The sequence below is a fragment of the Acinetobacter sp. SWBY1 genome, assembly GCF_002946595.1.
GTDB lineage: Bacteria > Pseudomonadota > Gammaproteobacteria > Pseudomonadales > Moraxellaceae > Acinetobacter > Acinetobacter towneri.
Genome location: NZ_CP026616.1, coordinates 403,701 through 460,747 on the forward strand (window position 1 = coordinate 403,701; position 57,047 = coordinate 460,747).

Annotated in this window: 60 protein-coding genes, 1 rRNA gene and 1 pseudogene (2 of these 62 cut by a window edge); 34 read left to right on the forward strand and 28 right to left on the reverse strand. The window is 39.1% G+C overall.

Annotated features, from left to right (window positions below):
• From C3Y93_RS01975 to C3Y93_RS01990, 4 genes are all read right to left on the reverse strand, one after another.
• Positions 1-440 carry the 5' portion of a regulatory protein RecX gene (locus C3Y93_RS01975; protein ID WP_104851909.1) on the reverse strand. The gene continues 244 nt to the left of window position 1, outside the view, so the window shows 440 of its 684 coding nt (coding positions 1-440); its start codon is at positions 438-440; its stop codon lies off the left edge, out of view.
• A gap of 79 nt (positions 441-519) precedes the next feature.
• Positions 520-1,566: a recombinase RecA gene (gene recA / locus C3Y93_RS01980; protein WP_104851910.1), complete on the reverse strand. Its 1,047-nt coding sequence runs from the start codon at positions 1,564-1,566 to the stop codon at positions 520-522.
• A gap of 143 nt (positions 1,567-1,709) precedes the next feature.
• Positions 1,710-2,150, reverse strand: coding sequence for an RNA-binding S4 domain-containing protein (locus C3Y93_RS01985; protein WP_104851911.1), 441 nt, complete (start codon positions 2,148-2,150; stop codon positions 1,710-1,712).
• Entirely contained in the window at positions 2,143-2,817 is a 675-nt protein-coding gene (locus C3Y93_RS01990; protein WP_096901429.1) for an HAD-IA family hydrolase, read from the reverse strand. The genes C3Y93_RS01985 and C3Y93_RS01990 overlap by 8 nt, the downstream gene beginning before the upstream one ends.
• A gap of 286 nt (positions 2,818-3,103) precedes the next feature.
• On the opposite strand from C3Y93_RS01990, the gene C3Y93_RS01995 reads away from it, so the two are divergent.
• Entirely contained in the window at positions 3,104-3,349 is a 246-nt protein-coding gene (locus tag C3Y93_RS01995; RefSeq protein WP_104851912.1) for a hypothetical protein, read from the forward strand.
• A gap of 431 nt (positions 3,350-3,780) precedes the next feature.
• On the opposite strand, the pseudogene C3Y93_RS02000 reads toward C3Y93_RS01995, so the two are convergent.
• Both C3Y93_RS02000 and C3Y93_RS02005 read right to left on the reverse strand, forming a co-directional pair.
• A pseudogene (locus C3Y93_RS02000) lies at positions 3,781-4,346 on the reverse strand (IS630 family transposase).
• The gene (locus C3Y93_RS02005) at positions 4,336-4,791 is read right to left on the reverse strand and encodes a helix-turn-helix domain-containing protein (protein ID WP_004973749.1); all 456 of its coding nucleotides are present in this window, start codon (positions 4,789-4,791) and stop codon (positions 4,336-4,338) included. Before C3Y93_RS02005 ends, C3Y93_RS02000 begins: the two are co-directional and overlap by 11 nt.
• Positions 4,792-4,986: 195 nt before the next feature.
• Between C3Y93_RS02005 and C3Y93_RS02010 the strand changes: the two genes are divergently transcribed.
• Complete coding sequence (locus C3Y93_RS02010) at positions 4,987-5,166, forward strand: hypothetical protein (protein WP_004976682.1); 180 nt, start codon at positions 4,987-4,989, stop codon at positions 5,164-5,166.
• Positions 5,167-5,192: 26 nt separating this feature from the next.
• Here the strand turns inward: C3Y93_RS02010 and C3Y93_RS02015 are convergent, their stop codons facing one another.
• The gene (locus tag C3Y93_RS02015) at positions 5,193-6,059 is read right to left on the reverse strand and encodes an IS982-like element ISAba4 family transposase (protein WP_104851913.1); all 867 of its coding nucleotides are present in this window, start codon (positions 6,057-6,059) and stop codon (positions 5,193-5,195) included.
• A 270-nt stretch (positions 6,060-6,329) separates the two neighbouring features.
• Here C3Y93_RS02015 and C3Y93_RS02020 point away from each other — a divergent pair, with 270 nt between their 5' ends.
• From C3Y93_RS02020 to C3Y93_RS02030, 3 genes are all read left to right on the forward strand, one after another.
• Positions 6,330-7,187 carry a 3'(2'),5'-bisphosphate nucleotidase CysQ family protein gene (locus tag C3Y93_RS02020; protein ID WP_104851914.1) on the forward strand — a complete coding sequence of 286 codons (858 nt, stop codon included), beginning with the start codon at positions 6,330-6,332 and terminating at the stop codon, positions 7,185-7,187.
• A gap of 57 nt (positions 7,188-7,244) precedes the next feature.
• On the forward strand, positions 7,245-7,979 hold the full coding sequence (locus C3Y93_RS02025; RefSeq protein WP_004976677.1) for a histidine phosphatase family protein: 735 nt from the start codon (positions 7,245-7,247) through the stop codon (positions 7,977-7,979).
• Between the two features lie 406 nt (positions 7,980-8,385).
• On the forward strand, positions 8,386-11,034 hold the full coding sequence (locus C3Y93_RS02030) for a M66 family metalloprotease (protein ID WP_228153775.1): 2,649 nt from the start codon (positions 8,386-8,388) through the stop codon (positions 11,032-11,034).
• A 196-nt stretch (positions 11,035-11,230) separates the two neighbouring features.
• Here C3Y93_RS02030 and rpsT read toward each other — a convergent pair whose 3' ends face one another.
• Positions 11,231-11,500, reverse strand: coding sequence for a 30S ribosomal protein S20 (gene rpsT / locus C3Y93_RS02035; RefSeq protein WP_004976669.1), 270 nt, complete (start codon positions 11,498-11,500; stop codon positions 11,231-11,233).
• A gap of 215 nt (positions 11,501-11,715) precedes the next feature.
• Between rpsT and C3Y93_RS02040 the strand changes: the two genes are divergently transcribed.
• The 7 genes from C3Y93_RS02040 to C3Y93_RS02070 all read left to right on the forward strand — a co-directional run bounded on the left by C3Y93_RS02040 (position 11,716) and on the right by C3Y93_RS02070 (position 20,122).
• Positions 11,716-12,381 (forward strand): NAD(P)H-binding protein, encoded by a 666-nt coding sequence (locus C3Y93_RS02040; RefSeq protein WP_104851916.1) that lies wholly within the window; start codon positions 11,716-11,718, stop codon positions 12,379-12,381.
• Positions 12,382-12,393: 12 nt separating this feature from the next.
• Positions 12,394-12,906 (forward strand): ribonuclease E activity regulator RraA, encoded by a 513-nt coding sequence (gene rraA, locus C3Y93_RS02045; RefSeq protein WP_004976667.1) that lies wholly within the window; start codon positions 12,394-12,396, stop codon positions 12,904-12,906.
• 53 nt (positions 12,907-12,959) lie between these two features.
• Positions 12,960-13,739 carry a glutathione S-transferase N-terminal domain-containing protein gene (locus C3Y93_RS02050; RefSeq protein WP_104851917.1) on the forward strand — a complete coding sequence of 260 codons (780 nt, stop codon included), beginning with the start codon at positions 12,960-12,962 and terminating at the stop codon, positions 13,737-13,739.
• 226 nt (positions 13,740-13,965) lie between these two features.
• Positions 13,966-14,325 (forward strand): hypothetical protein, encoded by a 360-nt coding sequence (locus tag C3Y93_RS02055; RefSeq protein WP_004976663.1) that lies wholly within the window; start codon positions 13,966-13,968, stop codon positions 14,323-14,325.
• 150 nt (positions 14,326-14,475) lie between these two features.
• Positions 14,476-17,937 (forward strand): transcription-repair coupling factor, encoded by a 3,462-nt coding sequence (mfd, locus tag C3Y93_RS02060; RefSeq protein ID WP_104851918.1) that lies wholly within the window; start codon positions 14,476-14,478, stop codon positions 17,935-17,937.
• A 208-nt stretch (positions 17,938-18,145) separates the two neighbouring features.
• The gene (locus tag C3Y93_RS02065) at positions 18,146-18,580 is read left to right on the forward strand and encodes an HIT domain-containing protein (RefSeq protein ID WP_004976660.1); all 435 of its coding nucleotides are present in this window, start codon (positions 18,146-18,148) and stop codon (positions 18,578-18,580) included.
• A 66-nt stretch (positions 18,581-18,646) separates the two neighbouring features.
• Positions 18,647-20,122: an adenylate/guanylate cyclase domain-containing protein gene (locus C3Y93_RS02070; RefSeq protein ID WP_218953095.1), complete on the forward strand. Its 1,476-nt coding sequence runs from the start codon at positions 18,647-18,649 to the stop codon at positions 20,120-20,122.
• A 48-nt stretch (positions 20,123-20,170) separates the two neighbouring features.
• Here C3Y93_RS02070 and C3Y93_RS02075 read toward each other — a convergent pair whose 3' ends face one another.
• Positions 20,171-21,901: a hypothetical protein gene (locus tag C3Y93_RS02075; RefSeq protein ID WP_158660381.1), complete on the reverse strand. Its 1,731-nt coding sequence runs from the start codon at positions 21,899-21,901 to the stop codon at positions 20,171-20,173.
• A 200-nt stretch (positions 21,902-22,101) separates the two neighbouring features.
• Here C3Y93_RS02075 and C3Y93_RS02080 point away from each other — a divergent pair, with 200 nt between their 5' ends.
• Positions 22,102-22,968, forward strand: coding sequence for an IS982-like element ISAba4 family transposase (locus C3Y93_RS02080; protein WP_104851913.1), 867 nt, complete (start codon positions 22,102-22,104; stop codon positions 22,966-22,968).
• Between the two features lie 78 nt (positions 22,969-23,046).
• Here the strand turns inward: C3Y93_RS02080 and fdx are convergent, their stop codons facing one another.
• The 8 genes from fdx to C3Y93_RS02120 all read right to left on the reverse strand — a co-directional run bounded on the left by fdx (position 23,047) and on the right by C3Y93_RS02120 (position 29,232).
• Positions 23,047-23,385: an ISC system 2Fe-2S type ferredoxin gene (fdx, locus tag C3Y93_RS02085; protein ID WP_004976656.1), complete on the reverse strand. Its 339-nt coding sequence runs from the start codon at positions 23,383-23,385 to the stop codon at positions 23,047-23,049.
• A gap of 15 nt (positions 23,386-23,400) precedes the next feature.
• Entirely contained in the window at positions 23,401-25,260 is a 1,860-nt protein-coding gene (gene hscA, locus C3Y93_RS02090) for a Fe-S protein assembly chaperone HscA (RefSeq protein WP_104851921.1), read from the reverse strand.
• 45 nt (positions 25,261-25,305) lie between these two features.
• Positions 25,306-25,821 (reverse strand): Fe-S protein assembly co-chaperone HscB, encoded by a 516-nt coding sequence (gene hscB / locus C3Y93_RS02095; protein ID WP_004976652.1) that lies wholly within the window; start codon positions 25,819-25,821, stop codon positions 25,306-25,308.
• A 99-nt stretch (positions 25,822-25,920) separates the two neighbouring features.
• On the reverse strand, positions 25,921-26,241 hold the full coding sequence (iscA, locus tag C3Y93_RS02100) for an iron-sulfur cluster assembly protein IscA (RefSeq protein WP_004976650.1): 321 nt from the start codon (positions 26,239-26,241) through the stop codon (positions 25,921-25,923).
• A gap of 36 nt (positions 26,242-26,277) precedes the next feature.
• Complete coding sequence (gene iscU / locus C3Y93_RS02105; protein WP_004976649.1) at positions 26,278-26,664, reverse strand: Fe-S cluster assembly scaffold IscU; 387 nt, start codon at positions 26,662-26,664, stop codon at positions 26,278-26,280.
• 104 nt (positions 26,665-26,768) lie between these two features.
• Complete coding sequence (locus C3Y93_RS02110; RefSeq protein ID WP_104851922.1) at positions 26,769-27,986, reverse strand: IscS subfamily cysteine desulfurase; 1,218 nt, start codon at positions 27,984-27,986, stop codon at positions 26,769-26,771.
• A gap of 1 nt (position 27,987) precedes the next feature.
• On the reverse strand, positions 27,988-28,461 hold the full coding sequence (locus C3Y93_RS02115) for an Rrf2 family transcriptional regulator (RefSeq protein WP_004976645.1): 474 nt from the start codon (positions 28,459-28,461) through the stop codon (positions 27,988-27,990).
• Between the two features lie 123 nt (positions 28,462-28,584).
• The gene (locus C3Y93_RS02120) at positions 28,585-29,232 is read right to left on the reverse strand and encodes a hypothetical protein (protein WP_104851923.1); all 648 of its coding nucleotides are present in this window, start codon (positions 29,230-29,232) and stop codon (positions 28,585-28,587) included.
• 195 nt (positions 29,233-29,427) lie between these two features.
• Here C3Y93_RS02120 and C3Y93_RS02125 point away from each other — a divergent pair, with 195 nt between their 5' ends.
• From C3Y93_RS02125 to C3Y93_RS02135, 3 genes are all read left to right on the forward strand, one after another.
• On the forward strand, positions 29,428-29,895 hold the full coding sequence (locus C3Y93_RS02125) for a phasin family protein (RefSeq protein ID WP_104851924.1): 468 nt from the start codon (positions 29,428-29,430) through the stop codon (positions 29,893-29,895).
• Positions 29,896-30,119: 224 nt separating this feature from the next.
• The gene (locus tag C3Y93_RS02130; RefSeq protein ID WP_004976639.1) at positions 30,120-30,392 is read left to right on the forward strand and encodes an HU family DNA-binding protein; all 273 of its coding nucleotides are present in this window, start codon (positions 30,120-30,122) and stop codon (positions 30,390-30,392) included.
• Between the two features lie 131 nt (positions 30,393-30,523).
• Entirely contained in the window at positions 30,524-32,395 is a 1,872-nt protein-coding gene (locus C3Y93_RS02135; RefSeq protein ID WP_104851925.1) for a SurA N-terminal domain-containing protein, read from the forward strand.
• Positions 32,396-32,476: 81 nt separating this feature from the next.
• Here the strand turns inward: C3Y93_RS02135 and C3Y93_RS02140 are convergent, their stop codons facing one another.
• Entirely contained in the window at positions 32,477-33,349 is an 873-nt protein-coding gene (locus C3Y93_RS02140; RefSeq protein ID WP_104851926.1) for a DUF2797 domain-containing protein, read from the reverse strand.
• A gap of 34 nt (positions 33,350-33,383) precedes the next feature.
• Here C3Y93_RS02140 and C3Y93_RS02145 point away from each other — a divergent pair, with 34 nt between their 5' ends.
• Positions 33,384-33,878 (forward strand): DUF6231 family protein, encoded by a 495-nt coding sequence (locus tag C3Y93_RS02145; RefSeq protein WP_104851927.1) that lies wholly within the window; start codon positions 33,384-33,386, stop codon positions 33,876-33,878.
• 141 nt (positions 33,879-34,019) lie between these two features.
• Positions 34,020-34,622: a YidB family protein gene (locus C3Y93_RS02150; protein ID WP_104851928.1), complete on the forward strand. Its 603-nt coding sequence runs from the start codon at positions 34,020-34,022 to the stop codon at positions 34,620-34,622.
• Between the two features lie 62 nt (positions 34,623-34,684).
• Here the strand turns inward: C3Y93_RS02150 and C3Y93_RS02155 are convergent, their stop codons facing one another.
• From C3Y93_RS02155 to C3Y93_RS02175, 5 genes are all read right to left on the reverse strand, one after another.
• A complete protein-coding gene (locus tag C3Y93_RS02155) occupies positions 34,685-35,758 on the reverse strand; it encodes a porin (RefSeq protein ID WP_104851929.1) in 1,074 nt (357 codons plus the stop codon).
• A 371-nt stretch (positions 35,759-36,129) separates the two neighbouring features.
• Positions 36,130-36,543: an HIT family protein gene (locus C3Y93_RS02160; RefSeq protein ID WP_096901443.1), complete on the reverse strand. Its 414-nt coding sequence runs from the start codon at positions 36,541-36,543 to the stop codon at positions 36,130-36,132.
• Between the two features lie 38 nt (positions 36,544-36,581).
• Positions 36,582-36,851, reverse strand: a complete 270-nt coding sequence (locus tag C3Y93_RS02165; protein ID WP_004976631.1) for a YARHG domain-containing protein — start codon at positions 36,849-36,851, stop codon at positions 36,582-36,584.
• A gap of 85 nt (positions 36,852-36,936) precedes the next feature.
• Positions 36,937-37,809: an NAD(P)-dependent oxidoreductase gene (locus C3Y93_RS02170; RefSeq protein ID WP_096901444.1), complete on the reverse strand. Its 873-nt coding sequence runs from the start codon at positions 37,807-37,809 to the stop codon at positions 36,937-36,939.
• Positions 37,810-37,822: 13 nt separating this feature from the next.
• Positions 37,823-38,917 (reverse strand): alpha/beta fold hydrolase, encoded by a 1,095-nt coding sequence (locus C3Y93_RS02175; protein WP_104851930.1) that lies wholly within the window; start codon positions 38,915-38,917, stop codon positions 37,823-37,825.
• A 151-nt stretch (positions 38,918-39,068) separates the two neighbouring features.
• Here C3Y93_RS02175 and C3Y93_RS02180 point away from each other — a divergent pair, with 151 nt between their 5' ends.
• From C3Y93_RS02180 to trpB, 9 genes are all read left to right on the forward strand, one after another.
• Complete coding sequence (locus C3Y93_RS02180) at positions 39,069-40,256, forward strand: O-succinylhomoserine sulfhydrylase (RefSeq protein ID WP_104851931.1); 1,188 nt, start codon at positions 39,069-39,071, stop codon at positions 40,254-40,256.
• A 31-nt stretch (positions 40,257-40,287) separates the two neighbouring features.
• Positions 40,288-40,617 (forward strand): YbaB/EbfC family nucleoid-associated protein, encoded by a 330-nt coding sequence (locus C3Y93_RS02185; protein ID WP_004976621.1) that lies wholly within the window; start codon positions 40,288-40,290, stop codon positions 40,615-40,617.
• Between the two features lie 10 nt (positions 40,618-40,627).
• Positions 40,628-41,224 (forward strand): recombination mediator RecR, encoded by a 597-nt coding sequence (gene recR, locus C3Y93_RS02190; protein WP_004976618.1) that lies wholly within the window; start codon positions 40,628-40,630, stop codon positions 41,222-41,224.
• Positions 41,225-41,497: 273 nt separating this feature from the next.
• The gene (locus C3Y93_RS02195; RefSeq protein WP_104851932.1) at positions 41,498-42,640 is read left to right on the forward strand and encodes a ribonuclease D; all 1,143 of its coding nucleotides are present in this window, start codon (positions 41,498-41,500) and stop codon (positions 42,638-42,640) included.
• Between the two features lie 169 nt (positions 42,641-42,809).
• Positions 42,810-43,118 (forward strand): YcgL domain-containing protein, encoded by a 309-nt coding sequence (locus C3Y93_RS02200; protein WP_004976615.1) that lies wholly within the window; start codon positions 42,810-42,812, stop codon positions 43,116-43,118.
• Between the two features lie 21 nt (positions 43,119-43,139).
• Positions 43,140-43,523, forward strand: a complete 384-nt coding sequence (locus tag C3Y93_RS02205) for a hypothetical protein (protein ID WP_096901448.1) — start codon at positions 43,140-43,142, stop codon at positions 43,521-43,523.
• A gap of 22 nt (positions 43,524-43,545) precedes the next feature.
• The gene (locus C3Y93_RS02210) at positions 43,546-44,397 is read left to right on the forward strand and encodes an AAA family ATPase (protein WP_104851933.1); all 852 of its coding nucleotides are present in this window, start codon (positions 43,546-43,548) and stop codon (positions 44,395-44,397) included.
• Between the two features lie 14 nt (positions 44,398-44,411).
• Positions 44,412-45,599, forward strand: coding sequence for a vWA domain-containing protein (locus C3Y93_RS02215; RefSeq protein ID WP_104851934.1), 1,188 nt, complete (start codon positions 44,412-44,414; stop codon positions 45,597-45,599).
• A gap of 104 nt (positions 45,600-45,703) precedes the next feature.
• Positions 45,704-46,912, forward strand: coding sequence for a tryptophan synthase subunit beta (gene trpB, locus C3Y93_RS02220; RefSeq protein WP_104851935.1), 1,209 nt, complete (start codon positions 45,704-45,706; stop codon positions 46,910-46,912).
• 92 nt (positions 46,913-47,004) lie between these two features.
• Here trpB and C3Y93_RS02225 read toward each other — a convergent pair whose 3' ends face one another.
• From C3Y93_RS02225 to C3Y93_RS02235, 3 genes are all read right to left on the reverse strand, one after another.
• The gene (locus C3Y93_RS02225; protein WP_096901450.1) at positions 47,005-47,439 is read right to left on the reverse strand and encodes a CBS domain-containing protein; all 435 of its coding nucleotides are present in this window, start codon (positions 47,437-47,439) and stop codon (positions 47,005-47,007) included.
• A gap of 119 nt (positions 47,440-47,558) precedes the next feature.
• A complete protein-coding gene (locus C3Y93_RS02230; RefSeq protein ID WP_004976601.1) occupies positions 47,559-47,933 on the reverse strand; it encodes a DUF2750 domain-containing protein in 375 nt (124 codons plus the stop codon).
• Between the two features lie 151 nt (positions 47,934-48,084).
• Positions 48,085-48,318: a hypothetical protein gene (locus C3Y93_RS02235; RefSeq protein WP_004976599.1), complete on the reverse strand. Its 234-nt coding sequence runs from the start codon at positions 48,316-48,318 to the stop codon at positions 48,085-48,087.
• 219 nt (positions 48,319-48,537) lie between these two features.
• Here C3Y93_RS02235 and C3Y93_RS02240 point away from each other — a divergent pair, with 219 nt between their 5' ends.
• Both C3Y93_RS02240 and C3Y93_RS02245 read left to right on the forward strand, forming a co-directional pair.
• Positions 48,538-48,897 (forward strand): hypothetical protein, encoded by a 360-nt coding sequence (locus C3Y93_RS02240; RefSeq protein ID WP_004976597.1) that lies wholly within the window; start codon positions 48,538-48,540, stop codon positions 48,895-48,897.
• Between the two features lie 126 nt (positions 48,898-49,023).
• On the forward strand, positions 49,024-49,341 hold the full coding sequence (locus tag C3Y93_RS02245) for a hypothetical protein (protein ID WP_004976594.1): 318 nt from the start codon (positions 49,024-49,026) through the stop codon (positions 49,339-49,341).
• On the opposite strand, the gene C3Y93_RS02250 is transcribed toward C3Y93_RS02245, so the two are convergent.
• A complete protein-coding gene (locus tag C3Y93_RS02250) occupies positions 49,238-50,878 on the reverse strand; it encodes a M16 family metallopeptidase (protein ID WP_104851936.1) in 1,641 nt (546 codons plus the stop codon). The genes C3Y93_RS02245 and C3Y93_RS02250 overlap by 104 nt on opposite strands.
• A 12-nt stretch (positions 50,879-50,890) precedes the next feature.
• A complete protein-coding gene (locus C3Y93_RS02255) occupies positions 50,891-52,225 on the reverse strand; it encodes a M16 family metallopeptidase (RefSeq protein ID WP_225530726.1) in 1,335 nt (444 codons plus the stop codon).
• A 186-nt stretch (positions 52,226-52,411) separates the two neighbouring features.
• On the opposite strand from C3Y93_RS02255, the gene ftsY reads away from it, so the two are divergent.
• The 5 genes from ftsY to C3Y93_RS02280 form a co-directional block, all read left to right on the forward strand.
• A complete protein-coding gene (ftsY, locus tag C3Y93_RS02260; RefSeq protein ID WP_004976589.1) occupies positions 52,412-53,518 on the forward strand; it encodes a signal recognition particle-docking protein FtsY in 1,107 nt (368 codons plus the stop codon).
• 206 nt (positions 53,519-53,724) lie between these two features.
• On the forward strand, positions 53,725-54,411 hold the full coding sequence (locus C3Y93_RS02265) for a nitroreductase family protein (RefSeq protein ID WP_104851938.1): 687 nt from the start codon (positions 53,725-53,727) through the stop codon (positions 54,409-54,411).
• 574 nt (positions 54,412-54,985) lie between these two features.
• A complete protein-coding gene (locus tag C3Y93_RS02270; RefSeq protein WP_004976581.1) occupies positions 54,986-55,579 on the forward strand; it encodes a nitroreductase family protein in 594 nt (197 codons plus the stop codon).
• Positions 55,580-55,773: 194 nt separating this feature from the next.
• Positions 55,774-56,439, forward strand: coding sequence for a DUF2057 domain-containing protein (locus tag C3Y93_RS02275; RefSeq protein ID WP_104851939.1), 666 nt, complete (start codon positions 55,774-55,776; stop codon positions 56,437-56,439).
• Positions 56,440-56,887: 448 nt separating this feature from the next.
• A 16S ribosomal RNA gene (locus tag C3Y93_RS02280) occupies positions 56,888-57,047 on the forward strand (it continues 1,378 nt past the right edge of the window).

Genomic DNA, 57,047 nt, shown 5'->3' on the forward strand with positions numbered 1-57,047 from the left:
CCTTTGCGTTTTTGGCTGGCCAAGAGCATTTCTGCAAGACGCTGATCACTTTGGTAATTTTCCTGTGCCAGTTCATTGACTAATGCAATCACTTCCTCACGGTTGTCTGCATAGAGTGCTAATTTTTCAATTAAGTCATTTTTAGAATATTCTTTGCGTGTGAGCACGGCAAAGGCATAACTGCGTAAACGAGAACCTGTGAGTCCAGGACGTTTTGTTTGTTGTTTTTGATCATTGCTTTCGTCTTCATCTTCATAAGCTACAGCATTTTTGTGATCGCTATTATTTTGAGACAGTGGTTGGACATGAGTGGACGTAAAACGTAGTGCAGTGTCTGTATCTTGATGCGTATGCACGGTTTGCGATGTCGCTGCATCCTCGCCAAATTGTTGTTTCAAGGCTGCGTAATCAATCAGTTTGGGAAATTTGGGCTCAGACATAATAAGGGGCATCCATATACAATAAAACGCCCCGTAGAGCGTTTTATTTAAATCGGTCTGTGTTCATCTTACTGCATGCTTAAACATCAAGTAAGTCAAACTCTTCTTCGTCTTTATCTTCTACTGGGGCAGCTTGACCTGTAGTCAACAGTTGTTCACGAATAATCGCTTCAATGCCTTTTGCAAGCTCAGGATGCTCTTCAAGGTGGCGAATGGTGTTGTTTTTACCTTGACCAATTTTATCGCCTTGATAAGAGTACCAAGCACCTGCTTTTTGTACGATATTTTGTTGAACGGCTAAATCGACCAGCTCGCCTAAGTGGTTAACGCCTTTACCATAAAGAATTTGGAATAGCGCTTCTTTAAATGGAGGAGCCATTTTATTTTTAACGACTTTAACTTTGGTTTCTGAACCAATAATTTCGTCACCTTCTTTAACCTGACCTACACGACGAATATCTAAACGAACAGAAGCATAGAATTTCAGTGCGTTACCGCCCGTGGTCGTTTCAGGGCTACCAAACATTACACCAATTTTCATACGAATTTGGTTAATGAAAATCACCATACAGTTCGAGCGTTTAGCGTTACCCGTGATTTTACGTAAGGCCTGACTCATTAAACGAGCTTGTAAGCCCATGTGTGAGTCACCCATTTCACCTTCAATTTCGGCACGAGGGGTTAAGGCTGCAACGGAGTCGACAACAATCAGGTCAATTGCACCTGAACGTACCAGCATATCTGCAATTTCAAGGGCTTGTTCACCATTGTCAGGCTGAGATACCAATAAGTTGTCGATATCTACACCAAGTTTACGTGCATATTGAGGGTCAAGTGCGTGTTCGGCATCAATAAAGGCACAGGTTCCACCTGCTTTTTGACACTCTGCAATGGCTTGCAGGGTCATTGTCGTTTTACCTGATGATTCAGGGCCATAAATTTCAATAATACGGCCTTTAGGTAAACCGCCAATGCCCAAGGCGATGTCTAGGGTCAATGAGCCTGTAGATACTGCTTCTACCGCTTGCACAGTGTTGTCACCTAGACGCATCACTGTGTTCTTTCCAAATTGCTTTTCAATTTGGCTTAAAGCGGCATTCAGCGCCTTGCTTTTATTCTCATCCATCTTACAACCTCAATACGATGTCACTAAATAATATACTTAAGTGGATGTATTTACTTAAATCGTTTCCACGTGCATATAGTGACAGAATTTGTCCTGTAGTTCTATTTATATCACGAGCTGTACGACAGCCTGTGACGCTCTATTTAATCATCATTATATGACCAAAACTGGTCAAATTGCTGATCATTCTCTTGTTTAAATCTGCTGATATCACGACGGTCTTTTTTACTTGGTCGATGATCAGGGCGTGCTAGATTATGCAACTTTCTTTGGGTGGCAATCAATTCCCTACGCGCAATACTCACTTCAGTTTCTTCATAAAGTTGTTGTGCGATAGGAGCAGGACCACGTACTCCTGACAGGGCTTTGACTAATACCGTTTTTTTATCAAAGCCTTGTTGAATAGTCAGTTCGGTACCTACACGAATTTCTTTGGAAACTTTAACGCGTTCGCCATTGTGATGAACTTTACCGCCTTCAATGGCCGCTTTTGCAATAGAGCGGGTTTTAAAAAAACGTGCAGCCCATAGCCATTTATCAATTCGGATGCTTTCGATTGCTTCGTGTGACGAAGTTTTAGGCATATTTTTGAGTGTCCTCAAATTGTTCTAAGACAGGAATTAAATCTGTTAATTGGTGCAGCATTGGGTAATTACAAGTCTGACGCGTAGGTTTTGCTGAGGATGGCTGGGCAATACTATATAAGTGTCCAATCCCAAAGGCTTTAGCACCATTAAGCACCTTTTCGGTGTCATCTATAAAATAGCAATCTTCAGGATTAAATGCATGTTGTTGTTGCAATGTTTGCCAAAATTCAACGCGCTCTTTGGCATAACCAATACTTTCAGAACTAACAATCACTTCAAAATACTTTGCTAAACCTGTATGTGCTAATTTAAAGTCTAAACCTGCACAATCGGCATTGGTGGTGAGCCAAATGTGATAGCCATTATTTTTTAAATATTCCAGTAACTCGATAGCTTGTGGACGCAACGTGACTTGATCTTTATATTCAAGTTGCATCGCAAGCATATCTACACCCACTTTAGCCGTCCAAAAACGTGAGGAATACCACTCTAAGGTGTGGCTATGCGCTTGATAAAAATCGTATAAAATTTCTTTGCTGCGCTCTAAAGAACAGGCGTGTAATTCTGCATAGCGAATAGGCAGTTGTTCATTCCAAATAAAATCATCATAAGCGAGATCTAACAGCGTTCCGTCCATGTCAAACATGATGATATTTTTGTGCATTTAGACATCCTAAACCATAAAGCAATTGCCAAAAGGCAAATAAAACTGGCTCATTTAAACATGCTTGAGGCATAACTCAAAATACTGTCCGATTATTTGATGTTTTATGTTAGGCTGAATGTGTGAAATTTATGCAGTTTTGAATTTAAAAATCTACAATTCAGTCAATTTTTTAAATCTTACTGTAGCGTTCACAAAAACTATTTTTTTGACATATTGCTGTATTTTTAAAACTGTATAAGCGTAGCAATAGAACGCAAAACTTAGCTTAATTAGGGAGTCAGCTATGGCTGAACAACAGTATTTAGATTTGAAGTATTTAGATAAACAGTTAGATGAATTTGAGAAAAAGAAGAAAAAAATTAAGAAAATGCGTATCGGTTATAAACTATTTACGCATTTAATGGGCGATGAAAAATTCGCCCATCATGTTTCAGAGTCGGCATTAAACCCAGATAAACGTAGTTATCGTAAAGTCAAAATTAAAATCACCTCAGATGAGGGAGAGTTAACTTTTCTAGAAAAGGATTGATTAATTTTTTGATTTAAAATTCTAGTGATTTTGATTATGTATACAAATTTGTGTACCTTTAAATCTGGCCCGATTGATGCAGATCGGGCTTTTTATACCTTAATTCTATGAATGGTTCAACCTGAATTAGAATCCTTTTATAAGTCGAAATTTGATCATAAATGATCAGTAAAATTAGTATTGAAAGTCCCTTCTTTTACGCCATGTATTGCTCAGGATGAGGGGATTCTTATAAAAAACCTCTCCCTGAGGAGCATGCTCCGCAAGTCTCCTAAAAGGAAAGGGAATTTCCTTTGCAGTGATTCAAAAATGATTTAAGAAAGAATCTTTTTAAATAAAATGCATCAAGTTGTCATAATCTGCACTTAAGCTATTCAGCAAACTCAGTGAAATGTAATAGGTCGTGTTTAGTCTATTTCAGTAAGCTGTCATTAAAAAGTAAACATGTATTCTTTTCCGAATTGGTTTGATACTCTCTCCACCCATTGCTCTATTTTATCAGCTGTCATGACTTGAAAATCTCGCCAATAATATTCATCTGCTTCCATACCATCTCGATTCGATTTAACTCAGGGCTATAAGCTGGAATAAAATACAAATTCGTCGAAAAGTTACTTTTAAGTAGCTCTCTGTAATCAGCCATCTTTTTACTTCTATGAATCGCGGCATTATCAACAATAAGAACCAATGGAAGGTTATAAGTCTGTTTTACTTGTTGAGCTATTCCAGTTAAATAGGCATAAAACCAAGTGCTTGTAACTGACTCTTGTAAACAACTTGTCACCAGTTTCCCCGTTGAAAGCAAACACCCCATGACATTAACTCGTTTTAATCTTATTGCATCAACCGCATGAACATCACCTATCTTTGTCCATGCATAGCGGTTATCAGGTGTAGATGAAAACCCTGTTTCATCAACATAACCTAATATAATTTCACCACGTGCCGCTTGCTCTCGTAATTTTTCAATCTGCTGTGTTGCTTGTTCAAATGCAATCGGATCTCTTTTTTTTCAAGCTATGACGGGTACGCTTGAAGACCATACCTGAATCACGTAAAAACTTACGAATGGTTTCAACAGACACGGACACTTCGTATTCTTCATGTAGTTTGACTCGGATTTGTTCTGCATTGAGTGGACTTGTATTGACCCAATCTAGGATTTTCGCCTGATAGTCTGAGATCAATGTATTGGGCCGACCTGAGCGATGACCTTCTTTAATCGATTCAAACTCATACAATTCCCAACGTCGGCGTTGTAGCCTTATGGTTTCTGGGATACGTTCTTGTAGAGTGGCAACTTCCGCAACACTTTTACCTTCAGAAAGCCAGAGAATAGTTTGGGCACGTTGTCTTTCACGCCAATGTTTTGCATGCTTGGCCAGAAAAATGAGTCGTTCTCGCTGTTCTAAACTAAGTGGTACAGAAACAATTCGAGGCATGTGTGAACATCTGTTAACTAAAAAAACTTTTTCGCATGATTAGTTATTTTGTCAACTTATAAGTTCTGTGTATAAATGTGGCAAGGTGCGCTCAAATGTTACGCTTTAACTATCAAAAGAGGCATGAATATGACAGAACGATACCTGAGAATATTGACAATTTTTCATGATTAAATAAATTTAAAAGGAATTGTGATGTCTATTTTAGGAATTGCCATTACCACTATTTTGGGTTTATTGGGTATTGCTGCAATTATTATTGGTTTTTTTGGTGGTGAAACTTATTTGGTGATTGTGGGTATTTTATTATTGGTTAGTGGTGCACTCACTTTATCGATGTTTAAAAAAAGATTATCCAATCCATTTAAAGATTAATTAACTAACCCCAGTTACGGATAAGCCTAAGATTTAATCACATGAATTTTACGCTTATTCTTTTGGCAAAGTTGATACGCACATAGTGAAGAAAATACGCCTGCTAAAAAACCAGCAATCGAACGATGTTTACTCGTAACTAAGTGATATTTTTCTTTCAATAATCCTATCAATGTTTCAATTCTTTTACGTTGTCGTAGATGAAATTCATCAGCAAATGGCAATAAGGTCACTCTCATATTTTTTCTTGGATAAGTAATTAAATCAATGCCTTGCTCTTTAAGTGTTTCTTTCAATGGTTGGCTAATGTAGCCTCTATCACCATAGACCGTTGCTGATAAGCCATTCACTAAATCCTCAACTTTTTTAAGATCAGCAATATGTCCGTTTGATAAATCTGAATTTACAATTTCACCCTCTTGATTCATCAGCAAGTGTAATTTGCAACCATAAAACCAGCCCATCGTACTTTTACCACGAGAAGCAATCTCATCTAAAGCATGATGACCTTTAGGGATTCTTTTATTTTTACAAACAGGTAAAGGTGTTGAATCAATCCATAAATATGAACTTTCATCTTTTTGGCTCAACGCATAAAGCAAAGCATGAATAGCAAGTTGGTGCTGATTGATGAGGGTAATCAGGTTTTTATAACAAGGCAAGTCTTTAAAGAGTTTGCTTTCAAACTGACAAAGCAAGTTAAAAAACATCTTAAAATTATGTACTTGAGATGTTTTATAGTAGATGGAGATAGCCACAATTTCTGATAAAGATAGCGTTGCTTGTCTGATACGTTGACGTTTGTTTTCTTGCTTGAGAAATTGCCAATAGATGGGTTCAAATTTTTTGAAAAAATCATCAACAATACAAAAAATTTCTGTAAAATCGTACATGGTAGTTAGAGCCTTTGGGTTGTGTCGTAACTTTCTAAATGGCTCTAACTACCTTTTTTTCAAGGGCTTTTCTTATCCGTAATTCGGGTTAACTAAGCACTCAATAAATAAAAAACTCAAGTAAAAAGGAATTGCCTTGACACATAAAGTCTTGATTTAGCATATCTAGCCACTAAATTTTATCTACGCATCAGCCGTAAATTTTATTACAATGTTTTTATGAAAGTAATGAAAAATTAGACCTTTAGATACAGTCTAAAAAGGATAGTTATGTTTATAAAAACAAAGGCGCCAACGCATACTTTAATTTTACAGTTATTGCCAATCGTGCAGCAGGCGTGTGAAATTTTAAATCAGGAATTTCAAGATTATTGTTCAGGTGCTGCTTTTGATGTAGAAAAGAAAACCGATGATTCTCCTGTTACGCAAGCCGATTATCGAGTCAATTATTATTTAATGCAGGCTTTGGCAAAAATCTCCAATTTACCTGTGTTGTCCGAAGAAGGTGAGCAAGACCAACGTCAGCAATGGCAGCAATTTTGGTTGCTTGACCCTTTAGATGGCACGAAAGAGTTTTTACATCAACGTCCTGAATTTACCATTAATTTAAGTTTAATTTGTGGTGTGCAAACAACTTTTGCAGTACTTGCAGTACCAGGCGAGCAAACTATTTATTTTTGTCCTGAACAGGGTATGCCATTGAAATATCATATTTTAACTCAGCAATGGTATCTCTATCAGTCTGAACCCACGGTAACATCTTCAGTTCTAAAAATTGGATTAAGCCACAGTAGTCAAAAAATATCACACTATGCAGACTATTTAAAAAGCTTGGCGCAGTTGACCAATTTTGAAGAACTAAAAGCAGGTAGTGCTTATAAATTCTGCATGATTTTGGAAGATCGTGTCGATATTTACCCACGTTTTCATCCGACTTCTGAGTGGGACACCAGTGCAGGACAATGTTTATTGGAACGAATAGGTGGTGGATTGGTCGATTTTCAGGGACGGGCATTTTTATATAATCAGCGCGATACATTGTTAAATGGTGGTTTTATCGCCTATAAAAATACGCAGATGAAACAGATTGCCTTACAAGCACTTGGACTTATGGCGAAGTCAGATTGAGCAAAGTGCTGAACATGGTATAGTGTCAAGCAACCAAGTTAAAATTTTGGCTAGATCATGGCATTAGAACTACTCCCTGCAAGTATGCTTAAAGCAATTGATTTATTGCCTGATGCTCAGACGCCTGTGACTTTGTTTACCCGTCATTCTATTCGTGAAATTGTCGTTGGTCAGGGTTTGGCTGGCTATAATTTACAATTGACCGAACAAGGTCGCGATTTAGCCGAAGCATGGGGAGGCTACTTGGTTGGAAATACAGATCGGGTGATTCAACACTGTATTTCAAGTCCTATTCAGCGTTGTGTCGATACGGCTGCTTTAATGATTCGCGGGGCAGATGGCATTACCCTTGAACCAAATACCCATCACATTGAAATTATAGAACAAGGTTTATTGGTTGAACCAGGAAGCTTTGTACTTGATATCAAGCAGGCAGGCCCATATTTTCAGAAACAGGGTGCTTTAGGCTTTATTAATAGTTTTGTGAACAATGCTTTGCCCGGAATGAAACATCCGATTCATGGTGTCGTGGATGTCCTTGAGCTGATTTATAATACCCATCCAACCAACCAATACGGACTGAGTTTGGCTGTGAGTCACGATACGATTTTGGCCGCAATTATCGCGGTGATTTCTGGACGTAATGAAGTCACACAAGCTGATTGGCCAGACATGATGGAAGGTTTATTTGTTTGGTTTGAAGGCGATGAGTTTTTAGAATCCAAGCTAAAATGGATTTGGCGCGGTCAGATTCACACTTTAGATATCTCGCAATTTCGTCAGAAAGTTTAAGCAGAACATTGAACGCATGTTCTAGTGCTATCCATTCAGTGCGATAGAATACCGTCTGTCAGAAATTAAAAAAATAATTTAAATTTTATTCTCTTTTTTTCCTTCAATTTATGCAGTCGTGAGTGCAAACTCGATCAAATATTGTCTAACAATCTGTGTGCTGTTTTAAGGATTCGCTGATTTTTATAAAGAAAAATTAATAAAACTGTGTTGAAAATATAAAGTGATATGAAACTTGAGAATTGCATAATTTTATTCATCTATTTAATATGAAAATACAAACCATTGAAAAATATGTGTTTATTTTTATATTTTTTTGTCATAAATTGACATTGGGGTGGAATAAATAATGAAAAGTGTGACTCGGTTTTCGCTTAGTCTATTAAGTGTATGTATATTATCATCCATGCTTGCCGCATGTGGTGGTGGCGGTGGTGGCGAGGGAGATACCGCTGGGAATTCAAATCAAGAAAATCCAATACCACCGGAAAATCCTCAGCAACCACCTGTGGGCAATGTGGCTAATCCTTATCCTGAACCTAAACAAGATGTCATCAATCAATCGGTACTCGGGTTTTATGATTACAACGCTAATTCTGAATCACGTGAAGTGCGTAATGATTTAGATGGTGATTTTCAGGCAATGATTCAATTTGCTCAAGGGCATGTGGTTGATCCGAATGGTAACGAGGCGAAAAAAATGCCACGTTTGACCGCAGAAAAAGAAGCATTATTATTGGTTACGCCAAATCAAGGCATGGACAATATCGACACTTTACAGCTTGAAGTGTATCAAAATGAGCGCTTGTTACGTCGTGTTGCTTTACTTGATCCAACCCAGATTCCTGCTTCAGACCAGAGCAATCAAGATGGTCGTGCTGAGGTGTTGTATAGTAAGCGTGCGTGGTCGGCTAAATTAAATTGGGATGAAGTACGTCCCGGTTTAAAGCTGCGTTTGGTCGATTCTAAAAACCGTACTGGTGCACTCGAAGCAGAAAAAATTGATTTTGCAGCACCGGGTGAATTGGTACTCAACAATATTCGTATTGGTCTACTAACTGCACCACCGAAATCGGGCGGGCATTATATGTTATTAGAGCCTGAAAAAGCGGGTACCGATTATTTCCAAACCATTCCTGCGGCACAAATGACCGTGGCAAAATATGATGACATTCAGCTAGATCGAGTGATGGTCGCCAACGGCACGATTTACGATACCCAAAGTGCGGGTGAAGGTGGTGTCTATTCGGGGGACATGCGGGAAAATACTGCAAAATCGACCTTTAGTGTGGGAATTAACTTAGCCAACTGGGGTGTGACCAGTGCCTCTATGCAAAGTCAGCAACAGCCACAACTTACACAAACTGTAATTGCCCATCATGCACGAGGTAAATATACAAATGGTGATCAAACGCATGGTTTAAGTGGCGGTAATGGTATGTTGACTCTGTATGATTCTGTGGGCAACGAGTTCAGCCATGAAATTGGACATCATTATGGTCTAGGGCATTATCCGGGTTCACAAGGTGAAAATATGTTCTGGGCTGCACACCATGCAGACAGCGGTTGGGGCTATATTGCGTATCGTAATAAAATGCGTGGCAACTTGGCGTGGCATACTCGAAACTTGGGTGATGGCAAAAATGGTGTGCCTAACTTCCTGAAACAATATGCTTATGGTTGGGATGCGATGTCAGGTGGTGCAACCAACAGTAGCATTTCGCGTTATACCCATTACACGGGTTACAGTACCCATATTCGGATTCAACCCCACTTTGGGGCGCGACATGTTTGGGATGAAAGCTCACCAAGTGGTTATAAAATTTGGAATAAAGACACACGCCAAATGGAAGTGGTTTATCCAAAAGTACCAAGCTCCAATCAGGTTTGGTACAACAGTGCCGATGGATATTATTTAAAACCGCGCTTATTTGGTGTGCCTGTAATTACTATTATTGGCGGATATGATCCTGAAACTCAGCAAGGTGTGTTGTATCCTGCTGCACGCAGTAACTGGGGTAATGTTTATAATTTACCTGCGGCAAATCGTGCTGCTGAAAATACCGCATGTTGGTTAGATGTTCAATATGCCAATCGTAATCAGAACGTGGCATTGGCACCTAACCGTATGACCAGCAATGCCAATAAATTGCATGTCAATTTAGCACTTGCTGAGCAGCCAAAACAGGTGAATTTATACTGTAAAAAAGCCAATCATGCCGAGAAGTTATTATCGACACTGAATATTCCGCAATATAGCGATAGTATTCAACCTGCGGTAAAAATTGGTCGTACACATGGCTATGAAGCTTTAAGAAAAGTTGAAATGCCTGCTTTTCAGAAGCAGTTGGAAGCGCAAGCCAGTCAAGCTGTGGTGGCTTTAAAACCTGCTGCACAACTATTGTATGATTCTTATGCAGATTATCGTCAAGAGCTAAGTGCAACTGCACAGCAACAATTACAGCGTTATGAACAACAGCAAAATACGATTTATCGTTTAAACCGCTGGATGAATGTTTATCGTGCCGATTTAGAAAAGACTAAGCCTGAAGCGGAAACAGCATTGCACAATTTTGTGGAGCGATTGGGTTTAGGCAATGAAAATATTGTGGCTGAAGCAACACTAATGAAAAACAGAAATAACTGTTTGAAAGTTGAAACTTTGGCGAGTGGTCAGAAAAATGCTTACATTAGTGGAGCAAGTGGCTGTACAGGCGATGCAACTGAGCAGTGGATTTATGATGGTTTGGGGCGTATTCACAGCAAAGCAGAAATGGATCAGTGCTTAACCAACAACGGCAATGTGGTCTCACTTGCAAGCTGCAGTACATCTAAAGACAGTCAGGTCTGGGAAATGCACACAGCTTCGGGAACGATTCGTCAGGGGAATCAGTGCTTTGATTTAGAGCATGGCTACCTAAAAGAAAACCGCGCGCGTTTAATTCGTTATGGTTGCACAGGTGGTGCGAATCAGCAATGGACGCAATTAAAGGCTAATAACAGTTTGCAACTGGCTTATTTAAGTCCACAAAATTTACGACTGATGCTGAAATAATTCTTCGTCTGAATTATTCATCTTCATTAATTTAAAACACCTTTTGACCAGTTCAGGAGGTGTTTTTTATTTTATGGTGGCAGGTGTATTTGAAGTGATGTAATTGGCGTGCAGAAACTAAAGATTGCTTAATTTGATAAATTATCGAAACAGCAGGCACAAAAAAAGCCCTTAACGGGCTTCTTTTGTTTAACACTTAGTTAGAAGCTAAAGCTTTAACTTGAGCGTTTAAACGGCTCTTATGACGAGCTGCTTTGTTCTTATGGATGATGCCTTTATCAGCCATACGGTCAATTACTGGAACAGCTTTTTTGTAAGCTTCAGTAGCAACCGCATAATCACCTGCAGCAATAGCAGCGATTGTGCGTTTTAAATAAGTACGAACCATAGAACGTAAGCTTGCGTTGTGTTTACGTGCTTTAACGTTTTGACGAGCACGTTTTCTAGCTTGAGCAGAGTTTGCCACTCGTGCACTCCTTGAAATAGATTGGTCTGGGCGGGCTGCAATTACTTCCGAAAACCAACATCAGAAGAATTATCACCAGCCCGTAAACAAGTGCCATATTTTGATGAAACTAGACAGTTAAGTCAAGTCTTGACATGCTTTGACAACATTTTAGCTGCAGAAAAATCAGAAAGAAACAGGTAGATTAGCTTTAAGCCTCAGAGATTGTTTAAAAAATGACAAATTCTATTCAAAATGCAATTGTAATTGGTGGGAATGGTTTAGTTGGACAGCAATTGGTCAAACAGCTTAATCAGCTGCCTGAATGTAAAAATATCACCGTTGTTTTGCGTAGACCTTGCTCGGAATTAAATCGCTTAGAAAAAGTCCAGACGTTAATCTTCGAAGACTTTTTATTGCTCAATGATGAAGATGTGAGCGGTTATAGTCATGCATTCAGTTGTTTAGGCACAACCTTAAAAAAGGCAGGCTCAAAGCAGGGATTTTATGCTGTGGACTATACCATCAATGCACATTTTGCCGAATTATTGCAGGCGAAGGGTACGCATTACATATTGGTCAGTGCTTTGGGAGCAGAAGCCAAATCAGCCGTATTTTATAATCGTGTCAAAGGTGAGCTAGAACAATATATTGAAAGTTTGGATTTAGACAGAGTATCAATTTTGCGTCCATCTTTATTATTGGGTGAGCGCAACGAACAACGGCGTTTAGAAGATTTAGGACAAAAGCTGTATCTTAAAATATCACGATTTATTCCCGATCATTTTACATATAAGCCAGTAAGTGCTACGCAAGTGGCTCATACTATGGTCGAGGCAGCGCAATCGCAAATTCATAAATTTCAAATTTATGATAATTTACAAATACAAAAAACCAAGTAAAAGGGGAACAACGTGTCTACAGTACCATTCGTAACTTGTGACTTATTAGATGACCATCCAGAACATGACCTTCAAGTGGTGATTCCATCTTTGGATGGTAAATTTTTCAAAAGTTACGGTGCACGTAAAACTTTTGGTGGTCAAATTGTGACTGTAAAATGCTTTGAAGATAACTCACGTGTAAAAGAGTTATTGGCAACCGATGGCACAGGCAAAGTTTTGGTGGTAGATGGTGGGGCATCTATGCGCTGTGCCTTAATGGGTGACTTGATTGCTGAATCCGCAGTGAAAAATCACTGGAATGGCGTGATCATTTACGGCTGTGTACGTGATGTCGATGCAATTGCAGCACTTGATTTAGGCGTACATGCTTTGGCTTCAATTCCACAAAAAAGTAACCGCAAAGGCGTGGGTGAAGTGGATGTGAGTTTGCATTTCGGACAAGTCACTTTTAATTCGGGCGATTATGTCTATGCTGATAACAACGGTATTATTGTGGCAAAAGAAAAGTTGGTCGATTTATAAGCGGTTTGATGGCGCAGTCATCAAATTGCTGAGCACATCACAAGGAAAACAAAATGGTGCATCATCAAATTAAAGTCATTCAGGCAGTGGCATCTATGCTTACCGAAGGTGGACGTGGAGTGAATGGGACAGCATTTCCCAAGCAACCCGAAAAAGCCTTAAAGTTATATGAGTTTGAAGGTTCACCATTTTGCCGTCGTGTACGCGAAGTCATGACCTTGTTAAATTTGGATTATGAGGTTTATCCATGCCCCAAAGGCGGCACAAAATATCGACCTTTGGTGAAACAACTGGGTGGTAAAACTCAGTTTCCATTTTTAATTGATGAAAATACAGGTGATCAGCTCTATGAATCACAGCAGATCATTCATCATTTATTCAAACATTATGGCAAAAGTGGAAAAACGCCAAAAAAATACGCGCATTTTCCTAAAATTCCTTATGTTGCACTTGCAGGCACGTTATTGAATGGTGCACGTGGTGTGTGGATTAACCAGAAAATTGTAGCGCGCGCTGCACCTGAACAACTGATTGAACTGTGGGGTTTTGAGGGAAGTCCTTATACACGTGTAGTACGTGGTGTATTTACTGAACTGGAGTTGCCATTCAAATTTCATAATGTAGCCAAAGAGCGTTGGCAAGATCAAGGCTTGGCAAAATTACGTTTAAAACCGGGTAAATATGTGCCACTGGCAGGTGGTAAGCGTGAGCAGGTATTAAAAGTTATGGGTGATAATATTCAAGTCCCATTTTTAATCGATCCAAATACCCAGACTCAGCTTTTTGAATCGGCCAAGATTGTGAAGTATTTACAGCAAACTTATGGCAAATAAGCTTTAAGTCATTTTTTGATTGTTATAAAAGCATCTTCAAGATGCTTTTTTGCATTTGGCAGGATGCAAAATATGCATCATTATAAATAGCCTAAGCAAAGTGGGGTTGAAACACTGACTTATAACATCAGGGGAGCATAAATCACCCTGATCAGTTGCATCTATTTTAGTGAAGCATTTAAACTCTGCAGCATTCACTTTGATTTCGCCAATTTATAGGTTCAAAATGTTCAGCAAACTTACAGGGTTGTTTAAAAATAAAGCCAATCTCGAAGAAATTGCCTATTTAGAAGCACAGAATATTCAATGGGATGCGGAACAAGGCTATATTGTCGATGGTATTTTGCTTAACGATGTTTTGGCAGAGCGTTTAAATTATTTATCCAACCGCCGTATGCAGCAGTTTGATGATTTGGCACAGCTGTATTCTACAGCTATGATTATCAATGAAAAAATTGATCTGGAAATTGCGCAACAGCGTTTTAACACAATGCTTGGTAATACCGAAGAAAACTTACTGGAATTTAAAGCGATTGTTAAAAAATTGAATGATTATTATCGACAGTTTTTACGTGATCAAAAGTAAAGAGGCGTGTGTATCAAACTTTAAAGCTCGCTGTTTTATAAAATTTTGCAATTAAATACGCTGTAATGGTGGATGAAAAAAATTACGTAAAACCGTCAATTCATCGTGCTAGTATAAGCCCCATGTTGTTTAGACCCTAAAGCTATATACATGTTCCAACACGAAATTTCCCAACTCAATTTAGCACAACTGAAAGCTGGCGAAAAACGCTGGATTGGTAATCTACAAGGTTCCGCCGCAGCATTATTATTTAAAGAAATTGGTCAGCAGAATCAGCATTTATTTGTGATTGTCGCGCGCAATCAACAACATTTGGCGCAGTTAGAAAGCGAATTAGAATTTTACGGGGTAAAACCGACTATTTTCCCCGATTGGGAAATTTTGCCTTATGACCGCTTGTCACCGCATCAAGATATTGTGTCGGAGCGTTTGGCGATTTTATCCAATATGCCGCAGCAAGGTGTATTGTTGGTTTCGACAACCACTTTGGCACAACGTGTTGCACCAACCTTATGGGTGTTAGGCGAGCATTTCGATATTCGTGTTGGGCAAAAGTTTGCTTTGGAACAACAAAAACAGCGTTTGGTACAAGCAGGCTATCATCTGGTCGATACAGTCTATGATCATGGTGAGTTTGCTGTGCGTGGCAGTATTATGGATATTTATGCTTCGGGACAGGAAGCACCCATCCGTATTGATTTATTTGATGATGAAGTTGAAACCTTAAAGTTTTTTGATCCAGAAACGCAGCGTACCACCCAAAGTTTGCAGAATTTTACGGTTTTACCCGCCAAAGAATTTCCATTAAAAGAAGGTCGTGCGATTTTCCGTGACCGCTATGCAGAAAGTTTCCCAACGGCAAACCCGAAAAAGAACCCTGTGTATCAGGATGTGTTAGAAGGCATTGCATCGCCTGGTTTAGAGTTTTATTTTCCGTTATTCTTCACTCAAGCACAGCTTGAAGGTCAAAATACATTACTTTCATACTTACCAAAGCATTGCATTGTCATTACAGATAAGGCGGTGGATGACTGTTTAACTCAATTTTGGAAAGATGTGCTGTATCGTTATGAGGACAGACGTCATAACATCGACCAGCCGATTTTGCCGCCTGAGCAATTATTCCTACAACCAAATCAATTATTAGAACAACTGAATCAATTTGGACGTGTGATTGCATCGCCCGAAGCTTTTGAGCAAAAAGCAGGTGTAGTGAACTTAAGCACACTTGTACCACCACGTTTGGCGGTTGATCCTAAACAAGAACAACCCTTTCATGCCGTTAAGCAATATATTGATGCGGCCAATCATCCTGTTTTATTGGTGGCAGAAAGTGCAGGTCGTCGTGAAACCTTAAAAGATGCGTTGCGTGCCGCTTTGGGTGAAATTCCACAAGTGGAGAGTTTTGAGGCATTTCAGCAGTCTTTACAAGCCATTGCGATTACCAATGCACCTTTAGATCGCGGCTTGGTCATTCAAGATCAATTGAGTGTAATCTCAGAAAATCAGTTGTATGAACATCGTGTGGTGCAGCGCCGTCGTAAACGTCAGCAGGAAGTTTCTGAAGAGTTTTTAATTCGCAGTTTGACCGAGTTAAGCATTGGTGCACCTGTGGTACATATTGATTATGGCGTAGGGCGTTATGCAGGTTTAATTACTTTAAATATTGATGAGCAAGAGCATGAGTTTTTACAACTTGATTATGCCGATGCTGCAAAAGTGTATGTACCTGTTACCAATTTGCATTTAATCAGCCGTTATAGCGGTGGTGATCCAGACCTTGCGCCTTTGCATAAATTAGGCACAGATGCATGGAATAAAGCCAAACGCAAAGCGTTGGAACAAATTCACGATGTGGCAGCAGAATTACTGCATATTCAGGCACGTCGTCAATCTAAACCGGGTTTTGCTTTTGAGTTGGATCATAGTCTTTATATGCAATTTGCCAGTGGCTTTGCTTATGAAGAAACCCTAGACCAAGCCAATGCAATTGAAGCGACTTTACATGACATGCAACTGGCAAAACCAATGGATCGTTTGGTCTGTGGTGATGTTGGTTTTGGTAAAACCGAAGTCGCCATGCGGGCTGCATTTGTCGCGGTACAGAATAATAAACAAGTCGCGGTATTGGTTCCGACCACATTGTTGGCACAACAGCATTATGAATCTTTTAAAGACCGTTTTGCCGACTGGCCTGTGCGTATTGAAGTCTTATCGCGTTTTGGTTCAAGCAAATCTCATCAAAAAACCATTGAAGATTTAGCTGAAGGCAAAGTCGATATTGTGATTGGGACGCACAAAATTCTGCAAGAAAATATTCAGTTCAAGCAGTTGGGTTTAATGATTGTCGATGAAGAACATCGTTTTGGGGTGCGTGACAAAGAACGTATTAAAGCGCTGCGCGCCGATGTGGATATGCTGACTTTAACCGCAACGCCAATTCCACGTACCTTAAATATGGCATTTAGCGGTATGCGCGATTTATCCATTATTGCTACACCACCTGCACGCCGTTTAGCGGTCAAAACCTTTGTGCAAGAGCATACAGGCGATACGGTGAAAGAAGCCATTTTACGTGAATTGTTACGTGGTGGTCAGGTGTATTTCCTGCATAATGAAGTGGAAACCATTGAGCGTAGTGCTGAAACCATTCGTGAATTGGTACCAGAAGCGCGGGTTGCAGTTGCGCATGGGCAAATGCGCGAGCGTGAATTAGAGCAAGTCATGCAGCAGTTTTATCATAAAGAATATAACGTGTTGGTTTGCTCAACCATTATTGAAACAGGGATTGATGTTCCAAATGCCAATACCATTTTAATTGAACGTGCAGATAAACTCGGATTGGCGCAGTTGCACCAACTACGTGGTCGTGTTGGACGTTCGCATCACCAAGCTTATGCGTATTTGCTGGTACCTTCCATTAAGGGCTTAAAAGGCGATGCTGAAAAACGCTTGGATGCGATTCAGCGTGCCTCAACTTTGGGTGCAGGTTTTATGTTGGCAACCGAAGACTTGGAAATTCGTGGTGCGGGCGAATTACTGGGTGAGCAACAAAGCGGTTCAATGCAAGCTATTGGTTATAGCCTGTATATGGAAATGCTGGAAAAAGCCACCAAAGCCATTCAAAAAGGTAAAACCCCTAACTTCGATGCACCATTGTCTTTAACTGCAGAAATCAACCTGCACATGCCTGCTTTAATTCCAGATGATTATTTGGGCGATGTGCATCAGCGCTTATTGTTCTACAAACGCATTAGTAATACCGATACTCAAGAAAAGCTTGATCATATCCGTATGGAATTGATTGACCGTTTTGGTATTCCACCACAAGCGGTGAAACAATTATTTGCTGTACATCAACTGCGTTTAAAAGCAGAGCAGTTGGGCATCACTAAAATTGATATTAGTACAAATGGCGGTCATATCGAATTTTCACCAGATACACCTGTGCAAGCCATGAGCATCATTCAAATGATGCAAAAACATCCGACCTATTTCCGTATGGATGGTGGACAGCGTTTAAAAGTGATGGTGATGTTGGAGGAAGCTGAAAAGCGGATTCAATTTATTGCCGATCTACTAAACAGCCTGCTAAAAACTTTGCACAGCTGAGTTTAAAAATGCAAATTGATCCAAATATCATATCGGTAAATTTATGAATATTTGCTAAGAAACCTCTGATTCTATAATGAATATTATTCATGATGAATTTGGTTAAAATTGCACTTTATTTACATCGAAACATGATGGGAATCATACTCAGTTCACTAGGGATGTGATAGTATTACCCATCATTACAATTTGCGTCATTTATAAAGATATGTTTAGTTTGCATCCACAACTTGCTCAAGATACTTTTTTTGTAGGCGACTTTCCTCTGTCAACATGTCGTTTAATGAATGATATGCAATTCCCTTGGTTAATTCTAATTCCACGTGTGCCAGGGGTTACAGAACTATACGAATTAAGCCAGGCAGACCAAGAACAATTTTTACGTGAATCTAGCTGGTTATCTAGCCAATTATCACGTGTATTCCGTGCCGATAAAATGAATGTGGCGGCTTTAGGTAATATGGTTCCACAATTGCATTTTCATCATGTCGTGCGTTATCAAAATGATGTGGCTTGGCCTAAACCAGTTTGGGGTACGCCAGCTGTACCATACAGCAATGAAGTTTTGGCTCACATGCGTCAAACCTTGATGCTTGCTCTGCGTGGTCAAGGCGATATGCCATTTGACTGGCGAATGGATTAATTGAAATGAATTGCCACGCAGGATGCGTGGCTTTTTAATCCTAGATTGGAGTAGGCCGCGGTGTTCATGTACAATTGGATGGAAAGAGATCCCAAACAATTCGAATTTCTGCATCGTTTAGTCGGGTATGCAAGTTTATCCCTGATTATGGTGGTCTATCACTACACCTACGCCGATACCAATTATCAAATTTATCTTCCATTTTTTCTTACTTTTTTATTACTGATAATTCCTAAATTTTCGCGTTGGCTGCAATATAAATATAGTCATCAAGCCAAGCGTAATATCCTGTTTATTATTGATATTGTGGTAGTCGCAGTATGTTTGTCTGCGGTACATCTGAATTTGGTACTTACTTTTGCCGCTTTATTTGCGCTGCTATATACCGCCATTTATATTAAAGTTTCTTTCTTTTTGGTGGCATTGGCATCCTTATTGGCGGTCACAGTTTTTTATTTTTGTAATATTTTTATTTTTGGTTTTAACGAATATTTTGAACAAAGCAGTACCGAACTTACGATTTTAGCCTTTTTATGTATGATCTTTTACTTTGGCATGGGCAGTGCCTATCAGGCACATCGTATCCGCTATACCACGGCAAAGAAAGACCATTACTACACACAAATGAACCGCTATATGGAATTTGCGAATCAGCTTAGTCGCTATGCACCTTTGCAGTTGTGGCAATCGATTATGAAAGGTGAGTCGGAAGCGAAAATTGAATATAAACGTAAAAAAATGACGATTTTCTTTTCTGATATTCAAGGCTTTACTGAACTTTCTGAAACACTAATTCCAGATGATTTAGCATTCCTGCTCAATGATTATTTAAGCCACATGACCGAAATTGCCAAGCAATATGAAGCGACGGTGGATAAGTTTATGGGTGATGCGATTTTAATTTTCTTTGGTGATCCAAATACGCAAGGTGTTGAACAAGATGCTAAAACTTGTGTAGAGATGGCTATTGCGATGCGTCAGCAAATGAAATTGTTACGCGAACGTTGGGTCAAAATGGGCTATCCGCCTTTACATATTCGTATGGGTATCAGTACAGGATATTGCCACGTTGGGAACTACGGTGCAGCACATCGGATGGCATATACCATTGTTGGGCGTGATGCTAACTTAGCTGCGCGTTTGCAAAGTGCGGCCGAAGTTGATGAAATTTTACTTTCAGATGACACTTATAAACTGATTAAAAATGATTATTTGTGTGCTCCGAAAGCACCGATCTTTTTAAAGGGGATTCAAGACCCTGTAAAAACTTGGCAAGTGATGGAAAAATATGCGGCAAGTAAGTCGGATTATCAGCGTTGGTTTGACTACGAATACAAAGGCTTCCATTTATTGCTAAATTTGGATGAAGTGCAGAATTTTGAATATCCTGAGCTAATTACCGTATTAGAAAAAATGATTAAAAGAATTCAAACGCAGCAAAAGCTGACCAACTCACAGGGTATTGTGAAACTCAAACTTGAGGATGAGATTGTTGAAGATATACAATATAAATCGGCTTCTGACGATACTAGAGTTATTTAAGTATGATTCCCATCAGAAGCCCATTTGATCAATAGATGATATTTCTAATCAAATCCATTTTTGATTTGCTGCTTTAATATCAAAATCTAGGTTGTTTTTAAGCTCATTTAGATTGAATTTGGATCTATCCTCAGGAAGTTTAATCATAATCGGTAATCTAGATAGTCCATTGTCACCAATTGAAAAAGCGTAATGGCGTTCTTTCGAATCAATAGAAATTGTTGCTTCGTATTCTAAGTAAACTGTTAGGTCTGGGTATTTCTTAGGAATACGAATGATGTCTAGAAATGCATCAACCTTAATTTGGTTTAAATCCTTTAATCTAATAGAAAGCTTTTCTTCCTTTTTTTCTTTAGTTTTCATGATACGATTAAACAGACCGTTAGAAGATGCAATATCTTTTTCAATTTCTTTAATTTCTTTATAAATCTTTTTGTACTTATGCAAAGATGTTTTTGTGATTTCTTCTAGATCCTGAATTGATTGATACATTTTTTCATGTTTACTGTTCCACTCACCTGAAGTTTGCCGTGTAAAGATATCTAAGTTTCTTTTTTGTAGTAAATTTATCCATGCAATGAGGCGATAACTAAAAAGTTTGGCTTTGTCATTAAATATAACGGCTGGTTGTTGTTGAAAGTCTTGAAAATAGTTTACGATATCTGAAAATATTTCACGTATGCTCATGTAGATAAAGTCACATTCGTCTTGATGTGTAACTTTTGATTTTTGAAAAATCGTAATGTGTTCTAAAATATCAAGAATCAGTAATTTTTCGAAATCGACTAAGCGATCTTCTACTACTTTGTCCATATTTAATCCAGTTGAATCCAAAGGACTCATTAGTAGAGGAAGTAATATATTGTTATTATGTTCTTGTAAATGGGCAATGAAGTTACTTGCATCATTACCAATTTGTTTTTCAACGGTTACAATTCGATTCATATGCTGTTTGAATGTCGAGATATATTGTTGATCCTGAAGTCGACTTAAATCTAAAGGTAAACTGTAGAGATAAACAATATCAGAAACAGCACTTTTTTCTTCATTCAAGAAGCGACGAATAGAATAAGTGTTAATCTGCTGTGAATTTGAAGGCTGCGATAAACAGAAAAAATATTTAGAAGTGCGAATTATCTCCAATTGGCGAAGTTGCTTTTGTTCGATGAGATATTCAGAAAATAAAGGATTGCTTTGCTTCTTAAGTTCACGAATAGGCGTTGTTTTAAAGAGATAACCCAAGAGTTGTTGTTTAAGATAAACTTCGTTGATAAATGCCTTAATGACATCTGAATCTATCTGTCTTAGCCCTTTTGAGAGGGTGATATTATTTTTATTTTTGATAATGTGAGCAAGATGATAAATGAAATGTATTTTAATCTCATTTTTATATTTTTGAAGATTAATATTCTCTTCGGTATCAATTTTATTAACTTGACTAATCAAACCTTCGATAAAATTTGCTATTTCTAATGCATCTGTATATTTCTCTAAGAGACTAGACGAAACTAAAATTTTTTCTGCTAAATTTTTAATACCGATATGAGTAATAGTTTCAATGTAGTTTTGAAAGTTATATTTTTTGTTTAGTTTGAAAGTATTATTTGCCTTATCCCAGAAAATAGATTTTTTTTGAAAAATTTGATTCTGGATCAAATTTTTATATTCATCGTTAATATTATTGAAAAGGTTTTGTGCCGACTCAATCCAGTACAAATCGAGTTGGGGATCTATTTGGTTGGCAATTGATCTTAACTCATAAGGAATATAATCTTTCATACGTTTACCCATAAATTTATCAGTGTATATAATTTCACACATAATATTTATATCTGTGATGAAAATCAATAATTTATATACTTACGTGAGATGTATTCTATTATTATCTTAACCCGAATTACGGATAAGAAAAGCCCTTGAAAAAAAGGTAGTTAGAGCCATTTAGAAAGTTACGACACAACCCAAAGGCTCTAACTACCATGTACGATTTTACAGAAATTTTTTGTATTGTTGATGATTTTTTCAAAAAATTTGAACCCATCTATTGGCAATTTCTCAAGCAAGAAAACAAACGTCAACGTATCAGACAAGCAACGCTATCTTTATCAGAAATTGTGGCTATCTCCATCTACTATAAAACATCTCAAGTACATAATTTTAAGATGTTTTTTAACTTGCTTTGTCAGTTTGAAAGCAAACTCTTTAAAGACTTGCCTTGTTATAAAAACCTGATTACCCTCATCAATCAGCACCAACTTGCTATTCATGCTTTGCTTTATGCGTTGAGCCAAAAAGATGAAAGTTCATATTTATGGATTGATTCAACACCTTTACCTGTTTGTAAAAATAAAAGAATCCCTAAAGGTCATCATGCTTTAGATGAGATTGCTTCTCGTGGTAAAAGTACGATGGGCTGGTTTTATGGTTGCAAATTACACTTGCTGATGAATCAAGAGGGTGAAATTGTAAATTCAGATTTATCAAACGGACATATTGCTGATCTTAAAAAAGTTGAGGATTTAGTGAATGGCTTATCAGCAACGGTCTATGGTGATAGAGGCTACATTAGCCAACCATTGAAAGAAACACTTAAAGAGCAAGGCATTGATTTAATTACTTATCCAAGAAAAAATATGAGAGTGACCTTATTGCCATTTGCTGATGAATTTCATCTACGACAACGTAAAAGAATTGAAACATTGATAGGATTATTGAAAGAAAAATATCACTTAGTTACGAGTAAACATCGTTCGATTGCTGGTTTTTTAGCAGGCGTATTTTCTTCACTATGTGCGTATCAACTTTGCCAAAAGAATAAGCGTAAAATTCATGTGATTAAATCTTAGGCTTATCCGTAACTGGGGTTATCTTAAAAATATTAATAGCATAAAAAAGACCCTAAAAGGGTCTTTTTTACTAAGATATTAGTGATTTTCTGAAGCATGGTTAATGGTGTATTTTGGAATTTCGACTTCCAAGTCTTCATTGACCACTTTAACCTGACAAGATAAGCGTGAATCAGGCTCTAAACCCCAAGCACGGTCTAATAAGTCAGCTTCAACATCATCCATTTCTTCTAGGCTGTCAAAGCCTTTACGAACAACAACGTGGCAAGTGGTACATGCACAAGACATATCGCAAGCATGTTCAATTTTAATGCCATTTTCAAGTAAGCTTTCGCATAAGTTGGCATTTTGTTCGACTTCAAACTCAGCACCTTCTGGGCAGAATTGCGCATGTGGAAGTACTTTAATACGTGGCATAATCTTTACCTTAAATTAGTTTGAGTTTGACCAGTCGTCGAGTTTAGTGCCTTTAAGTGCTGCATCAATATGTTGATTCATACGAATTGCAGCAAAAGCATCACTGTGTATTTTAAGCTGTTCAACAGCATGTTCAATGGCTTTAATGTCTTGTCCAGTCAATTCGGCTTCCAACTGCGCTTTGGCAGTATTTAAAGCTTCTAATTGTTCTGGGCTTAATAGTTGTGCATCTACTTTTAAGGCTTGTTGTAATGCTTCAAGTTCACGTTGTGCTTCAACTTTGGTTTCATGCAAATGACGCAATTGCTTGTCTTCTTCTGCATATTTGAAACCATCTAGCAGCAAACGCTCGGTATCTGCTTCAGATAAACCATAAGATGGCTTGATGTCGATATTTGCAGTCACACCAGAAGTGGTTTCTTTAGCAGAAACACTGAGCAAGCCATCAGCATCGACTTGGAACGTAACTTCAATGCGTGCCTGACCCGCAGTCATTGGTGGAATACCGTGTAGCACAAAACGACCTAAGCTACGACAATGTTCTACCAAGTCACGCTCACCTTGTACCACATGAATCAACATGGCAGTTTGGCCATCTTGATAAGTGGTAAATTCTTGGCGACGTGCTACAGGAATTGCAGTATTGCGTGAAATTAAGCGTTCCACCAAACCGCCCATGGTTTCTAAACCCAAAGACAGTGGGGTAACGTCTAATAGCAACGAACCATCTTTGCTGTTACCAATTAGTTGATTGGCGGTAATTGATGCACCAATTGCAACCACTTCATCTGGGTTAATTGTGCATAATGGTTCTTGATTAAATACTTCACGAACAGCTTTTTGCACGGCATAAGAACGTGTTGAACCACCAACTAAAACTACATTTTGAATGTCATCTAGGTCAAGTTTGGCATCGCGTAATACACGTTTGCATACACTAATGGTTTTATCTAAAGCAACCTGAATAATACTTTCAAAGTTTGCGCGGTCTAATTGCAGCGTGTGCTCTAACAGTTTTAATTCAACACTTTCTGCATTGCTGAGCGCTTCTTTGGCTTTACGTGCAGACACAATAAAGTGTGCATATTCTGCATCATCTAAACTTTCAATATTCAGCTGTTTTTTTGCCCATTTTACAATCAGACGATCTAAGTCATCACCACCTAAAGCAGTGTGGCCGCCTGTGGCTAAAACTTCAAAAACACCTTGAGAGAAACGTAAAATAGAAACGTCAAACGTACCACCGCCCAAGTCGTAAATCACATAGTTACGGTCTTGAGCCAAGTTGGTGTCTTGATCTAAACCGTAGGCAACCGCTGCTGCAGTCGGTTCATTCAATAAACGCAATACTTTTAAACCTGCAAGCTCGGCAGCGTCACGTGTGGCTTGGCGTTGAGCTTCATCAAAATAAGCAGGAACAGTAATCACTGCACCATTTACAGGGTTTTGTAAGCTGGCTTCTGCGCGGTCTTTGAGTTGTTTAAGTAATTCTGCCGAAATTTCAACAGGTGTTTTACGGCCTTGAGCTGTTTCAAAAGCAGGCATTTGATTGTCTTCACCCACTAACGTGTATGGATGTTGAAATTTAATGTCCGCTTTAGAACGACCCATAAAACGCTTGACTGAAACAATCGTGTTTTTAGGGTCTGTAGTAATAAATGGCGCAGCAGCATTGCCATAATGTGTATTTTGCTCTGCATAATGGACGATAGAAGGCAGTAGCACGCGACCTTGCTCATCATGCAAGACTTTGGCTTTACCAGAAAGAACTGTGGCAACCAATGAATGAGTGGTGCCTAAGTCAATGCCAATCGCAATGCGATGTTCATGCGGTGCACTTGATTGACCTGGTTCTGCAATTTGCAAGAGCGCCATTATGTAAAATCCTTTGCCCGTTAAATATTAAAATACAAACTAAAATTAAAAATCATCGTCTAAATCAAAACTGTCATCATCAAGGAAACGATCTTCAGCTTTGTCTAGGTCAGCCATAACTTTCATGAAAAAGCGTAATTTACGCACAGTGTCACGCGCTTCTGCCCAATCTTCTTCGGCATAGTCAATTTTAAATTCACGGACTAAGCCATCAACCCATTGTTGTACTTCAACCTTTAATGACTGTAAGTCATCGGCACAGTTGGCATCATCCAATTGCTCACGAATTTCCAAGGCATCTTGTAAAAATTCAAAGTCATGGATGGATTGATCGAGATGATAATCTTGCTTTTTCAATGAGAGTAAATATGCAGCACGACTGTCTACCGCAGAGAGTTGTTTAAACGCCTGATTAATTTTACTAGATTTAATCAAGGCTTGATCTTTGTCTTCGGCTTTGTCGGGGTGATATTGCTGCTGTAGCTTTAAAAATTCAGCTTTTAAAGTAGCGAAATCAATATCGAGTGCAACAGGAAGATTAAACAACTCAAAATGATTCATGGGAGATGGAATCCGCAATTAGTGTGCAAAATTGGCTGCATAAATGCAATTAAAACAGTGTATTGTACACTGTTTTAAGCTAAAAAGAGGGAGGTGGCGTTATACCGTGAACGATTCACCGCAGCCACATTCACCTTTTTTATTGGGGTTGTTAAACTCGAAACCTTCGTTTAAACCATTTTTGACATAGTCCATTTCCATGCCATCTAGGTAAACTAGGCTTTTCGGATCAACGAAAACTTTAACACCAAACTGTTCAAACATTTGGTCGTGCGTATCGACTTCATCTACAAATTCGAGTACATAAGCCAAACCAGAACAGCCTGAAGTTTTCACACCAACGCGAATACCTTGACCCTTACCGCGATTCTTTAAGTAATTGCTGATATGAGTTGCAGCATTTTCAGTTAAATTGATCATGAAAACTCCGTTTGTTTTTCCACAAAACTTAGCAAATTAAGCTTTGGTCTTTTTGCTGCGATAGTCTTCTACAGCAGCTTTAATTGCATCTTCTGCCAATACAGAGCAGTGTACTTTCACTGGTGGAAGGGCAAGTTCGGTAGCAATATCAATGTTCTTGATCGCTTGTGCTTCATCTAAAGTTTTACCTTTAAGCCACTCAGTAACCAAAGAACTTGAAGCAATGGCAGAACCACAACCATAAGTTTTGAAACGTGCTTCTTCAATCACGCCTTCGTCATTCACTTGAATTTGCAGACGCATTACATCGCCACATGCAGGTGCGCCCACCATACCTGTACCAACGTTTTCAGCATTTTTGTCTAAAACGCCAACATTACGAGGGTTTTCGTAATGATCAATTACTTTATCGCTATAAGCCATGTCGCTTCTCCAAACCTCGGGGTCAGCCTTAATATAAATATGGGGGTGAAATTACCTTTATCAATCTAATGGCTTCCTGTCAAAGCCATTAGATTTGGGATGAATTAGTGTTCAGTCCATTCTACTTTAGAAAGGTCAATCCCTTCTTTATACATATCCCAAAGCGGTGAAAGTTCACGTAACTTTTCAACAGCAGCTTTAGTCACAGTTAGGACATGATCAATATCTTCTTCAGTGGTGTATTTACCAAAACTGAAACGAATTGAGCTGTGTGCAAGTTCGTCTGAAAGACCTAGTGCACGTAATACATAAGATGGCTCTAAAGTCGCTGAAGTACACGCAGAACCTGAAGATACCGCAGCATCTTTAAGAGACATCATTAAAGATTCACCTTCAACAAAGTTGAAGCTGACGTTTAAATAGTTGGCTACGTTTAGTGTTGGGTGACCATTCAGGAAAACTTGTTCCATGGTGTTCAAGCCATTCCAAAGTTTGTCGCGCAATACACGTAAACGGGCTTGTTCAAAAGCCAAGTTTTTGCCTGCAAGTTCAAATGCTTCGCCCATACCTACAATTTGGTGGGTTGCAAGTGTGCCTGAACGCATGCCACGCTCATGACCGCCACCATGCATTTGTGCTTTTAAGCGTACGCGTGGACTGCGGCGTACAAATAGCGCACCAATACCTTTAGGGCCATAGATTTTGTGTGCAGAGAAGCTCATTAAGTCTACTTTTAAGGTAGATAAATCAATTTCTACCTTACCTGCAGCTTGCGCAGCATCAACGTGGAAGAAGATTTTTTTGGCACGGGTGATTTCGCCAATTGCAGCGACATCGGTAATCGTACCAATTTCGTTATTGACCATCATCAACGACACTAAAATTGTGTCTGGACGAATTGCCGCTTCAACCATTTCAGGTGTAATTAAACCTGTTTGTGGTTGTGGCTCTAAGTAGGTGATTTCAAAACCTTCAGATTCAAGCTCACGGCAGGTATCTAAAATGGCTTTGTGTTCAATTTTAGAGGTAATAATGTGTTTGCCTTTAGACGCATAGAATTGCGCTACGCCTTTCAGTGCAAGGTTATCTGATTCTGTTGCACCAGAAGTCCACACGATTTCACGTGGGTCTGCTTTGATCAAGTTCGCAACTTGTTCACGTGCATATTCAACTTTTTCTTCTGCTTGCCAGCCATAAGCGTGCGAACGAGAAGCGGCATTACCGAAAGTCCCATCAAAAGTCAGGCACTCCATCATGCGTTCTGCAACTTGAGGATCTACAGGAGTGGTTGCTGCGTAGTCAAGATAAATTGGACGTTTCATGTCAAATACCTGTAACCGATAACAGAGCTGAATCAAACGGTGCTGTGTTCTGGCGAATGGCAACAGTTTGTACGTTGTCACGAGCAACTAAGTCAGCAAGTGAGATTTTAGCGAGATAGTCGGCAATATGATGGGAGAGTTCCTGCCATAAATCGTGAGTCAAACACATTGCACCATTTTGACAGTTGCCTTTATGGTCGCAACGGGTTGCATCAACAGTTTCGTTTACGGCTTCAATGATTTCTAGCACAGTGATTTCATTTGCACTACGTGCTAAATGGTAACCACCGTTAGCACCGCGAACACTAGACACTAAGCCGTGGCGCTTAAGTTTTGCGAATAACTGCTCAAGATAAGCAACAGAAATAGTTTGACGTGCTGCAATTTCAGCAAGCGTGATCGTTTGTTCAGTTGGCTGCAAAGCTAAATCAAGTAGAGCAGTCACTGCGTAGCGACCGCGAGTTGTTAAGCGCATGATTCGATACACATGATTAGACTAGATATGGGTATTGTATGAATCCCGACTAAATTAGTCAAGTATTTTATTATGATATCTTGCGCAAGGATTTACGCTGTTTTTATTGATATTTTAATGCGTTTAAACGATCCATAAATTATACACTAATAACGTAATTAATAATACTGTTATTACTCCAAAGGCGATGTTAATGCGCTTTTGACGACGTTCAATCCGACGAATACGGTTTTTATGCTGTTTAAGCTCAACTTGTAGGGTGTTGATCTTAGAGCGTTGTTCATCAATTTTGTCTAAAAGTGGGGCAATGCGCTTTTTAGAACCAATCACTTCTTGTTCTTGCGGTGCTTCTTTCAGCCATTGTTTCCAGTCAGCTAAAACTTTGGGTGCACTAAAATGCAAAATTAGATCACGAAACTCATCTTTAAGGGTAATGTCACCATCTATACGCATGTGTTTAATACTGCGACGATTACCTAAAATAAAGATTTTAAATAAATCTATGAGGGTGGTGCGCACATCTAAATCGACAGCTTGTTCAGGTGCTTTGCTGTCAAATAAGATGCCGTTTGGATTGAATTCCACGTAAATGTCGAAATAAGGAATATAGCTATTAATTTTAATGGTGATTTTCTGGTCGACAAACTTTTTAGCCTGCAAAGCGACCACACGATCATGTTTTAGAATAAAGCTAAAAATTGTTTCCAGCACAATCATGAGCATGGTCAGCAACAAATGTGGATTACTTTGTCTTTGTTGCGAATCACTCATAAAATCAAGTCCCTAAATCTAAAGTTGAATTCCTTGTTTTGCGCTTCGTTGAGAATACATTCTAAGAAGCGCAGCGAATAATCTTGCTTTGTAGAACAGTTTAGCAAAACGATCAAGTATTTAATTTGCTATTATGAAAGCATTTTGTAGGTTTATTACATTTATGTGCGCATAAAATAAGCAGGAGAGAGGTTCATGAAAAAAACGACGGATATCGTAGAAGAGCATTTGCTTGAATCAGAAACCACATTGAAAAATAAAGATAAATTACGCTCAGGACGTAAATCATCACTCGATTTTCGTAAATATACCAAGCAAATTTGGCTAGCAGGTTTAGGTGCATTTTCACGCGCAGAAGAAGAAGGCAATAAATTGTTTGACTCTCTGGTCAAGGTGGGTGAGGAATTAGAATCTAAAACTACAGAAATTGCCGATCAAACAGTTGAAAAAGTGTCTGAAAAAGCCAAAGAGTCGGTCATTGATACTAAAGATAAAGTTGAGCGTTTAATTGACCATAGCGTCAATCATTCTTTAAATAGAATTGGCTTGGTGACAGCAAAAGACCTACAACATTTGGAGCAATTGGTACTGCAATTACACGCCAAAGTCGATGCGTTGATTGAAGAAAATAAACAATTAAAAGAAGATGTTGCGAAAAAGTAATTCTGTGGAAAGGGGGCTTAAAGGATGTTGCTTTATTATACATCGGGTATTTTAGGGCAAAACTGAATAGAGGCTAACAGTTCCATCGTTTTTACCATTTATTTTGCATAAAAGCGTGCACGGAGTATTGCTTTTACCCTCAAAGCATTGCTATAAAGGCGTTACGGTAATTTAAATTAAATCTCTGGACCTTAAATAAACGATATTAAGAGGACGTAATTTTCATGAATAAATCAGAATTAATCGATGCAATTGCAGAGAAAGGGGGATTGTCTAAGACTGATGCAGGTAAGGCCTTAGACGCAACAATTGCTTCTATTACTGAAGCGCTTAAAGCGGGTGATACTGTAACCCTCGTTGGTTTTGGTACATTTAATGTGAAAGAGCGTGCTGCTCGCACAGGTCGTAACCCACAAACAGGTGCTACACTTGAAATTAAAGCAAGCAAAGTACCAAGCTTTAAAGCGGGTAAAGGTTTAAAAGATTCAGTAGCATAATCTTTTAAAATGCCAAGAAAGCGCGCCAATTGGCGCGTTTTTTATTAATAATGTCAATAAACGGCTTCAACGCATTCATTCGTTGAGGGTTTTCAGTTAAAATCTCGCACAAATAAAATATTGGAATACTTATGGAATCTTTTCGTAAAGTTATTAAGGGTTGGTTGGGCAAAGTTTTGCTCGTCTTGTTCTTGACCCCTTTAGCACTTGTAGGTATTGAAGGATATTTTAGTGGAGGTCAGTCTGAAGACACTGCACAAACAGTCAATGGTCAGCAAATTTCAAAACGAGAATTAGATAATCTGACCAATTCCTTGAAAGAACAATACTTGGCCTATACCAATGGTGATGAAACACTATTGAATCAAAATTATATTCAAAACAAAGCCAAAGATACGTTGGTTGCACGTACCTTGTTATTACAACAAGCTGAGAAATTAGGGATTTCTTTGAGCGATGCACAAATTGAACAAATGATTGCACAGCAACCGAATTTCCAACAAGATGGCAAGTTTTCTGAAAGCTTGTATGCGAACTATCTGCAATCTGTAGGCATGACCAATCAGGCGCTTGTGGCAAATTTACGCCAAGACCATGCGTTAAAAATGCTGAGTGCTAGCTTTACCGATTATGCTTTAGTTAGCCCGTCTGATATTCAGCAAATTGCCAATTTACAAACCCAGCAACGTACTTTGCATTTATCTAGCATTAAGTTAGATGACTACAAGAAAAACATCACCACAAATGCACAAGAGATTGCTGCGTATTATGAACAGCACGCCAATGCCTTTAAACAGGTTGCTAGCGTTGATGTCGATTACATTGTGGTGACTCCAGCCAATATTGCACCTGCAAATACGGCTGTCACTGACGCAGAGTTACAACAGGCTTATCAAAAGTTTGTCGAAACTCAAAAAGGTGCTGCTGTACCGACAGTGAAACATATTTTAATCACCACCGATGCGCGTGATGATGCCGCAGCTAAAAAACTTGCAGAGCAAGCCGCAGCTGAAATTAAGCAAGGTACAAGCTTTACTGCAGCTGCACAAAAGTATTCGGATGATCCTGAGTCTAAAGCCAAAGGTGGTGAGGTTGCAGGTTATGAAGCAGGCGTATTTGGCGATGCCTTTGACAAAGCCGTGGGTAGCTTAAAATCTGGTGAAGTATCACAGCCGATTAAAACTCAATATGGCTATCATGTGATTCAAACAGAAGGTGCTACAGTTCAAGTCCCTGCGTTTGAAACTCAAAAAGCACGTTTAATGGCAGAGTTGCAAAAAGCCAAAACTGAAAATGCGTATACCGATACCATCAACAGCTTAAATGAATTGGTGGTGAGTAGTGATGCTTTAGATGTTGTGGCAGAAGAAGTGAAAACGGCCAAAGTCGAATCTGTTAATGGTTTAACTTTGGCGGCGCAGCATCCTGTTTTAAGCCAGCCATCTGTCAAAGTTAAATTGTTTAATGATGATGTGAAAAATGGCGATCGCAACGCATCGAGTAACATTACTTTAGCCAATGGCGATGTGGTATGGGTGAAAGTGCGTAATTACCATGCCGCAGGTGTGCAAACTTTAGAAGAAGCAACACCCCGCGTAAAAGCTAAACTGATTGAGAAAAAAGCCTTTGATGCAGCGAAAAAAGATATTCAAGCTGCGTTGGATGCCTTTAAAACTCAACCTGCAGCGACCGTTTTGGCGAAAAACCAAATCCGTTTTGAAAATGCAGGCATATTCACCCGTGCAGATGGTTTGTTAAAGCGTGAAATTGAACGTGCTGCATTTAGTGTGCTTGCGCCTAAAGATGGTATGTGGTCAGTAACAACAGCATCTATACCAAATGAATTGGTGGTGGTAGCTGTATCAAATGTAAACGATACTACATCGAATGCTTTAACGCCTGAGCAACTGAAAGAGTTAGCGCAGTTGTATCAACAATTACGTGCTCAACAAGAGCTAGATGACTATACGCAATATTTGAAATCGAAAGCGAAAATCAAATAAGTGATGAACATCAACAAAAAAACCAGCAAATTTGCTGGTTTTTTGTGCATCTAATAATGATTAGGCAAGCATCTGAAAGACTTATTCAGCGCGAATTTTTAGCTCATAACCTGTGTATTTACGAATGTTGATGACACCTGTATCCAAGATTAAATATTGCCCTTTAATTCCTTGCAGTTTGCCGCGAATAATTGGGGTTTTATCTAAGTTATGCGATTTAATTTTCTCAGGATACTGTTCTACAGGATAAACAAATTCACGCGGAAGTTCCTGATCTAAAAGCTCTACCGTTTCGTTGAATTCAAGGTTTTGACTAAACTCATCACGAATGGTCTGAATTTTAGGTGCAAACTCTTCAATCAGTTGTTCACGCACTTCAACTAGGTTTAAAGGCTCTGCTTCGCCTTTGAGTAGTTTGCGCCAGTCGGTTTTATCTGCGACCTGTGTACCAAACATAACTTCCAATTGCCCAGATAAACGGCGTGAGCCGACTTTCATAATTGGCAAGGCTTGAGTTGCGCCCTGATCTAGCCAACGTGTTGGCATTTGACCTAAACGGGTGATTCCCACTTTTAAAGCACTTGAATTGGCTAAATATACGATGTGCGGTTGAAAGCAGACTTCTTGAGCAAAACTATCTTCACGACAGGTACCTAAATGATAGTGACAGGTCTCAGGCTTCATGATGCACATATCACAAGATGCTTTGGTTTTAAAACACTTAAAGCAATGTCCTTGCGAATAGGATTTTGGGGTTTTTACGCCACAAGAAACACAATAAATATTGCCAGTCCATTCCAGTTCGAGTTCTTGCCCAAGCTTAAAAGGCAGGTCAATTTCTGAACGGTCTAGAATAAATTTATATTCAACATTTGCCTTGTGTACCTGTTCATCAGTTACACTATGGTCCTTAAGACCTGCGTGCATTTTATGGCAAATGCCTTGTAGTTCCATAAGAATACTCTCTCAAAAATGAAGGAATGCAGTGATGGCTGAAATGCGTTTAATTCAAGCATTAATTGATGATTTATCTCAACAACAGCCAATTTCGACTGCATTGTGTATAGGGCAAAATATTGAAGCAAGCCCGAAGCATAACAATCAAGCGGCTGATGAGCAGCCAACTATCCAATGGCAGTATTTTAGCGCATTGGCATTTTTAAATCAGCCTTTTACCCAACGTTTTGATTTGGCAGTTATATTTTTGGATGCTTCAGATTTCGCCTCGCAGACGCCGCAACACACCTCGCAAATTTTGGTGAAGCTACGTGACTTATTTGCAAAGCGTATTGTGGTGGTTGCTACTCGTCAAGATGAGCAATTGCTTAGAGCGCTTGGTTTTACGCAATTGATTGAACATCGCTTTGAGCAGCATCATTTATGCTTATGGCAATTTAATATTTTGACTTATAAGCACGTGCCTGATTGGTTTAACTCTAAGTTTTGGGCAAATCCTGAAAATTGGGATAAATTCCGTTGGTAAGTGCTGGATTAAACTAACAAAAAACCTAATAATGTTAAATGTTTAACATAAATTTAGGATATTGCAAAATTTAACAATTTCAAGCGCGAAATTCAGTCAAAACTTCGTATGCTGTCATAAGGGCATATTGAGGAACATAAAATGACTAATTTAAGCAATATTGTTGAAATTTTAGCAAAGCAGGCATTGGGCGCGAAACAGCAATCTAATCAATCTCAAGGTGGATTGGGCGGTATTTTAGGCTCAGTTTTGGGGCAACTTGGTGCTAATAACCAACAATCTGCACAAGGGGGCTTGGGTGGTATTTTGGGTTCAGTACTTGGTCAGTTAGGTGGGCAACAACAGCGTTCTGCTACAGGTGCTTCAGGTGCACAAAGTTTATTGATTGCAGTCTTGCCTTTGGTATTGGCATGGATTCAAAAACAGGGTGGATTGCAAGGTGCTTTGGATAAACTCAAAGGACAGGGCTTAACCAGTCAGGTGGCTGATTGGGTGTCTACAGACCCAGGTGAAAATGCACATGTAGGTGCTGAACAAGTACAAAGTTTATTTGATGATGCCGATGTAGAGCAGGTTGCACAGCAAACTCAGGCGCCAAAGCAAGATATTTATAATGCGATTTCTGCAGTATTGCCGCAAATTATTGATTCATTGACACCACAAGGTGAGCAAACGAGTAAGCAAGAAGCCAATGACGATATTCAGCAAGTAATGAATTTAGTGTCTGGGTTTTTAAAGCGTTAAATTTAAGAAAAAATAAAAGGGCATAAGCCCTTTTATTTGTAGAATTCACTTTAATCTTAAGATTAGAAGTTATATTCCATACCTAAACCAAATACTGTTTTGTTATCTTCTTCAAGATCTACACCAGTAATATCAAGTTTTTGTTGTGCAAGAACACCGTAGAAACGAGTTTGTTTATTGAGGTTGTAGTCAACACCGATACCATATTGGTCAATGGTGATATCACCATCAAATGCGTCAGCTGTAGTTTCAGCAGTTTGGTATTGAGCTTTAACAACCCATGGTGTGTTCCCAACTTTATATGTTGAGCTAAGTAACCAAGCTTTTTCTTCTAAACCTTCAAGACCTACAATTTTGTCAGTTGGTTCTGCTTGTTGGTAAAGAGCACCAAGTACTAAACCGTTTACACCTACTTTGCTAAAATCGTAAGAACCAGTCACACGTACAGCATCTGAATATAGTTTTTTATCTACTCCAGCGTATTTACCTTCAACGCCAAAGTTACCTGCTAGTGCAAGAGCGATACCAACATCTTTATTATCATAAGTCAAAGAAGTAGAGATAGAATCACCAAAACCATCGCGTTTTCCTTTTTGACCAGATGTGGCATAGTCTTTAGTTGCATCTTCACCTTGTTGCGCTAGGATATTAAATTGTAAGCCACCTAGCATTTTTTTGTCTGTTTCAAACCCTATAGAGTTTTTAAGACGATCTTCACCATACATCATGTTTGTGATATCAAGGGTGTGATCATTAAAGATATCTTGGTATTTTCCAGCAGCATTTTTGAAATAAGAATCAAAAATACCAGCTTTTAAAGTACCTACATTTTCAAACTTTAAACCACCAAAAAGATTACGTTTTTTGAAAGTTTGAGCATCATTTTCATCACCATCAGCACTGATTTCCCATTCAGCCACATAAACTGCTGATACATTTTCAGTTAATTTTTCTTCGCCTTTAACCCCAATACGAGAAGCGTTAGAATTTAATTCAGTGACATCTTGATCTTTTTCAAAATCATCATTTTGAATTTGGTCAACCGATAGATTGATCTTACCATACAAAGTTGGTGCTGCTTGTGCTGCGCTTACACCCATTGCTGCAACAGTAGCTGCTAGAAGCAATTTTTTCATCAAGATTTCTCCAAAACACTTTTAAAAATGGCATTCGCCTTGCTTTCTTATTTAGTTAGCTTGTGTACAAAAAGTTACACAAGCTCACCAACTTGCTAAGCAGTATCTGTAAACTTTGTGACATTGAAGTGAAGAAAAAATTACAATTTGATGACGGGTAATAAAATGTAATAAATAGACTTCTTGCGTTAGTGACATTTTAATCACCCGAAAGCTATATTTTATGAGCTTTTAGCCAATTCAAAAATTAGATAAAACTATACTTTCGCAAGAGATCTAATAATTGTGATTTATTTTTAAGTATTTGAATTGTATTTAAATAAAAAATGGAGCAGTTGCTCCATTCATTTTGTATGACATTTTTGAAATTTTTAAAGCGCTGCTTTAATTTTTTCTGCTTGGGCTTTAATTTTTTCTTGATCGCCCATTTGTGCAGCATGTTTCCCAAGTTGATGAACCGAGGTTGGAATTAAGTGAAAATGCACGTGAGGGACAGTTTGACCTGCACTAGTACCTGACAATTGCATTAACACGATACCATCTACACCCAAAGCTTGCTCCATTGCTTTCGCAATTTTTTGCACAATTTGAATAGTATAGGCTGCTGCATCTGCGGGTAAATCCAATAAAGTCACTGCAGGCGTTTTAGGAATCACAAGAGTGTGACCATCGGCTTGCGGCATGATGTCCATAAATGCAAGCACTTGGTCATCTTCATACACTTTAATTGCAGGAAGTTCGCCACGTAGAATTCTTGCAAAAATATTTTGATCATCGTAAGCCATTATGATTCCTTAAATTCAGCTTTGATATTTCAGAACGGTTATTTACAGTTCAGTTCTTTTTGACGTTCTTTGATTGCGTCAAGACGTTGTTGTTCTTTTTCAGAAAACTTAGGTTTGGTTGTATAGCAGTTGTCATTACCAAAACGTGCTTTAGCTTCTGGGTCTTTGAAGCAGAACCCTTTAGATGCATAAATAACATCGTGGTCATTTTTCAGTTTCTGACATTCTTGTTCAGATGCAAAAGTAGTTGAACTTGCCCCAATTAAAGTTGCAAGGCTTGCAAATACGGCAATGCTAAACTTGTTCATAAGAGTTTCCTCTATTTAATGATGGTGTGACTAGCCACTTAATACACATTATTGGGTTTATGGCTGTATATTCAATGGCGAGTTCTTACTCTAGGGTAATATTACTCCATAATTCATACATTTTCACAGCAGTGGAAAAATCACTGTCTTTTTCTGCGGTTAAATTCGCTGCTTGAATCAGGCTTTGGGTTAAAGCCAATACAGGTGCAGGCAAAGCTGCTTCATGGACTAAATCTAATGCGATACCTGTGTCTTTAGCCAGTAAAGGGAGTGCAAAAGTATTTGGAAAAGCGCGATTCAGTACTCGCTGCGGCAAAATCATTTCCGTTACTGCGCTTTTACCACTTGAAGCATTTATGCATTGCAAGGCCTGATTTAAGTTTACGCCATGTGCTTTTAAGGTGGTAAAACCTTCAGCTGCAGCACACAAACTCACTGCCATTAACATATTATTCACCGCTTTTACGGCAAAGCCGGCACCAGGTTCACCCACATGCTGAATCACTTTACCAAAAGCCTGAATTGCAGGTAGGGCTTTTTCAAAAGCAGCAGCTTTACCGCCAATCATGACTGTTAATGTGGCATTTTCTGCACCAATGGTTTGTCCGCTTACAGGTGCATCTAAAAAGTCGATCTGTTGTGCTTCAAGTTGTTGTACCAATTTTTTAGCACTTTCGGGTACGCCACTGGTGCAATCGACCCAGACTGAACCTGCTTTAAGTTGAACTTGTGCAATCAGGTTTTCAACTTCGGTACTGGTGGGCAAGCAAGAAAAAATAATATCTGCTTGCACCGCTTGAGCCAATTCAACCGCTTGTGTGCCATATTCAGCAGCATGTTGCTCGGCTTTGGCAAAGTTACGATTCCAGACATAGACCGTATCAAAATGTTTAGGTAAATGGGCTGCCATGCGGTAGCCCATTGCGCCTAAGCCAATAAATGCAACAGATTGAATCATGTTTTTGCTCTCTTTATGCAATTTTGCTAGATCGTTGTTCTAACCAAGTGGTCAGTCTAGGCCAGAATTCATTGGCACTTTTTTGACTGGACATTAAACCCAAATGTCCACCTGGAATAAGAGTAAACGTGACATCGGTACTACTTGTCAATTCACATAAAGGTTGAGCAGCTTCAGCAGTGACAATTTGATCGCTATCACCCGCACCGACCAAAAGTGAACAATGAATATTTTTAAGGTCTATCTGATGTTGTTTGAGTTGAATATGACCTTGTTTGAGTGGGTTTTGCAGCCATACATTCAATACCATGTCCTGATTAATCCCACCCGGATAATCAATCATATTATTTAAAAAATTGGCTAAAGTTGCGTTTTCATGCAAGGTTTGTAAGTCGTGCAGATTCGACAGCATCTGTTTATTGCTTTCCAGCCATGCTCTAGGGTCTAAAATCTTAAAACCAATCGCATTGATTAAACCCGGTGTATGAATTAAATGCTTTGGAATTTTTCCTGAATAAAAGGCATGTTGCAATTTGGGATATTTAGAAATCAGTTGATTGGTCAGTTGAAAGAGTTTACCAACCCGCCCCGAAGCATAGCTATCTACAGGGCTACCCAAAACCATCAAGTTTTTAATATGAGTTGTTTGTTGGTCGGCGGTATAAAGCATGGCAAAAATACCCGCCATACTCCAACCATGTAGTGAAATTTGTTCGACTTTGGCGTGTTGTAAAATGAGTTGAATACAATTAGGGATTGCATCCTGAATAAAAGCCATAAAATTTAAATGACAATGTTGATAGGTCAATTGTCCCCAATCAACCAAATACACATCAAAACCGCTATGCTGAAAATGTTTCACTAAAGAGCGATAAGGATATAAGTCATAAATCGACATGGTAATTGCTAAAGGCGCAACAAAAACCAGCGGCTCTTTATATTGCTTATCTGGCGAAGCGTAATAGCGAATCTGCGCATACTTATAACGTGCCACGATGTCGTATGGCGTGGTCTGAGATAAGATTAAATCACGGCTTTTAAATAAGCGAGTGCTGAGGTTTTTAAGCTTTTTTCGGAGCGGATTAAATTTTCTTTGTAACTGATTCATGAGGTGTTCCATCACACGTGGCGCCGATTTGAATGAAGTCTAAGCGATATTTATACATTTTACCTTGACCTTAAATGCGCTTGGCGCTCAAAATGTTGGCAATTATTTAACAAACAGGTCTTAGGACTAAGTTTAGGGCTGAGCAGTAAAGATGAGTCAACACGACGACATTGAATATCAATTAGATACTTTGGCAATTCGTACCGGACACAACCGTACAATTGAAGGCGAACACAGTGAGCCAATTTTCCTGACTTCATCATTTGTTTGTGAAAATGCTGCCGATGCAGCTGCAAAATTCTCAGGTGAAATTGAAGGCAATACCTATTCACGTTATACCAATCCAACTGTACAGGCTTTTGAAAAACGCTTGGCAGTATTAGATGGTGCAGAACGTGCGGTTGCGACAAGTTCGGGTATGGCGGCCGTTCATGCGATCACTTTGGCTTATCTTAAAGCGGGTGATCATGTAGTCTGTTCACGTGCTGTATTTGGCTCGATCATTTCACTATTTGAAAAATACGTGATGAAGTTTGGTGTCGATGTCACTTTTGTTGATTTAGAAGATTTAGACAGCTGGAAACAAGCCATTCGTCCAAACACACGTCTTTTATTTATTGAAACGCCATCGAATCCATTGGCACAAGTAGGCGATTTACAAGCCATTGCCGATATTGCACATGCAAATAATGCTTTATTTGCAGTTGATAACACCTTCTGTACCCCAGTTTTACAACAACCAATTAAATTTGGTGCTGACCTAATTATCTACTCATCGACCAAATATATTGATGGGCAGGGACGTGCTTTAGGCGGCGCTGTGGTGGGCAAAGATAAACTGGTTGAAGAAATCAACGGTGTGATTCGTACTTTGGGTAACTCATTAAGTCCATTTAACGCATGGATTTTCTTAAAAGGTTTAGAAACTTTAAGCCTGCGGATGAAAGCACATTGCGCTAGCGCACAAAAACTTGCAGAGTGGCTAGATGCACATCCAAAAGTGGAAAAAGTGTATTATGCGGGACTGCCACATCACGTAGGGCATGAACTCGCGAAAAAACAACAGTCTGGTTTTGGTGGTGTTGTATCGTTTGTAGTGAAAGGTGAGCGTGAAGGCGCTTGGACCGTAATTGATAATACACGTTTCTTGTCGATTACTAGTAACTTGGGTGATGTAAAGTCGACGATTACCCATCCTGCAACAACATCGCATGGCCGAATGAGTCCAGAAGCCAAACAAGCAGCAGGCATCAGCGAAGGTTTAATTCGTGTTTCTGTTGGCTTGGAAGATATTGATGATATTATTCGCGACATCGAGCGCGGTTTAGACCTCATTTAAAACTAAATAGATCATTTGTTCGGAGATTTTTATGAACATTAATATGTTGATGCAGCAAGCACAGCGCATGCAAAAAGAAGTGGAAAACAACATTAAAAAAGCCAAAGAAGAACTTGCGCAAACTGAAGTGCATGCAGAAGCAGGTGGTGGTTTAGTGAAAGTGACTATGACCTGCCGTAATGTGGTCAAACGCATTGAAATCAACCCTGAATTATTGCAAGACGATGCAGACATGATTGAAGATTTGATTGCCGCTGCAATGAATGATGCTGCCCGTCAAGCCGAAGCAATTTCTGAAGAAAAAATGAAGTCTGCAAACTCAGGCATGGGCTTGCCACCAGGCTTGGCTGGTTTATTCTAAGGAACGGCGTATGTTTAGTGATCGTTTTGATCAACTGGTACAAGCGCTACGCATTTTGCCAAGTGTTGGGCCAAAATCGGCTCAACGCATGGCATTGCACCTGATTATGAAAAATAGAGAAGGTGCAGTCGGTTTGGCTCATGCTTTGAACGAAGCTACTAGCTATATTCATGAATGTTCAATTTGTCACTCATTAACGGAAGATGAAGTCTGCAATATTTGCGCCTCACATGATCGTGATGCACACTTACTTTGCGTGGTGGAATCTCCGGCCGATGTCATGGCGATTGAGCAAAGCGGCAGTTTTCGTGGCAAATACCATGTTTTAGGTGGACACTTATCACCTTTAGATGGCATTGGGCCTGACGAAATTGGTATTCCATATCTGGTTCAGCGTTTAAGTGATGGCAACATTACCGAAGTCATTTTGGCGACCAATGCAACCGTAGAAGGTCAGGCGACAGCGCACTATTTGGCAGAAGCGACCAAACATTTGCCTGTGCAGATGACCCGTATTGCGCAAGGTGTGCCGCAAGGTGGCGAACTTGAATATGTCGATAGCCATACTTTAAGTCAGGCGGTGCATAATCGGATGCGAATGAAATAAGCATTTAGGTGCTTATTTCATGTGGATGTTTATTTCGCATGTGTGGCTATTTTATATGAATAATCAATTGATAAATCATCCATGAAAAGGACTACTTGCCTTTAAAGCCAATAAAAAATCAAATTAAGATAAAAAAACGATAAAAAATTTAAATTTTCACTGTATCGATTTAGAAATAAGATAAAAATTGAAAATACTGGGCATATTTTTATAGCTAAATGCTATTTAATGTTTAAAATGAACCCCTAGAGAATCCTGTTTTACCTGCTCGCTATGTTCCAATTTATTCATCAACAAAAAGACTTTGAAAATGTCTTGGCATTAATGAGCCAAAACAGCATTTATGGTTTAGACACCGAATTTATTAAGGTTGATACTTTATGGCCAAAATTGGGTGTATTCCAAATTAATGTTAATGATCAGGTCTATTTGTTAGATGGCACTTCTTTAAATTTAAGTGCATTTTGGGAAAAACTGTTTCAAGCGCAGCAAAATATTTTTCATGCCTGCGGTGAAGATATTGATTTAATTTATCATTATGCACAGCAAAAAAACTTAGATAACGTGTTTGATACCCAAGTTGGCATGTCATTTTTAGGGCATGGTTTACAAGTCAGTTATCAAAACGCTTTAAAAACCATGCTCAATGTCGATATTGATAAAGGGCAAACTCGCTCAGACTGGCTTGCACGTCCGTTGTCCGATGAGCAGTTAAATTATGCTGCCAATGATGTGCTGTATCTAATGCAATTGGCAGATAAGGTACAAACCGATTTAAAACAAAATTATTTACTGGATTTTGCACAAGAAGATTGCTGCAATTTAACTCAGGAAATTGGTGAAGAAACACCTTTAGAGTTGTTGTATCAGGATGTGGGCAACTATCGTCATTCACGCCGTCAACTCATGCAATTGCAACAATTGGCCGTTTGGCGTGAGCAAATGGTAAAAGCCTTAAACCAACCACGTAGTTTTATTTTGCGTAATTCTACTATGCTGGACTTGGTCGAGAAAAATCCTAAAAATCAGTTCCAACTCAGTACTATTAAAGATTTACGTGCGCATATTGTGCGTGAACATGGCAAAACTATTTTAGATTTAATTAAATATTTGCCTGATCAATCACAATGGCCATTACGTATGGCGCGACCAATTCGTCATTCTTCAAAAGAAGTGGGCGAAAATGTAGAACAGGTGATTCAACGTGCCGTACAGGAAACTCAAATTCCAAAAGAAGTTTTGCTGCGTAAAAAATGGCTCAATGCGCTTTATCAGCATGTGGTATTTCATAACGATGAGCAAGATTTGCCTAACTATTTGTTAGGTTGGCGTTATGAATTACTCACCAAGCCTTTAATTGAAGTTTTACATGCCGACGAGCGTTATTTGTCTGGTCAGATGAAAGTTGCTGAATAAATCAAACCGATCCACATTTTAAATAAAGCCGTTTTTCACCTGAAAATGGATGAATTTTCACGCCATTCTTTGTTTGAGTGTAAACATAGACCAATGCGTTAATAATGGTTAATGTATCTCGGTTTTTTTTGTTGTATCCTTTGCCTGAGTTTTTAGAGTTTTGTTGTTTATGCACTGTTCAATTTATAAATCGAGCAAAAAAGATGAGATGTATTTATACATCGCCCGTCCTGAGCAAACTGAAGATCAAGCAGAAGCGTTTAACCCGCTAGAGGTTTTACCTGAGCCAATGCGAGTTGCATTTGGTCGTGCGACATTTGTAATGGATTTGCAACTGTCTGAAAGCCGTAAGTTGGCACGTGTGAATGTTTTGCATGTCATGGATTCTATTCAAACACGTGGCTTCTTTATTCAAGTACCGCCAGAAGGCTTAATTAACCCAAATGCCGTTGAGCCAGAAGGTTTACGTGGTGCTTAAGCTTTATTCAGGAGTTGAGAAATGAATAGTGTGATGACTGGATTGGATTCAATTCCTGAAACTGCAATTGCTGTTTCTGTTTATTTGTTGGGGAGTGCCATTATTTTATGGTGCTGGTACGAAATTGCCAAACGCTTGCCCAATCCGTTAGGTGGTATCACTTGGATTGTGCTGTTTGCAATTTTACTTACCCCAACAGTATCAGAAGGCAGCAATGCAGCACTTGCCCCAGCCATCTTTGGACTTCTTTTTGGTGTTTTAACCAAAGAAACCCCATTGGTTTGGTCTAATTTATCTGCCATTTTATTTGTGATCGGTCTTGGCTTATTGATCGGTTATTTCTGGTCAAGATACTGTCTTAAACAAACGACTTATAAAGCCAAGAAAAATACCTCACCACTGTAACTAAAACAATTAAGGTAAAATCATGTCTGTTGATGCGCAACAATTTTCGGGTACAGATCAGTACATTGCGACTGATAGTTTAAAACTTGCGGTGAAAGCCGCACGTGCTTTGCAAAAACCGCTTTTGGTGAAAGGTGAGCCAGGTACAGGTAAAACCTTATTGGCAGAGCAAGTTGCTAAAAGTTTGGGTTTAAAGTTGATTACATGGCACATTAAATCGACCACCAAAGCGCAGCAAGGTTTATATGAATATGATGCAGTGTCGCGTTTGCGTGACAGCCAGTTAGGCGATGACCGCGTCTATGATATTAAAAACTACATTAAGCCTGGAAAGTTGTGGGAAGCATTTACCAGCGAAGAACGCTGTGTGTTGTTGATTGATGAAATTGACAAGGCAGATATTGAGTTTCCAAACGACTTGTTGCATGAACTTGATAAAATGTCATTTTACGTTTATGAAACGGGCGAAACCATTACTGCAACACAACGTCCGATTGTAATCATCACCTCAAATAATGAAAAAGAACTCCCAGACGCTTTTTTACGTCGTTGTTTCTTCCATTATATTGATTTCCCAGATGAAGCTACGATGCGCGATATTATCGATGTGCATTTTCCAAATATTTCAGGCACTTTGGTATCCGAAGCTTTGCAAGTATTCTTTAAACTACGCCAAGTTCCGGGTCTTAAGAAGCCACCATCGACCTCTGAATTGATTGACTGGCTCAGCTTGCTCATGGCAGATGACATGCCAGAAGACATTTTGCGTAATAGCGATAAAAGCAAGGCCATTCCGCCTTTATACGGTGCATTAATCAAAAATGAACAAGATGTGCAATTGCTTGAGCGTTTAGCCTTTATGTCGCGCCGTTAAGGGAGGACAACGCCATGTTCGTGCGCTTGTTTTATACCTTGCGACGTTACGGTGTACCTGTCACCACACGTGAATTGATTGACTTAAATCAGGCGGTGGCATCGGGTCTGGTTTTTGCAGATCAAGATGAATTCTATCAACTTGTTAAAACCGTCATGGTCAAAGATGAGCGTTTTTTTGACAAGTTTGACCGTGCCATGAAAGATTATTTTGATGGCATTTCCACTTTTGATTTAGATGATTTACTGCAGCAAGTTCATCAATTGCCTAAAGACTGGTTCGACTTAGAACTATTAGAAAAACATCTCACGCCAGAACAACGCGAAGAGCTGAAAAAAGCAGGTTCTCTAGAAGAATTGATGAAAATGCTGGAAGAGCGTTTACACGAGCAGCATAAAAAGCATCAGGGTGGCAACCGTATGATTGGTACGGGCGGTACATCACCGTTTGGTGCTTTTGGTGATCATCCTGAAGGTGTACGCATTGGTGGGCCTGGACGTAAGCGTTCAGCTGTTAAAGTCTGGGAGCAGCGTCAGTATCGAAATTTAGACGATGAACAGATTTTAGGTACACGACAAATGCAATTGGCACTGCGTCGTTTGCGTAAATTTGCCCGTCAAGGTGCAGCTGAAGAATTGGATATTGATGGCACTATCCGAGAAACTGCCAAACAGGGCATTTTAGATGTGCAATTGGTGCCAGAACGTCGTAATCGCGTCAAAGTGTTGATGTTGTTTGATGTGGGTGGCTCGATGGATGCACACATCGCCCAATGTGAAAAACTGTTTAGTGCGGCCAAAACTGAGTTTAAAACCCTTGAATATTTTTATTTCCACAACTGTTTATACGACTATGTTTGGAAAGACAATTTACGCCGTAGCAGTACCCGTATGAATACGTGGGATTTATTTAATACCTATGGACGCGACTATCGGGTAATTGTGGTCGGTGATGCGAGTATGGCACCTTATGAGCTGAATTCGATTGGTGGTTCGGTAGAATATATGAATGATGAGGCAGGGCAAGTTTGGTTACAACGTCTGCGTCAGCATTTTGAAAAAACCGCATGGCTGAATCCTGAACAGGAAGGCTATTGGCATTACACACATACCATTGGTTTAATTCGACAAATTTTTGAAAATCATATGTATCCAATGACTTTAAAAGGCATTGAAGATATGACGAAATATTTGGCGCGATAAGCGCCATTTTTTCCATTAATTTTTTATCAATATCAGTTATTGCATGCATATTGATGAAATAGCAATACGATAAGCAACGTGAATTTCAATTTGAGGGGATCGAGATGGAACATCAAATTAATGGCATCGCATTACCGAATGAAGAAGGTTTTTTCGGACAATATGGCGGGCAGTTTATTCCACCGCATTTAAAAGAAGCCATGGATGAAATTAACCTTGCTTATGAAGAAATTCGTCATACAGCAGAATTTCAAAATGAATTAAAAGATTTATTTACAAATTATGTAGGGCGCCCGAGTCCTTTGTTTCATGCAAAGCGTTTATCTGAACAGTTGGGTGGTGCGCAAATTTATTTGAAACGTGAAGATTTAAATCATACAGGTGCACATAAAATCAATCACTGTTTAGGTGAAGCATTGCTAGCCAAATATATGGGTAAAACCAAAGTGATTGCAGAAACAGGTGCGGGACAGCATGGTGTCGCGTTGGCAACAGCATGTGCGCTTGTGGGCATTCCATGTGAAATTCACATGGGACAAGTTGATATTGAAAAAGAACATCCAAACGTCGTGAAAATGAAAATTTTAGGTGCTAACCTGATTTCAGTCACACGTGGTACAGCGACTTTAAAAGATGCTGTAGACAGTGCTTTTGAAGAATACTTAAAAGACCCGAAAAATTATATTTATGCAATTGGTTCGGTGGTTGGCCCACACCCATTTCCAAAAATGGTACGTGATTTCCAAGCAATTATTGGCGATGAAATTAAAATGCAAAGCCAAGAACGCTTTGGAGTAAATCCAGATTATATCGTGGCATGTGTGGGCGGTGGTTCAAACGCAGTGGGTGCATTTACCGCATTCTTAAATGACCCAGAAGTTAAGCTTGTGGGTGTAGAACCTGCAGGTCATGGTTTAGATACAGATCAACACTCTGCAACCCTAACTTTGGGTAAACCAGGCCAGCTTCACGGTATGGCGTGTTATGTACTTGAAGATGAACAAGGCGAGCCATTGCCAGTACATTCAATTGCTTCAGGTTTGGATTATCCGGGTGTGGGGCCGCAGCATAGCTTCTTAAAAGACATTGGTCGCGTGGAGTATTCAACGGCAACTGACCAAGAATGTTTAGATGCCTTTATGACGTTGTCACGTGTAGAGGGTATTGTACCTGCTTTGGAAAGCTCACATGCGGTGGCGTGGGCATTACGTGAAGCACCAAAAATGGCAAAAAACGTGAAAATTGTGGTTAATCTTTCAGGTCGTGGTGATAAAGATTCAGACTATGTAGCAGAAAAATTAGGTTTGAATTAATTCTACTGAATATGAAAAACCGCCTAAATGTGTAAGTTTAGGCGGTTTTTTTATCTTTACTTTATATTTGGCAGGTTTTACAAAACAGTGTCTTAGCTTGCAATATATTGTTGTAACTGCTCGATCAGTTTGCGCTGATCATCCATAGTCGCTTTCACCAAGTCACCAATCGACACTAAACCTACCAACTGCTCATCTTCAAGTACAGGTAAGTGACGTAAATGATGGTCAGTAATTAAGTTTAAGCATTCTTTCACACTGGTGTTTTTGGTCACGGTCAGTACTTTAGCAGTCATAATTTCACTAACCGTTGTGCTTTTAGAAGTTCGTTCCATCAAAATAACTTTACGGGTGTAATCACGCTCAGACAGAATACCAACCACATGATTGTTTTGATCGGTAACCACCAACGCACCAATGCCTTTTTCAGCCATTAAACTAATTGCTTCTAAAACCGTTGCTTCTGGGCGAATTGTGTAAATTTCGTGATGTGCTTTATCTTGTAAAACGTGAGTTACCTTGGTCATATTCTGTGTCCTGATTTGTTGTTTATTGTTTGACTTTTAAAGTAACGTGAATTGTAAAAATTGCAAATACTTTAGAGTCACGATTGTTGATTTTTACGTCAATTCTATTCAGTTTTTATTTAAGCAATATTTAACGCAGGTTCATTAAAAAAGAAATGCTTCATTTGTGAAGTGGTCAGTTTAATTTTTTGACTTGACGAACCAAACAAGGTTGGCGTGACATTTAAACGGGTGAGCGTTGGTAATAAAAAAGTCTCAAAATCCTGCGCGGAAATTTTACGAGGACTATATTGTGGCCAGTGTTTAGCAGCATATTTATGCGCTTGTACCGCATTTAACCAAAAAGGGAAAATATAATCATCGTGATCTGAACTCATTGCCCAACCTTGATGGAATAAACCCCAAAGTACACCGCAGTACATCATTGATTTTAATAGTGTAACTTTAAGCAGAAAATCCTTTGGTAAAGGGTGGAGTTGGTTAATCTGATTCATAATCAAGCAAGGTTGTAAAATTTGGCTATATTGTAAAAAGAATTGATGAATATACCGTTTAAGCTTTGCTTAAAATCGTAAACAAATATGTATTTATGGTTGGAGCATCTAAAAAAAGGGTCAAAAAAAACGCCACCTAAGTGACGTTTTATTATGCTTGCATGGTGGCCATGTTTTGCCAGTATTGCGCTTTCAATGAATCACGTTCTACGCGGAAACCTTGATAATACAGTTCTGCTAAGAACATTGCCGCTTTACCATGTCCTGCACGTGCAGCTTCTTCGAGTTGTTTTACCGCGTCTTGGAAGTTCATTTGTGAATGAATCGTGTTTACTGCATTTGCATAAACATGCTCTAAGTCATGGTGAGAGATCGTTTGAATCATATTAAACTCCTTATTGTAATTATGATTACTTATTTAAGCCTACCTTTTAGGCTTCATATCAATTTAACGCTTTATTGTTAAACTAATATTACAATTTGATTGAATTGTCAAACAATTATCGGGGTTAATGAGCATATTTCAAGTTTACATGATTAAACATTGAACAAGTTTAATTTTGATTAAACTAAAGCTCTAAGCATGATAAAAAAGGAGAACAACATGACAAGATCCGTAGACGGATGTGCTTTTGATGTACCTCCATTGACTTCTCAAATTATTGAGTTGGCACATCATCACCGTAAAAAACTAGATGAGGTAATTTTCCGTCGAGATGTTCATTTAGGTGAATACTGCTTGGCGCAACGTAAACGTGTGGCTGACTTTGCTAAAACTTTAGAGCGAAGCGATCGTATAGAGTTTTATCGTAATTATGATGGTGAATTACTCCGTATTGCCGATGAAGATGAACTGCATCCTGCCGAAGCAGAGGGCGGTGTCAGTGTATTTGCTATTTTCTTGGTGCTTGCAGTCATTGCATTGGTTTTATACTTTGCGGTAATTCGTGGCACAATTGGCTAAAGCTAAATCCTTTGTAGAATTTGTAGAAAAAGGCTCAATTTTTACTGTGACGATACAGTAAAATTGAGCTGTTTAACTTGTACATCTCACAAGGGCATCCTACACTAAGGCGATTAGAGGTAGGTCATGCACAACGCAATTCAAAAAACGATTCAATTTATTTCTCAACTGAAACTCGAGCAAATTTATAATATTGTTGTGCTGAGTATCATTTTTATTATTTTAACTTTAGCAAGTGTTGCGCTTTATCGCCCAGTTGGGGTGCAACAATTTCAAAATGTTGAGCGTTTGTCACAACAATCTATGTATGCCAATACCCAAGACATGGCAGTTCATTTACTCAATCAACGTCCGATTCGTTATGTGCATTATTTAAAGTTGATGCAGGCACATCAAATGGAGCAAGATCGGGCTCAACAACTTCCTGCCTTGGTGCAAGAGTAATTTTTTCTGTTGGCATGTTATTCATATTGTGCGGTGTCGGTGTTAAAGATGTTGGTGCGAGTAAATTGTCCTGCAGCATTTTTACCAATGCGGCTTTATCTAAATGTTCGCTCACAATTACTAAAGTTAAACGATCAGGATGCAAATGTTTGCGAATTGCACGTTGCACATCTTCAGCGGTAACTTTTTCCACTCGTTCTGCATAATCACTTAAATAATTTGCAGGAAGTCGATAAAAACCGATGTGCCCAAGCTGGGCATTAATACTGGCATTGCTGCTGTATTGATTCGGAAATGCACGAATTAAACCTGCTTTGGTTTCTTTTAATTGTTCTAAATTCATAGGTTGTTGTACAAACTGAATTAAGCTCTGGTGAGCGACTTGAATACTATCGAGTAACTGATCTTGGCGCGTAGAATAGCCTAAGCTAAACAAACCCGCTGCTTGGGTAAAACGAAACGAACTGCTAACACCGTAAGTGTAGCCACGTTTTACTCGTAATTCTTTCATCAAAATTGAATTGAAACTGCTGCCGCCCAGCATTTTATTGGCAATTTCTAAAGCCAAATAGTCAGGATCATCCCGTGTAGTCGCAAGTTGTGCAATACTGACATGCGCCTGTTGTGACCGGTAGGGAATATGCTGGATGTTGAAACGTGTTGCAGGTGTAGGCTGTGGCAAAGCTGTTGCTGCAACACCTTGGGCAATATGTGCGCTGATGGTATTGGCAAGTTTTTCTGCTTCTTTTAAGGTTAATTTGCCTGTAATGGCAATGTTCATATTTTGCGCGACCAGAAACTGATCTCTAAATTGTTGTAAGTGCTTTGGTTGAATCCGTTTGATGCTGCCATTGGTGCCTGTAATGGGTTCTGAATAGACATGTTGTCCGTAAATTGCGCGATATAAGCGAATATTCATTAAACGGCTTGGATTTTCTTGCAGTTGTTTTTGCCCAATTTGTGTATTGCTTTGCACACGCTGGATATTAGAACGCTCAAAAGTTGCATGTTTCAGTATTTCCAGCATCATTTTGACGGCAGTTTGCATTTTCTGCGGATCAGACAGTGTTCTTAGCCGTACCACAAACATATCGCGGTACGCCGTGGTACTAAAACGTGCGCCTGTGGTTTCAAAGGCTGCGGCAATTTCCTCTGCCTTATAACGCTTGGTGCCTTCATCAATCAGTTGGGCTGCCATATTGGCAACGCCAAATAAACCTTTTTCAATTTCTGCATCGCGGGCAGAACCTGCATTAAAAGTCAGTTGGATATCAACCATTGGCAAAGCAGGATTTTCGACAAATAAAGTGCGTACGTGTCGATGATTTTTTAATTCATATACCTGTGGAGCGCGAACATCGACCAATTCATTTACGGCATTTAAACTGTGCAGCAAGCTCAAAGATTGTAAAGGTGTACTTACATCTGTTTCAGCAAAATCATGCGCTGCTGTGGTGGCAGTTTCCATCGCAAAGCCAGCAGAACATAGGCTAAAACTAGTGCTTAAAATAAGCGTGCTGAATAGATGTTTTTTCATGAAAATCACAGTTTAAGGTGTTGTGCTTTGAGGTAATAAATACAAGGTGCTAAGTCTGTCTTTGTTAAAGTAACTTTGCGCAACACGTTGCAGATCCTGGGCAGTAATCGCTTGGAAGTGTTGTGGTAAAACATCGATTAAACGGTGACTGAATCCATTGACTTCCAAATTGCCAATGGTTCGGGCTTGTCCTGCCAAATCATCCTGACTATAAATCCAATTGGCCACAAATTGAGTCACCACGCGCTCAATTTCACTTGAATTGACCAAATCCTGTTTTAGCGTATCCACTTCGTTTTGAATCGCGACCTGTGCTTCGCTTAACGTTACACCTGCTGCAGGCAATGCTGAAATACTAAACAAACTATCCCCACGTTGATACGGGTCATAACTGACACTGACTGAGCTAAGAATCTTATTGTTTCTGACCAAGCGCTGTTCTAAACGTGAAGTAATTCCACTGTCTAACAGTTGTTTGATGATAGTGAGCGCGAAGGCATTTTGAGGATTTTTAGCTGTTGCCAATGAACCGACATTCCAAGCCATATATAAATTAGGAACTTGCACAGTCGCAGACAATTCCATGTGCCGATAACCTAATTGTTCAAACTCCAACACATCATTGCGCGGTGGCGTAGGTGCTTTCGGAATATCTCCAAAATACTTTTGGACTTGCAACAATGCGGCTTGATGATCTACATCGCCCACAATCACTAGAATAGCATTATTGGGGCGATACCATTTTTTGTACCACGCCTGTACATCTTGCAGCTGAATGCTTTGCAAGTTTTTCATGTGCCCAATAATGGGTTGGCGATAATGACTGGTTGGGTAGGCAATCCATTTAAAGCGTTCAAAAGCCAAAGCCCGTGGATTATCATCGGTACGTTGCCGCCGTTCTTCCATTACCACCTTAATTTCAGGCTCAAAGTCTTGTTGGCGAAGTAGCAAATTACTCATTCTGTCGGCTTCCAACTCTAAAGCCAGTGGGAAATAAGTTTTGGGATAGAGCTGATAATAATTCGTGTAATTGGTAAAGGTTGCTGCATTGACACTGCCACCATAAATACGACTTAAACGGGTAAATTCATCATTCGGCACCTTGGCTGTACCTTTAAACATCATGTGTTCAAGTACGTGCGAAATCCCAAGTGTATTTCCAGACTCATCGCTACTGCCCACTTTGTACCAAATTTGAGTCATCACCATGGGAGAACGATGGTCTTCACGGATAATGACTTTTAAACCATTGTTGAGTGTGGTTTCAAAAGTGTTATTCGCAGCTAAAACTTCAGCATGGCTAATCGAAGCTGTTAAACCCCAAAGCAACGCACAAACAGACTTCATCGAAAATTGGAACATAAGCAAGTGGAGATCAATCGTTATCGGCTTATCTTTCAGAAATTAAAGCTGAAAGGCAAGGATTGCTGTAGGTATTTTTTGTATGCGGCTATGTGGTTGGAATACGAGGTAAAAGCAATTGGTTTATGTTAGAATCCGATTTTTTAACGCAATGCTTTTCAAGGATTCGGCATGCAACAGCAATCTAATGGGCAAAATAAATTTTTGATTGATGCTGATATCGGAGATGATGATGTCACATTACCGAATTTACCAGCGGTAAATATTCCGATTGTTGAAACAACACCTCTACAACAAGCAGAAACCTCTGAACATGCTGCAGAAACATCATCAGACACGGATGCGCCTGCGAAAGGTGGTTTCTTTAGTCGCATGAAAGAAGGGTTAACCAAAACCCGTAAAAACTTTGCCGATGGCATGGTGAATATTCTGATTGGCGGTAAAGAAATTGATGATGAATTATTAGAAGAAGTCGAAGAACAACTGTTGGTTGCAGATATTGGTGTAGATGCAACGAAAACCATTATTGCCAATTTGACCGAGCGTACTGCGCGTGGCGACTTAATTTATTCACATTCTTTATATAAGGCTTTGCAAGAAGAATTAGTGGCTTTGCTTGCGCCACGGGTAAAACCTTTACATATTGATGCCAATAAAACCCCTTATGTGATTTTAGTCGTGGGTGTGAATGGTGTAGGTAAAACCACAACCATTGGCAAGTTAGCGAAACGCTTACAAGGCGAAGGTAAAAAAGTCATGTTGGCCGCAGGGGATACTTTCCGTGCTGCAGCGACAGAACAATTGCAGATTTGGGGTGAGCGTAACGATGTTGCCGTTGTTGCACAAGGTCACGGTGCAGACAGTGCTTCTGTTATTTTCGATGCGTTTGAAAGTGCGCGTGCCAAAGGCATTGATGTGTTAATTGCAGATACTGCTGGACGTTTGCATAACAAAAGCAACCTGATGCAAGAATTGACTAAAGTTAAGCGTGTGATGCAAAAAATTGATGCGACTGCACCGCATGAAGTGATGTTGGTCGTAGATGCAGGCACAGGTCAAAATGCCATTAACCAAGTGGAAATGTTTGATGAGGCTGTTGGCTTAACAGGCATCACCATCACTAAACTGGATGGTACGGCAAAAGGTGGCGTGTTATTTAACATTGCAAGCCGTAGCCATGTGCCAATTCGCTTTATTGGTGTGGGTGAAAAAATTGACGATTTACGTCCATTCTCAGCCAAAGCATTTGTTGCAGCACTGTTTGAAACTGAGAAATAAGTTTTAAAATAAGTTTAAAGCTAAAATGTAAAAATGCTGTAAGTTTCACACAAACTCCGCAAAATGCGGAGTTTGTGGTTTTTAGCGGGTTTGAGTGTTGTAAAAAGCAGCAGCTAAAAATACGAATGTGAATAAAAGCACATTCGTCTATATACAATAAGAAAAAATATTAGATTGATTTTGATTGATTTTTTGGGGAAGTTAAAATGACACTGTTAAATAAAATTGGTCATGTGCTTACAGCAGATATCATGAAAGACTTTAAGCTTAAAAAAAAGCCTAGCCATGATGCACATGAACTGACTTTCATCGATCAATTGAAAAAGCGCCGTAGTATTTATGCTTTAGGAAAACGCATTCATTTTAGCCAAACTTATATGACCGAGCTGATTCAGGAAGCTGTGCGTAGCTGTCCATCGGCACATCATTCACAAAGTACGCGCGTGGTTATTTTATTTTCTGAATCACATAAAAAATTTTGGAATTTAGTACAGGAAGTACAACGTCAGTTTGTACCAGAGCAGGTTTTTGCAGGAACTAAAATGAAAATCGAACAATGTGCAGCAGGTTTTGGCACGGTATTGTTCTATGAAGATCAACAAGTGATTCGTCAATTGCAAAAGAAAATTCCATTTAATGCTGCAGAATTTCCAATTTGGTCGGAGCAAACTTCAGGCATGGCGCAATTTGCAGTGTGGACAGCACTGGCAGATTCAGGCGTGGGTGCATCTTTACAGCATTATAATCCAAACATAGACCGTGCTGTGGCAGAGCATTTTGATATTCCAGATACATGGTTGTTACGTTCACAACTCGTTTTTGGATCAATTGAAGAAGAAGTAACCGAACGGAGTCATGCACACTATCAAAATCAATTTAAAGTCTATGCTTAAATAACAGCATTTGATGAAGATTGGTCAAATCAGCTTATTATTATGTGCTACAAAGAGCGAACCGCAGCATATTTATATTGCAATAGACTGTATCTATAGAATAAAAGGTAATAGGGTCTGTTGACAATTCGTCTATGTTTGCGACTACGCATATTTTTTAGCTGATATAAGGCATGAGGCAGGAAATTTAGTCATTCTAAATGACTGACTCATAAGGCAATAGCAGCAAAAAATATGCTCGTCCTTCGCTGCGCCTTGCGCTGCAAACAAAGCAGTGCTTGTTTTTGCTCAGGCTGTGGCTAAAACTTTCTCAGATTGCGTTATGAAACTTGGCAATAGTCTCGCTATTCCCTGCGTTTCATGCCTGATCTGCTCAGTTTTAGCCTACAGCGCAAGCCATTTATGAAATGTCAACAGACCCTAAATGCAGTCACATACATTTGTCACTTTATATAACTATAATCGTTCTATACATAAAACACACTGTCGTATTTTTTGTAATGTTTATGCTGAATAAAAAGCTTAATATCGCTGTATCAATTAATTTATACAAAATTCTGCAGAGGAATTAAAAATGTCATTTTTAAATCAATTAGAAAAACGCCGTTCAATCTATGCACTTGGTAAAAATGTTTCTGTAGATCAGGCAACTATTGAAAGTACAATCAAACAAGCAGTTCGTTTAAGCCCATCTGCATTTAACTCGCAAACTTCACGTGTTGTGACTTTATACGGTGCATCGCATACACAATTTTGGAACATCGTTTTAGAAACTTTACATAAAATGGTTCCTGCAGAAGCATTTGCAAACACTGAAGCAAAAATTAATAGCTTTATTGCAGGTTTTGGTACAGCTTTATTTTTTGAAGATCAAGATGTTGTAAAAGGTCTACAAGAGCAATTCCCGCTATATGCAGACAACTTCCCAGTATGGTCAGAACATTCGACAGGGATTGCACAATTCGCAGCGTGGACAGCTTTATCTGAAATCAATGTGGGTGCATCATTACAGCACTACAATCCAATCGTAGATGAAGAAGTTGCGCAAACTTATGACATTCCTGCAAACTGGAAACTACGTGCACAATTAGTGTTTGGTTCAATTGAAGCACCTGCTGGTGAAAAAACATTTATGGATGATGCAGCACGTTTCAAAAGCTTTAACTAAGCTCTAGCAACACATACTGCACAGACAAAAAAGTAGGATGATGATTCATCCTACTTTTTTGTTTCTGGGGGTAGTGATGTGCCTTACAACTTACTTATTCATGTGCAAATGCCTAAACCCATGAATTGTCATAAAACTGTCATTTATACATTGCATAGTGCAATCAAACTTTAATAAATGATATAGAGTGAAATATGGCATTTAAATTAGGCATAGCAAGTATTGCATTGATGGCTTGTAGTTCAGCATTTTCAGCAGTAACTATTGCAGTACCTGAAGAAATTAAGTTGCTCGCTGTAAATGATCAACAAATTCGTTCAGGTTTATTCAGTTCTGCACAGCAAGTGAAAGTCAATGCGGGTGAAAATGTCATTAACTTGCGTTATCAACAATATTTTGAACATCATAATGGTGCGCACGATATTTTAAAATCAGGCGTCATTACACTCAAAACCCCAATTCTTCAAGATGGCGAAAACTATCGACTCGCTTTGGTAAATCCACCTAAAGACTTCGATGCTGCAAAAGAATTCAAAGATCAACCAAGCGTTGGTTTATATAATCAAAAGAATCAGTTGCTGGTACAACAAACAGGTGCTAAAGCAAGTTCAACTGGTTGGTTAGGTGGTAGTTGGCTTAATAAAACTTTAGATACCACTCAAAACAGTGCTGCAATCAATCAACCAGCAGCAGTTTATACCGCGGCAGCAGTTTTGCCATCTGAGGAAACCACCTCAGCAACATTGCCTACAGCAAAACAAACACAGGGCAAAGAGCAACAATTGATTCAATTGTGGCAACAAGCTAGTAAAGTAGAGCGACAAAAATTTATGTCATGGCTTGCAGAACAAGTTAATTAATGTAGATTTGCAACCAGCCTAACTGAGCTGGTTGTTTTTTATTATCGCTTTAAAAGGATTTATTTAAAAAACCAATTTAGTAAAGTGCGAAAAAAAAGACAAATTATAAGAAAAGTGTGATAAAAATATGAAATACGCTTAAAACTTAGCCGAATGGTATTTTTTTTGAAAAAAAACCTAAAAAACATATTGCGTCTATTCAAAAACTGTATAGAATACGCAACACACCAACGCAGTGTCGATTGAGTTGGTGCTGTTATTGACGAAATAACAGGAAATCATTAAGAGATTATGAAGAACAACTTGTGTGGATTTTTACTGATTTATTAATCGAAAATATTTCATTGATTGATTAGTTTAAATTACTCGAAGTTTATTTGAGCGAAATTTAAGTCAGAAAATTGATGAGCCAGATTTGGAAGTTTAGATTAAAACTTCAAAATGATTTTAACTGAAGAGTTTGATCATGGCTCAGATTGAACGCTGGCGGCAGGCTTAACACATGCAAGTCGAGCGGGCGAGGTTGCTTCGGTAACTGAGCTAGCGGCGGACGGGTGAGTAATGCTTAGGAATCTGCCTATTAGTGGGGGACAACATTCCGAAAGGGA

Bases quoted from the DNA above. Each gene is read 5' to 3' on its own strand.
- hscB (WP_004976652.1), bottom strand. From the start codon at position 25,821: ATGAATCATTTTGAGTTGTTTAATCTTCCTGTTGCACTCGATATTGAT.
- C3Y93_RS02010 (WP_004976682.1), top strand. From the start codon at position 4,987: ATGTCTATTTTAGGAATTGCCATTACCACTATTTTGGGTTTATTGGGT.
- C3Y93_RS02240 (WP_004976597.1), top strand. From the start codon at position 48,538: ATGACAAGATCCGTAGACGGATGTGCTTTTGATGTACCTCCATTGACT.
- C3Y93_RS02215 (WP_104851934.1), top strand. From the start codon at position 44,412: ATGTTCGTGCGCTTGTTTTATACCTTGCGACGTTACGGTGTACCTGTC.
- hscA (WP_104851921.1), bottom strand. From the start codon at position 25,260: ATGGCGCTCTTGCAAATTGCAGAACCAGGTCAATCAAGTGCACCGCAT.
- C3Y93_RS02130 (WP_004976639.1), top strand. From the start codon at position 30,120: ATGAATAAATCAGAATTAATCGATGCAATTGCAGAGAAAGGGGGATTG.
- recR (WP_004976618.1), top strand. From the start codon at position 40,628: ATGTTTAGTGATCGTTTTGATCAACTGGTACAAGCGCTACGCATTTTG.
- mfd (WP_104851918.1), top strand. From the start codon at position 14,476: ATGTTCCAACACGAAATTTCCCAACTCAATTTAGCACAACTGAAAGCT.
- C3Y93_RS01995 (WP_104851912.1), top strand. From the start codon at position 3,104: ATGGCTGAACAACAGTATTTAGATTTGAAGTATTTAGATAAACAGTTA.
- fdx (WP_004976656.1), bottom strand. From the start codon at position 23,385: ATGCCACGTATTAAAGTACTTCCACATGCGCAATTCTGCCCAGAAGGT.
- C3Y93_RS02115 (WP_004976645.1), bottom strand. From the start codon at position 28,461: ATGCGCTTAACAACTCGCGGTCGCTACGCAGTGACTGCTCTACTTGAT.
- C3Y93_RS02265 (WP_104851938.1), top strand. From the start codon at position 53,725: ATGACACTGTTAAATAAAATTGGTCATGTGCTTACAGCAGATATCATG.
- ftsY (WP_004976589.1), top strand. From the start codon at position 52,412: ATGCAACAGCAATCTAATGGGCAAAATAAATTTTTGATTGATGCTGAT.
- C3Y93_RS02235 (WP_004976599.1), bottom strand. From the start codon at position 48,318: ATGATTCAAACGATCTCTCACCATGACTTAGAGCATGTTTATGCAAAT.
- C3Y93_RS02175 (WP_104851930.1), bottom strand. From the start codon at position 38,917: ATGAATCAGTTACAAAGAAAATTTAATCCGCTCCGAAAAAAGCTTAAA.
- C3Y93_RS02200 (WP_004976615.1), top strand. From the start codon at position 42,810: ATGCACTGTTCAATTTATAAATCGAGCAAAAAAGATGAGATGTATTTA.
- C3Y93_RS02270 (WP_004976581.1), top strand. From the start codon at position 54,986: ATGTCATTTTTAAATCAATTAGAAAAACGCCGTTCAATCTATGCACTT.
- C3Y93_RS02165 (WP_004976631.1), bottom strand. From the start codon at position 36,851: ATGAACAAGTTTAGCATTGCCGTATTTGCAAGCCTTGCAACTTTAATT.
- C3Y93_RS02050 (WP_104851917.1), top strand. From the start codon at position 12,960: ATGGTGCATCATCAAATTAAAGTCATTCAGGCAGTGGCATCTATGCTT.
- C3Y93_RS02250 (WP_104851936.1), bottom strand. From the start codon at position 50,878: ATGAAAAAACATCTATTCAGCACGCTTATTTTAAGCACTAGTTTTAGC.
- C3Y93_RS02255 (WP_225530726.1), bottom strand. From the start codon at position 52,225: ATGAAGTCTGTTTGTGCGTTGCTTTGGGGTTTAACAGCTTCGATTAGC.
- C3Y93_RS02005 (WP_004973749.1), bottom strand. From the start codon at position 4,791: ATGCCTCGAATTGTTTCTGTACCACTTAGTTTAGAACAGCGAGAACGA.
- C3Y93_RS02180 (WP_104851931.1), top strand. From the start codon at position 39,069: ATGAGTCAACACGACGACATTGAATATCAATTAGATACTTTGGCAATT.
- C3Y93_RS02030 (WP_228153775.1), top strand. From the start codon at position 8,386: ATGCTTGCCGCATGTGGTGGTGGCGGTGGTGGCGAGGGAGATACCGCT.
- recA (WP_104851910.1), bottom strand. From the start codon at position 1,566: ATGGATGAGAATAAAAGCAAGGCGCTGAATGCCGCTTTAAGCCAAATT.
- C3Y93_RS02275 (WP_104851939.1), top strand. From the start codon at position 55,774: ATGGCATTTAAATTAGGCATAGCAAGTATTGCATTGATGGCTTGTAGT.
- C3Y93_RS02020 (WP_104851914.1), top strand. From the start codon at position 6,330: ATGTTTATAAAAACAAAGGCGCCAACGCATACTTTAATTTTACAGTTA.
- C3Y93_RS02185 (WP_004976621.1), top strand. From the start codon at position 40,288: ATGAACATTAATATGTTGATGCAGCAAGCACAGCGCATGCAAAAAGAA.
- C3Y93_RS02025 (WP_004976677.1), top strand. From the start codon at position 7,245: ATGGCATTAGAACTACTCCCTGCAAGTATGCTTAAAGCAATTGATTTA.
- C3Y93_RS02150 (WP_104851928.1), top strand. From the start codon at position 34,020: ATGACTAATTTAAGCAATATTGTTGAAATTTTAGCAAAGCAGGCATTG.
- iscU (WP_004976649.1), bottom strand. From the start codon at position 26,664: ATGGCTTATAGCGATAAAGTAATTGATCATTACGAAAACCCTCGTAAT.
- C3Y93_RS02135 (WP_104851925.1), top strand. From the start codon at position 30,524: ATGGAATCTTTTCGTAAAGTTATTAAGGGTTGGTTGGGCAAAGTTTTG.
- trpB (WP_104851935.1), top strand. From the start codon at position 45,704: ATGGAACATCAAATTAATGGCATCGCATTACCGAATGAAGAAGGTTTT.
- C3Y93_RS02125 (WP_104851924.1), top strand. From the start codon at position 29,428: ATGAAAAAAACGACGGATATCGTAGAAGAGCATTTGCTTGAATCAGAA.
- C3Y93_RS02145 (WP_104851927.1), top strand. From the start codon at position 33,384: ATGGCTGAAATGCGTTTAATTCAAGCATTAATTGATGATTTATCTCAA.
- C3Y93_RS02015 (WP_104851913.1), bottom strand. From the start codon at position 6,059: ATGTACGATTTTACAGAAATTTTTTGTATTGTTGATGATTTTTTCAAA.
- C3Y93_RS02120 (WP_104851923.1), bottom strand. From the start codon at position 29,232: ATGAGTGATTCGCAACAAAGACAAAGTAATCCACATTTGTTGCTGACC.
- C3Y93_RS02210 (WP_104851933.1), top strand. From the start codon at position 43,546: ATGTCTGTTGATGCGCAACAATTTTCGGGTACAGATCAGTACATTGCG.
- C3Y93_RS02110 (WP_104851922.1), bottom strand. From the start codon at position 27,986: ATGAAACGTCCAATTTATCTTGACTACGCAGCAACCACTCCTGTAGAT.
- C3Y93_RS02140 (WP_104851926.1), bottom strand. From the start codon at position 33,349: ATGGAACTACAAGGCATTTGCCATAAAATGCACGCAGGTCTTAAGGAC.
- C3Y93_RS02055 (WP_004976663.1), top strand. From the start codon at position 13,966: ATGTTCAGCAAACTTACAGGGTTGTTTAAAAATAAAGCCAATCTCGAA.
- C3Y93_RS01985 (WP_104851911.1), bottom strand. From the start codon at position 2,150: ATGCCTAAAACTTCGTCACACGAAGCAATCGAAAGCATCCGAATTGAT.
- C3Y93_RS02195 (WP_104851932.1), top strand. From the start codon at position 41,498: ATGTTCCAATTTATTCATCAACAAAAAGACTTTGAAAATGTCTTGGCA.
- C3Y93_RS02070 (WP_218953095.1), top strand. From the start codon at position 18,647: ATGTACAATTGGATGGAAAGAGATCCCAAACAATTCGAATTTCTGCAT.
- C3Y93_RS02170 (WP_096901444.1), bottom strand. From the start codon at position 37,809: ATGATTCAATCTGTTGCATTTATTGGCTTAGGCGCAATGGGCTACCGC.
- C3Y93_RS02230 (WP_004976601.1), bottom strand. From the start codon at position 47,933: ATGAATCAGATTAACCAACTCCACCCTTTACCAAAGGATTTTCTGCTT.
- C3Y93_RS02245 (WP_004976594.1), top strand. From the start codon at position 49,024: ATGCACAACGCAATTCAAAAAACGATTCAATTTATTTCTCAACTGAAA.
- C3Y93_RS02155 (WP_104851929.1), bottom strand. From the start codon at position 35,758: ATGAAAAAATTGCTTCTAGCAGCTACTGTTGCAGCAATGGGTGTAAGC.
- C3Y93_RS02075 (WP_158660381.1), bottom strand. From the start codon at position 21,901: ATGAAAGATTATATTCCTTATGAGTTAAGATCAATTGCCAACCAAATA.
- C3Y93_RS02065 (WP_004976660.1), top strand. From the start codon at position 18,146: ATGTTTAGTTTGCATCCACAACTTGCTCAAGATACTTTTTTTGTAGGC.
- C3Y93_RS02205 (WP_096901448.1), top strand. From the start codon at position 43,140: ATGAATAGTGTGATGACTGGATTGGATTCAATTCCTGAAACTGCAATT.
- C3Y93_RS01990 (WP_096901429.1), bottom strand. From the start codon at position 2,817: ATGCACAAAAATATCATCATGTTTGACATGGACGGAACGCTGTTAGAT.
- iscA (WP_004976650.1), bottom strand. From the start codon at position 26,241: ATGATCAATTTAACTGAAAATGCTGCAACTCATATCAGCAATTACTTA.
- C3Y93_RS02225 (WP_096901450.1), bottom strand. From the start codon at position 47,439: ATGACCAAGGTAACTCACGTTTTACAAGATAAAGCACATCACGAAATT.
- C3Y93_RS02160 (WP_096901443.1), bottom strand. From the start codon at position 36,543: ATGGCTTACGATGATCAAAATATTTTTGCAAGAATTCTACGTGGCGAA.
- C3Y93_RS02080 (WP_104851913.1), top strand. From the start codon at position 22,102: ATGTACGATTTTACAGAAATTTTTTGTATTGTTGATGATTTTTTCAAA.
- C3Y93_RS02040 (WP_104851916.1), top strand. From the start codon at position 11,716: ATGACAAATTCTATTCAAAATGCAATTGTAATTGGTGGGAATGGTTTA.